The organism is Chlorobaculum thiosulfatiphilum (assembly GCF_006265165.1).
Taxonomy (GTDB): Bacteria; Bacteroidota; Chlorobiia; order Chlorobiales; family Chlorobiaceae; genus Chlorobaculum; species Chlorobaculum thiosulfatiphilum.
In genome coordinates this window covers 1-47,076 of sequence record NZ_VDCH01000019.1, presented here as the reverse complement: position 1 = coordinate 47,076, position 47,076 = coordinate 1, and the positions used below count along the sequence as shown (strand labels likewise).

The following is a 47,076-nucleotide window of genomic DNA, read 5'->3' as shown; positions in this document are numbered from 1 at the left end:
CAACCAGTTTTCCATTAAATTCGAAGGACGGCTTCCCGTTTGATTACGACCGTTTACACACTTAGTTGAACAGACCCAGGTGGGCTTCACCTCGACCATGTATCAGTAACCGGTTTCGGTTTTTCCGGGAAAGGATTATCTTCATTAGCGCCTGAAATGCGCCATTTGAAAAGCTCTCTTTCACTCTCACTGGTTTTCAATGCAGTTCGATACTCGCCGGTTCGCCTCCCTGGTTTCATGGGTTATCAGTCCTGTCGTCGTGGCGCCGGCAGTCTATCTGCTTGTCGTTCTTTATGGTTATTCGGCGACGCCCCATCATCTCGACTGGTTTCTGGTGCTGCTCCTGTCGGCCACTATCGCACCGATGTTCCTGATTCTTGGCCTGAAAAAGATCGGACGTATTTCCGATTACAACATCTCTTTTCGGGAGCAGCGCTTCCTGCCGCTTCTTGTGCTGGTTGGCGTCAATCTGGTTGGCTACGAGCTGATGAAGCAGCTCGATGCGCCCCGCTTTCTCTCAGGCATTCTGCTTTTCAACGCCGTCAATACAGTCTTTATCCTGCTGGTCACCCTTCAGTGGAAAATCAGCATCCATCTCTTTTCGCTGACCTCCTCGATCGCTCTTCTGGTCTTGTCCCTGGGCGCCCCGGCGCTTGCGCTGCTTTGTTTCGTGCCGCTCCTGATGTGGTCGCGCATCTACCTGAGGGCGCATAACTTCATGCAGACGCTTGTCGGCAGCCTTATCGGCTTTCTTCTGATGTTCGGCGAATTCAAATGGTGGCTCGCATTGTGAGCAAAAAGCGCTACAGCGTAGTGCTGGTGACATACGGGGAGGTCGAGAGGCTTTCGGTTCGCGCGCTCTGGCCGAGTTCGAGAAAGATCATCTTTGTCATCACCCGCAAGATCGTCAAGCTTCCGAAGCTGTTGATCTACATGATCGCCGATTACCGATCGGCGAAGCACTATCTCGACTGGAAGCTGCATCGCTATCGCTCCCGCCTGGTGGAGATCACCCGCAAGCAGGCGCTTGGCGTGGAAGCGGCGCTGAGGCGCAATCCGCGATTTGCCGGAGACGCTGACGAAATCGCGGTTGCCGATGCCTATTATTTCGTGCCGCCATACCTCGAAGAGGTGCTCGATCGCTTTCGGGGTTGCTCGGATGGCATTGTTGTCGTGCCGATGTTTCCTGTCGAGTCGGCGTTTTCGTGCGGCCCGGCCTGCCAGATGGTGATCGACCATTTTGGCGAGAATCATCTCGGCGCGTTGCGAGTGGCGCGGGGCCTCTGGAAAGACGAGGTGCTGCACCGGATCTATCTCGATCACCTCTTCGCGTCGTTGCCGCCCGACTGGAAAGGCGCGGGAAAGAAGGAGGCGCAGGGGCTGGTGCTGGTCATTCACGGCACGATTGTCAGAAACCGCAAGGGCGAAAAGCCCACGGTTTTTACCGGTCTCGACGAGACAATGGAGTTTTTCCGGCTGATGCGCGAAAAGATCATGGCCGATCCGCGTAACGTTTTCGGCGAGGTGAAGCTCGGTTGCCTGAATCACAGCAGGGGAGGGGAGTGGACGCCGGAAACGGTCGAACGGGCGCTCGGCGAGTTTGCGGGTGAAGGGGTCGGCTCGACGGCGATGTTTCCTTTCGGTTATTTCGCCGACAACAGCGAGACCGATTACGAGGCCAAAAAGCTGCTCGACCATTCACCCGCCCACCGGAAGCACTATATTCCCTGCATCAACGAATCACCGGCCTTCGCTGGATGGCTGGCGTCGAGGATTGCCGCCGAGATCGAGGCGCTCGATGTACAGCGCGAGGTTTTCGCAGTCGGTCAGTCCGTGAAATGAACAAATCTACACCAGATCATGAACACTATCGATATGCCAGATAAGGAGTTACCAGAAACGTTGCCTGAGCGCGAGCAGCGCTACCGCCAGGCGCTGGATTGCATCGAGAATCAGGAGTACGGCAAGGCGATTTCGATTCTTGATGAACTTGCCGGCCAGGCATCGCGAGATCCGCAGATCCGCTATGCGCGCGCCGTGGCGCTGCTCTCCAACGGCGAGTACCGCCGCGCGGGCACCGACCTCGCCTTCACCGTCGCGCTCGACCGCTCGAATCTGGAGGCGTACCGGCATTTCGGTTTCGTGTTGCTGACGATGGGCAAGGAGGAGGCGGCCATCAAGGTGCTCGAAGAGGCGCTGCGCCGTGACCCCAGTTTCGTTGAGGCGTGGTGCCTGCTGGCCGATGTCCAGATGGATCTCGGCCAGCACGACAAGGTGCTCGATGCGCTCGACAAGGCTCACGAGCTTCAGCCCGGCAACGCCGAGGTGCACTGCAAGCTCGCCATGTATCATATGTCGCGGGGAGACATGCGCGGCCTCCGGGCGGAGTACGAGGTGCTCAGGGAGATCGAACCTGTCGTGGCTGCCCAGATCGCCGAGCTGCTTCCCTGATCTATAGTACTATAGTTATAATATGGCAGAGGCTTGAAACCACTCTAAAATTATGAGATTACGATGAAACTGTTTCCGGACAAGGAGAAGAGAAAAAATTTCATGAAAAGCGGATTGCCGGTTGTGCTGGCGGTTGTCTGGACGCCCATAGTCTGGATGACGCTGGCCTCTTTTCTCGGCCCCGCGATGGAGCATATGATCGGCTGGTGGCAGGTGAATGTGAGCATTCTCGTTGTCGCCACGCTGCTGGTCATGGTTGCACTGATCCGGCTGTTCAAAATTGCCGGTTTAAAATTTTTTGATAAAGTTGACTGACTTTTAATAAAGTCACAGCATTTTCTTCTCGCCGCATAAAAAGATTCGGTCGAAGCATTTTTTTCGATATTCCTTCCGACCCGAAAAAATCAGCTTTTTATCTGAAGATTGAGAAGATTTTTTTATATTGGCGGCACCTGATTCTGAGGCCTTTCAAGCTCGTCAGAGGAGAAAAGGGAGCTAGTCACTTCCTTAACCATTAAAGTCAAACAACAAAACATGGATCAGACATTAAGTGGTTTTGGTACCGTATTCGTGTTTCTCGTGCTCGGTATCGTCTTCGTCGCCGGTGGTTATCTGACGGCAAGAATGCTCAGACCGAGCAGACCCAACCCCGAAAAGAATTCAACCTACGAGTGCGGCGAGCCTGCTGTCGGAAGCGCCTGGGTCAAGTTCAATATCCGCTTTTATGTTGTCGCCCTCATTTTTATCATCTTCGACGTCGAAGTCGTCTTCCTCTATCCCTGGGCAACGGTTTTCAAGCCACTCGGTCCCTTTGCGCTCGTCGAAGTGCTGATCTTCGCGGGTATCCTTGCGCTGGGTTTGATTTACGCCTGGGTCAAGGGTGATCTTGACTGGGTTCGCCCGACTCCGAACATTCCGAAAATGCCGGAAATGCCGAATCGTCGCATCGGAAAGGCGAACGGATAATCTTTCAATCATCATCGATTTTACGCTATGGGTTTGCTTGACGCCAGAGTATCGAACCGCAACGTGCTGGTGACTTCGGTTGACAATGTGATGAACTGGGCTCGCCTCTCTTCCCTTTGGCCGATGGGTTTCGGTCTGGCCTGCTGCGCTATCGAGATGATGGCCACCAACGCCTCCAACTACGATCTCGAACGTTTCGGTATTTTTCCGCGCTCGTCGCCCCGCCAGTCCGACCTCATGATCGTCGCCGGTACGGTGACCATGAAGATGGCCGAGCGGGTGGTGACGCTCTACGAACAGATGCCGGAGCCTCGCTACGTGCTTTCGATGGGAAGTTGCTCGAACTGCGGCGGCCCTTACTGGCAGCACGGTTACCATGTGCTCAAGGGCGTTGACCGGGTGATTCCTGTCGATGTCTATGTGCCCGGTTGTCCTCCGCGTCCCGAGGCGCTGATCGGCGGCCTGATGAAGATTCAGGAGCTGATTCGCATGGAGGGACTCGGTATTTCGCGTCAGGAGGCCCTGAAGAAGCTTGCCGAAAAGAGCGTCGATCCGCAGCAGGTGATCGACCAGGCGCGCAAGGCGGCCACGGCATAACCACTATTATCTATCAAGAGTCAAGGGAATGGAAGAAGCAGCAAACCAGATGTCTCAGACGGTAAAGGAGAGCAAGGCCGCCTACGATATAGTCAGGGAGCGGTTCGGCAATGCGGTGTCGGAGTTCGACGCCAATCCGACCATGCCGTTCTTCGAGGTGCTCGACGCGAGCCGGTGGGTGGATATCGCGCTCTACATGCGCGACAACTCGCTCTTGCAGTTCAACTACCTTGCTTGCCTGTCGGGCGTGGACTATCCCGAAGAACAGAAGCTCGGCATCGTCTGCAACTTCGAGTGCATCGGCAAGTACACCCACAGGATTGCCGTCAAGGTGAAGTGCCAGCGCGACGGCGGCTCGATTCCGTCCGTTTCGTGCGTGTGGCATACGGCCAACTGGCACGAGCGCGAGGCCTACGATATGTATGGCATGGTCTTCGAGGGACACCCTGAACTGCGAAGGATTCTCTGTCCGGAAGACTGGACCGGCTTTCCGCTCCGCAAGGATTACCAGGTTCAGGAGACCTATCACGGCATCAAGGTTCCGTACTGACGCCGCAAAGCGACGCTAACATACGAGCTTATAACACGTAAACAAGCATTCCGGGTATGCAGGAATTAGGTAAAGCTGAATCGAACTCCACAAGGATCATCCGTCAGGATGACAAGCGCGTCATCATTGAAAAGGATCTCGATACCGAGTACATGGTGCTCAGCATGGGGCCACAGCATCCGTCAACCCACGGTGTGCTGCGTCTCGAATGTATCACCGACGGCGAAGTGGTCGTCGAGGCCGAGCCCTATCTCGGCTATCTCCACCGTTGCTTCGAGAAGTATTGCGAGAATGTCGACTATCCGGGCATCGTTCCCTACACCGACAGGATGGATTATCTGGCCGGGATGAACAGCGAGTTGGCCTACTGCATCACCGTCGAGAAGCTGCTCGACATCGAAATTCCCCGCCGCGTCGAATTCATCCGGGTCATCGTCTCCGAGCTGAACAGGATCGCCTCGCACCTGGTGGCCATCGGCACCTACGGCATCGACCTCGGCGCTTTCACGCCGTTCCTTTTCTGTTTCCGCGATCGCGAGCATATCATGAATCTGCTCGAATGGATCTCCGGCGCACGGATGCTCTATAACTATATATGGATCGGCGGCCTGGCCTACGACGTGCCCGCTGATTTCAAAAAGCGCGTCGCCGAGTTCGTCACCTACTTCAGGCCGAAGGCGGTCGAGCTGTGCAAGCTTCTGACCGAGAACGAGATTTTCGTCAAGCGTACCTACGATATTGGCATCATGCCCGCCGACGTGGCGATCAACTATGGCTGGAGCGGCCCGATGCTTCGCGGCTCCGGCGTCAAGTGGGATTTGCGCCGCAACGATCCCTATTCGGTCTATCCGGAACTCGATTTCGACGTGCCGGTGCCGGACGGCAAGTTCTCCGTCGTTGGTGACTGCCTGTCGCGCCACCTGGTTCGCGCGCTCGAAATGGAGGAGAGCCTCAAGATCATCGAGCAGTGCCTCGACAAGATGCCTGAAGTGCAGGGCTTCGATTCACGCGCCCTCATTCCCAAGAAGATCCGCCCAAAAGCTGGCGAGGTGTATGGACGCGCCGAAAACCCGCGTGGCGAGCTTGGCTACTACATCGTCAGCGATGGCAAGTCAACCAAACCGCTCCGATGCAAGGCCCGTTCGTCGTGCTTCGTCAATCTGTCGGCGATGAAGGACCTCTCGAAAGGGCAGTTGATTCCCGACCTTGTGGCAATCATCGGCAGCATCGATATTGTGCTGGGAGAAGTTGACCGCTGACCGTTTTCAAGACAACACTTTTATTTCAAGCAGGTTCGCCTATTGATATGAGTTCATCACCATCTCTCAATACCTGGTCCGACGCCCTGTCAGGCTTTTCCATCGGCTGGTTTCCGCTCGGGCTGGTTATCGTCGCGGTTATTCCGCTCGTGTTCATCGCGCTGTACGCCCTGACCTACGGCGTTTATGGCGAGCGCAAGATTTCAGCTTTCATGCAGGACAGGCTCGGCCCGATGGAGGTCGGTTTCTGGGGTATCCTGCAAACGCTGGCCGACATCCTGAAGCTGCTCCAGAAAGAGGATATCGTGCCGACCGCGGCTGACAAGTTTCTCTTCGTCATCGGCCCCGGCATCCTGTTCGTCGGTTCGTTCCTCGCTTTCGCGGTGCTGCCCTTTGGCCCGGCCTTCATTGGCGCTGACCTGAACGTCGGTCTCTTCTACGCCGTCGGCATCGTGGCTATCGAGGTGGTCGGTATCCTCGCCGCAGGCTGGGGTTCCAATAATAAATGGGCGCTCTATGGCGCGGTTCGCAGCGTCGCCCAGATCGTCAGCTACGAAATTCCGGCCTCGATCGCCCTGCTCTGCGCCGCCATGATGGCCGGCACCCTGAGCATGCAGCAGATCACCGTCATGCAGGCTGGCCCGAACGGATTCATGCACTGGTTCCTCTTCAACAATCCGATCGCCTGGCTGCCGTTCCTTATCTATTTCATCTCCTCGCTTGCCGAAACCAACCGCGCCCCGTTCGATATTCCCGAAGCTGAATCGGAGCTTGTTGCCGGTTACTTCACCGAATACAGCGGCATGAAGTTCGCCGTGATCTTCCTCGCGGAGTACGGCAGCATGTTCATGGTATCGGCGATCATCTCCATTGCGTTTCTTGGCGGCTGGACTTCTCCGCTTCCGAACATTGGCGGGCTGGAACTCAACACCATGACCAGCGGCCCGGCTTGGGGCGCATTCTGGATCATCATGAAAGGCTTCTTCTTCATCTTTGTGCAGATGTGGCTTCGCTGGACGCTTCCCAGACTCAGGGTTGACCAGCTCATGTACCTCTGCTGGAAGGTGCTGACACCATTCGCGCTGATTTCATTCGTGCTCACGGCGGTCTGGGAAATCTACCGGTAAGCAATCACAGAGGACGCGTTCACAGAGCATACACAGGCAAGCAAGACGACAACACAACATGAGTGAGTACTTCAGTAATATAAAAACCGGCGCGACCACCATTGCGACCGGCATGGCCATCACCCTCAAGCATTTCTTCAATGCTGTAAAGAGGAAAGGGGATGCCGGTATCGACGACGCCGATTACTTCAGGCAGGTTGACGGCCTTTGCACCCTCCAGTATCCGAAGGAGGTCATCCCGACTCCGCCTCATGGCCGCTACCGGCTGTATGTCAATATCGACGATTGCATCGGCTGCCGTCAGTGCGAACGCGCCTGCCCGGTGGAGTGCATCGCCATCGAAACCATCAAGACCACCAACGACGATCTGGCGGTTTGCGGCAAGACCTCGGGCGGCCAGCAGAAGCGGATGTGGGTGCCGTTGTTCGACATCGATACCGCCAAGTGCATGACCTGCGGCATCTGCCAGAGCGTCTGTCCGACAGACTGCCTCTATCACACTGCCGTTGCCGACTTCTCCGAGTTCGATGTAAGGAACATGATGTATCACTTCGGCAACCTTTCGAAGATCGAGGCCGAAGCGAAGAGGAAAAAGCTTGCCGAGCAGCAGGCCCAGGCGGCAAAAGAGAAAGCCGCAACTGGAGCACCAGCGGCAAAACCGGCTCCGAAGGCCGCTCCGCAACAGAAACCAGGTGGAGCTGAATAAGCTCCGGCAGGAATCGATTACCAACAAGTGCAGATAATCATGAATCAACTGACCATCGCCATCATCTTCTACATCTTCGCGGCCGTTACGGTTCTGTCGGCGGCGTTTGTGGTCTTTTCGAAAAATATCATCTACTCGGCCTTCTCGCTGCTCTTCACCTTTTTCGGTGTGGCTGCTTTGTATGTCTTTTTGAGCGCGGACTTCATCGCCGTGACCCAGGTGGTCGTCTATGTTGGCGGCATCCTGGTGCTCCTGCTTTTTGGCGTCATGTTCACCAACACGATCATGCAGACCGGGCTGAAGGCCGACGTGCTGCACCTCGTGCCCGGAATTCTTCTGACGCTGGCGCTGATCGCCGGTATGCTTTTCACCTTCTATACGACCGGAAACTGGATGCCGGGGGTGATGCAACTCAATGGCAGCGTGGTCGAGAGCATTGGCCTCGAAACCATGTCGCGCTATATGCTGCCGTTTGAAATGGTCTCTATCGTGCTGCTGGTCGCCCTGCTTGGCGCGGCGTATCTGGCCCGCTACGACAAGGCTCAAAAAAAATGAACATCAAGGAGTGTCAATGCTAACGGAACAGTTACTGTCGATCGGAGTCAACCATTTTCTGACGATTTCGGTCATCCTTTTCGCGCTGGGCATGTTTGCCGTCATGACCCGCAAAAATGCGATCGTGATTCTGATGGGCGTCGAGCTTATCCTGAATGCGGCCAACATCAACTTCCTGACTTTCTCCAAATACAACGGAGGCATGGAGGGCGTGATGTTCAGCCTTTTCGTGATCGTTCTGGCCGCCGCCGAGGCTGCCGTCGCGCTGGCGATCGTGATCAATATATTCAAGACCTTCAAGACGGTCGATGTTTCCAGCGTGGACACCCTGAAGGAGTGACCCTCGCAACGGTAAAAGACTTATAGCTGCAAATTCTTTGTAAAACGAAACATGATGCACAGTTTAATCCAGTTATCGATCGCTGTCCTGCTCCTGCCGCTGCTCTCGTTTGTGGTGTTGATTTTTTTCAACCGCAGACTGCCGCGCGGTGGCGATTTTGTCGGACTCGGTCTGTTGGGAACCTCTCTGGCTATCTCCCTCTATATCTTCTGGAACGTAATCGTTCAGCACTACGATCCGGCGTTCAGTGTTGCCTGGAATTTTACCTGGCTCGACTTCGGCAATGTGCCCGGCGTTGGTCCGCTCCAGATCAAGATGGGTATCGTGATCGACAACCTCACAGCGATCATGCTGGCGATGGTCAACCTCATCAGCTTTCTGGTGCATCTGTACTCGACTGGATATATGCATGGTGAAAAGTATTATGGACGCTTCTTCGCCTATCTCGGTATCTTCACCTTCTCGATGTTCGGCATCGTGCTCTCGGACAACCTCTTCTCGATCTATATCTTCTGGGAGCTTGTCGGTCTTTCGTCCTACCTGCTCATCGGTTTTTATTTCCACAAGGACAGCGCCGCTGATGCGCAGAAAAAGGCCTTCCTCACCAACCGCATTGGTGATATCGGCATGTGGCTCGGTATCCTGATTCTCTATTCGCAGTTCCACACCTTCGGCTACCAGGAGATTTTTGATCATATCAAGAACGGCGACTTCCACATGTCGCAGGCCTGGCTGACCGCTGCTGGCGTACTGCTCTTCATGGGCTGCGTCGGTAAATCGGCCCAGTTCCCGCTGCACGTCTGGCTGCCGGACGCCATGGAGGGTCCGACTCCGGTGTCGGCGCTCATCCACGCGGCGACGATGGTTGCGGCCGGCGTCTATTTCGTGGGGCGTATCTTTGTGATCCTGACCCCCGACGCCCTGCATGTGATCGCCTTTATCGGCGCGTTCACCGCATTCATGGCGGCGACCATCGCCATCACGCAGCACGACATCAAGCGTGTGCTTGCTTACTCGACTGTTTCGCAGCTCGGCTACATGGTGCTCGGCCTCGGCGTCGGCGCTTATTCCGCCGCGCTGTTCCATCTTCTGACGCACGCTTTCTTCAAAGCCTGCCTCTTCCTCGGTTCGGGCGCGATCATCCACGCCATGCATCACGAGCAGGACATGCGCTGGATGGGTGGCCTGTACAAGAAGATGCCCTGGACGTTTGCAACGTTTATGACCGCCACGCTGGCTCTTGCCGGTCTGCCGCTGACCAGCGGTTTTCTCTCGAAGGACGCCATTCTGGCCGGCGCGCTCGGTTTCGCATCGGTCGAAGGCGGCGGAATTTTCTATCTGATACCGGCGCTCGGCTTTGGCGCGGCGGTCTTGACCGCCTTCTACATGGGCCGTCAGATATGGCTGGTTTTCTTCGGTGAGAGCCGCACTCATCTCAAACCGGCTGAAGAGCACGGCCACGACGCTCACGCCGCGCATGGTCACGACGACCATCATCACGAGGTTCACGAGGTTGCCTGGAATATGCGGCTCCCGCTGGTCGTGCTGGCTACGCTCTCGGTCTTCATCGTATTCTCGCCCGATCCGCTCGATGGCGGCAAGGGCTGGTTCATGCACCTGATCCAGACCCCGGCGACGGTTGTCGCATCGACCGGGGCCGCGCACGAAGGCGCCGGACTGCACGTTCCGGAAGCTGGCAAGCTGCTGGCCGAGGCGCACACCGATACCCAGCATGTCGAAGCCGCCGCATCGCATGAGGCTGAAGGACACGGCCCGGTCTTTGCCGATCCTCGTCAGGCCGAGATTGCGCATATGACGCACGAGAACCACTACACGGCCATCAAACTGTCGTCGATCATGGTGGTTATCGGTATCGGTATGGCGCTTATTTTCTATGTGTTCAGGTTCATTGATCCTGACAAGACTGCTCAAGCTATCCGTCCGCTCTATCTCTACTCGTTCAACAAGTGGTACTGGGACGAAATTTACGATGCGACCTTCATCAAGGGTTCGATCCTGATTTCGAAGATTCTCGCCTGGTTCGACACCAATATCGTTGACGGCATTGTCAACGGCGTTGCGACCATCTTCAGGAAGTTCGCTTTCGCCAATGGCAGCTTCGACAAATATGTGGTGGATGGTCTGGTCAACTTCACTGCCTTCACCGTCCAGACAACCGGCGCTGTATTCAGGAAGGTTCAGACGGGCAAGGTGCAGACCTATCTGGTGATGGTTGTTGTCGCGGTTCTTGGCTATTTCGCCTTTTACCTTGTCCATCTCATGAAATAACCGAACGATTTAATTTACTCTCCGAACATAACAGGTACTGAACATGCTGAGCTTAATTGTATTTCTGCCGATCATTGCCGGACTCATCATTTTGGCTGTGCCTTCGTCGCAGAAGCAGATCATCAGGATCGTCTCGCTCCTGGCCGCTCTCGGCCAAGGCGTGCTCGCCGTCCTCATCTGGCGCCAATACGATCCGACCATGGCGGGCATCGTGGCCGCATCCGGCGGATCGCCTTTCGGCTCCTTCCAGATGATCGAAAAGATTCCGTGGATTTCGCTCGATCTCGGTTCGTTCGGCCCCCTGAACATCGAGTATTTCCTCGGCGTTGATGGCATTTCGATCACCATGGTGCTCCTGACCGCCCTGATTTCAGCCATCGGCGTACTTTCGAGCTGGACGATCCAGAAGCAGGTCAAAGGCTACTTCATCCTTTACAACCTGCTTGCTACGGCAATGATGGGGTGCTTCGTAGCGCTCGACTTCTTTCTCTTTTACGTGTTCTGGGAGTTGATGCTTCTGCCGATGTACTTCCTCATCGGTATCTGGGGCGGCCCGAACCGCGAATATGCAGCCATCAAGTTCTTCCTCTACACGCTGTTCGGTTCGGTCTTCATGCTGCTCGTCATGATCGGTCTCTATTTCAGCGTTATCGATCCGCTTACCGGTCACCACACCTTCAGCCTTGTCGCTATGGCTGACCAGGCCAACTATATCAAGGGCGCTATTCTCGGTCCCGACAGCGTCACCTGGAGATATGCCGCGTTTATCGTGCTCTTCGTCGGTTTCGCCATCAAGGTTCCGATGTTTCCGTTCCATACCTGGTTGCCTGACGCGCACGTCGAGGCTCCGACTCCGATTTCGGTCATTCTGGCCGGTGTGTTGCTGAAGCTCGGTACCTACGGCATGATGAGGATCAACTTCCCGCTTTTCCCTGAAGTGTTTCAGGCCGGTATGTATGTGATCGGCGTGTTCGGCGCGATCAACATCATCTATGGAGCGTTCTGCGCTCTGGCCCAGCAGGATCTGAAGAAGATGGTCGCTTACTCGTCGATCAGCCACATGGGCTACGTGCTGCTCGGTCTTGCCGCCGCGAACAGCGAAGGCATGCTCGGCGCTCTGTACCAGATGTTCAACCACGGCACCATCACCGCCATGCTCTTCCTTCTGGTCGGTGTTATCTACGACCGCGCGCACTCCCGTCAGATCGACAAATTCGGCGGTCTGGCCTCCTATATGCCGGTCTATACCGGTTTCGTGACCGTCGCCTGGTTCGCCTCGCTCGGTCTGCCTGGCCTCAGCGGCTTCATTTCGGAAGCCTTCGTTTTCGTCGGCGCATTCAGAGAGGAGGTGACCAGGCCAATCGCTATCGTTTCGGTGCTCGGTATCGTCTTCGGCGCGGCTTACCTGCTCTGGTCGCTCCAGCGCATGTTCCTCGGCAAGCGCAAGCCGGATGCCCTGTACGATCTCGAGGTCGATGCGCATGGCCACGAGCACATCCACTTCCACGACTGGAAGGGCAAGCTCGATCTCGACGCTCGCGAGCTGACCATGCTCATTCCGCTTGGCATCATAGTCATTGCGCTCGGTATCTATCCGATGCCGGTCATGGGTCTTTTGACGACCAGCATTAATAAACTTGTTCAGGTTCTCGCGCCGGTTGCCATGTCGGCCGTGCATTGATCCGGTGTTCCGTTTAAAAGCATAAACGTTGGAGAAATATGTTCGAAATGCCATCAGGCGCTGAAATACAGAGCATCATCTCGATCCTCAAGGGCGGCGCCGGATTTTTTGTCCCTGAAATCTATCTGTCAGCACTCTTCATGGTGCTGATCATTCTCGATCTCGTCACGGGGAGAAAGAACGCCCGCTTCCTTGCCGCGGTCACCATAGCCGGTCTCGTCGGCAGCCTCTACTATATTTTCAAGCAGCAGGCCATGCCGGATACGGAGTTCTTTTTCGGCATGTACGCGCTTGACCGGTTTGGTATCTTTTTCAAGTACTTTTTCGTGGCATCGGGCATTCTGGCCGTGCTCCTCACCGTGATCGACGATCAGCTCAAGAAGCATGAGTCAGGCATGGGCGAGTACTATGCCCTTCTGGTCGCGATGGTCGTCGGCATGATGATGATGGCCTCCTCGACCGATCTGTTGATGATGTTTCTCGCCATGGAGCTGGTCAGCCTTTCAGCCTATGCGATGACCGGCTACCTCAAACGCGACCCTCGCTCTTCGGAAGCCGCGCTGAAGTATCTGGTGTATGGCGCGGTCTCGTCGGGCATGCTGCTGTACGGTTTTTCACTGCTTTACGGTATGACCGCCCAGACCAACCTGACCCGTATTGCAATGGTGCTGGCCGCGCATGGTTACGATCCTCTGGTGATGATCATGGCCGTACTGCTCATCATGGCGGGACTTGGCTACAAGATGGGCGCAGTGCCATTCCATTTCTGGAGTCCAGATGTTTACGAAGGTGCTCCGACTCCCGTGACCGCGTATCTCTCTGTTGGTTCCAAGGCTGCCGGTTTCGCCATGCTCATGCGCTTTTTCTTCGTGGCTGTGCCTCACGGCATGGATATGTATGTCAGCCCGCTTCATATCGACTGGCTCATGATCCTGATGCTGGTCTCCGCGGCTTCCATGATCTACGGCAACGTCGTGGCTATCTGGCAGAAGAATGTCAAGCGTCTTCTGGCTTACTCATCGATTGCTCATGCCGGTTATCTGCTGCTTGGCATCATCACCATGGATCAGCTCGGCACCCAGTCGGTTCTGGTGTACTTGGCCTCTTATCTCCTGATGAACTATGGTGCTTTTTATGTGGTGATTCTCATCGCCAATCGCACCGGCAGCGAGAACCTCGATGATTACCGGGGCCTCGGCAAAAAGATGCCGCTCGCAGGCGCCGCGCTGACGGTATTCCTCATCTCGCTCGTCGGATTGCCGCCAACCTTCGGCTTCATTGGAAAGCTGATGATCTTCTCGGCGCTTCTTTCCAAAGGCAGCCTCTTCATGTGGCTTGCCCTTATCGGCATCCTGACCAGCGTCATCTCGCTTTACTACTACATGCTGATTCCGCTTAACATGTATCTGCGCGAATCGGAAAGGCCTGAAGAGGGCGTTGTCGAAACCGGCATGGGCGCGAAGCTCGTGACCGCCACGCTGATGATACTGACGCTTTACTTTGGTCTTTTCTTCCAGCCAATCGCTAACTATGCAAAATATTCATCGGTTCTCTTTGGAGCATTTCTGAACTGAATGACTTGACATAAGTGGCGATAAAAAGCCTTAGAAAACCCGGTCATTCTTTGAAATAGCCGGGTTTTTTTATTGTATAAGAATGATATGGTTAATAAATTTCCGGGAGATCTTTGGTTTCTGAAATAACAATTGTTATGTATATTCTGCTATAACAAGTAGATGTTAACTCAGTAAACGGGAAAAGGGCAGTCTGAAACTTCTTTATTTCCGGTTACAGTCAACCACTATCCATATTCACGGAGGTGTACATGCCCGACAAGCAAACTTATGCGGAGGTGTTTCAGAGTCGCGGCCTTTCCCGCAGAGATTTTCTGAAGTTCTGTTCCCTCACTTCGGTCTCCCTCGGTCTTGCGCCATCACTGCTTCCAAAGGTCGTTCACGCCATGGAGACCAAGCCCCGCACTCCGGTCATCTGGCTTCACGGTCTCGAATGCACTTGCTGCACCGAATCCTTCATCCGCTCCTCCCACCCCATTGCCGCCGATGTCATCATGAACATGATCTCCCTCGACTATGACGACACCCTGAGCGCGGCGGCGGGTCATCAGCTCGAAGAGGTGAGGCGGAAGATCATGAAAGAGTACAAGGGGCAGTACATTCTCGCTGTCGAGGGTAATGTTCCCACAAAGGATGATGGCGTTTATTGCATGGTCGGGGGGGACTCGTTTCTGAATGTCGTGAAGGAGACCGCCGCCGATGCTGCCGCGGTGATCGCGTGGGGAGCCTGCGCCTCGTTTGGTTGCGTACAGAATGCCAAGCCAAATCCGACCGGCGCGCAACCGATCGACAAGATCATCAAGGATAAGCCGATCGTCAAGGTGCCGGGCTGCCCGCCCATCGCCGAGGTGATGACCGGCGTGATCACGCACGTGCACACCTTCGGCAAGCTGCCGGAACTCGACAGAATGGGCCGCCCGAAAGCGTTCTACTCCACGAGAATTCACGACAAGTGCTATCGCCGCGCCTTTTACGACGCCGGTATGTTCGTGCGCGGCTTCGACGAGGAGTCCACCCGGAAAGGGTGGTGCCTCTACAAGATGGGGTGCAAGGGGCCGACCACCTACAACTCCTGCTCGAAGATTCAGTGGAACGAGGGTACCAGCTTTCCGATCGGTTCAGGCCACCCCTGCATCGGTTGTTCCGAGCCGAATTTCTGGGACAATGGGCCATTCTACACAAGACTGGCGGATGTTTCGTTCCTCGGCACGGACACCACCGCCGACAAGATCGGCATGGTGGCGGTTGGCGCGGCGGCGGCAGGAGCGGCGGCTCACGCGGCTGTCACGGCGGTGAAGAAGACGCAGCACGACAAAGAGTCAGAAAAGTAAACCAAGGGAGTACAAGGCATGGCTAAAAAAATAGTTGTCGATCCGATTCCCCGCATCGAGGGGCATCTGAGAATAGAGGCGAAGATGAACGACGCCAATGTCATCGAAGAGGCGTACAGCACCGGGACGATGTGGCGCGGTATTGAGGTGATCCTGAAAGGGCGTGATCCGCGCGACGCCTGGGCTTTCGCCGAGCGCATCTGTGGCGTCTGCACGACGGTGCACGCGCTGGCGTCGGTGCGCTGCGTCGAGGACGCCCTCGGCATCGAGATTCCGCCGAACGCGCGCATCATCCGGAACCTGATGGCCGCGACGCAGCAGACGCAGGATCACCTCGTGCATTTCTACCATCTCCACGCCCTCGACTGGGTCGATGTGGTCAGCGCCCTCAAGGCTGATCCGGCGCAGGCTTCAGCCATCGCGCAGAGCATCTCGCCCTGGCCGAAATCGTCGCCCGGTTATTTCAAGGATTTGCAGCAGCGGCTCGTGGCGTTCGTCGAGAGCGGCCAGCTCGGTATCTTCTCGAACGGCTACTGGGGCCATCCGGCCTACAAACTGCCGCCGGAGGTGAACCTCATCGCCGTGGCGCACTACCTCGAAGCGCTCGATTTCCAGAAGGAGATCGTCAAGATCCAGACCATCTTCGGCGGCAAGAACCCGCACCCGAACTACCTCGTCGGCGGCATGGCCTGCGCCATCGATCCCGACAGCGACACGGCGATCAACATTGAGCGGCTTTCGATGGTCAAGAAGATCATTGACGAGACGCAGACCTTCATCGACCAGGTTTACATTCCCGACCTCATCGCCATCGCCGGTTACTACAAGGAGTGGCTCTACGGCGGCGGGCTTGGCAACTTCATGAGTTACGGTGACTTCCCGGAGACGAACCTCAACGATTTCAAATCGCTGCTCTGGCCGCGAGGCGTCATCCTCAACAAGGATTTGTCCACCATCATCGACGTCGATCCGCGCGACATGTCGCAGATCAAGGAGGAGATCGGCCACAGTTGGTACACCTACAGCAACGGCAGCGACAAGGGCTTGCACCCATGGGAAGGGGAGACCAGCCCGAAGTACACCGGCCCCAAGCCGCCATTCGAATTCCTCGACACCGACAAGCAGTATAGCTGGCTCAAGACGCCGCGCTGGAAAGAACAGCCTGTCGAGGTTGGCCCGCTTGCCCGTGTGCTGATAGCCTATGCGAAGGGAGATCCGATGATCAAGGAGACCGTCGGCATGGTGCTCGGCAAGCTTCAGGTCGGCCCCGAAGCGCTTTTTTCGACGCTTGGCCGCACCGCCGCGCGCGGCATCGAGTGCAAGCAGACCGCCGGATTCATGGGCCATTTCTACGACCAGCTCGTGGCCAACGTCAAGGCGGGCGATTACAAGACCTTCAACAGCGAGCGCTGGGAACCATCGAGCTGGCCGAAAGAGTGCAAGGGCTTCGGCTATACCGAAGCGCCGCGCGGATCGCTCGGCCACTGGATCAGGATCAAGGACGAAAAGATCGACGAGTACCAGATCGTGGTGCCCTCCACCTGGAACGCCTCGCCGAGGGACAATCGCGGCAACTCCGGCGCTTACGAAGCCGCGCTGAAGGGCACGCCGATGGTCGATCCCTCCAAGCCGCTCGAAATCCTGCGCACGGTGCACTCGTTCGACCCCTGCCTTGCCTGCGCGTCGCATCTGTACGACATGAACGGCAATGAAATCACCAGGGTAACTATCGTTTAAACGGAGATTTACATGGGCAGAATAATCGAGGAAATCTATGTGTGGCGTCTGCCGGTGCGGCTCTACCACTGGATCAATGCGTTCAGCATCGTCGCCCTGATGATCACCGGCCTGTACATCGCCTCGCCTGTCATCAATCCGCCGCTCGGCGAAGCGGTGTGGCAGCACAACTTCGTGATGTGGCGCTACGTCCACTACTGCGTGGCCTTCGTCTTCATCGGCAACTTTCTGTACCGCATGTACTACGCGCTGCTTTCGGACGACAAGTACGCCAAGTTCGCCGGTTTCAGGCCGTGGTCTCCCGGATGGTGGGGCAAGCCGTTCAGGGAGCAGGTGGAGTCGTACCTGTTTCTGAGGCAGGACGAGCCAAACTACGTCGCTCACAACCCGGTCGCCGCGCTGGCGAACTTCATCTTCATCTTCTGCGGCTCGACCTTCATGATCCTGACGGGCTTGGCCATGTACGCCGAAAACCGTCCCGGCAGCTTTCTCGACGCGGCGTTTGGCTGGATTCTGCCGCTCTTCGGCAGCAGCTACAACCTGCACTACGCGCACCACATCGTCGCCTGGGTCTTTCCGTTCTACGTGATCATGCACCTCTATGCCGTCTTCCGCCACGACATAGTCGATCGCACCAGCGTAACCTCTTCGATCATCACCGGTTACAAACACAAGGTGGAAGACGAAGCGGCAGCGTGAGGAGAATGATGAATTATGAATGATGAATTGAAGAGTGGTGCATTGGCTGTAGGGGCGGCTCTCATGGCCGCCCTCGGCGTTATTCCTATAAGTCCCAACTGTCCCACTTGTCCCAAGAGTCCCATAATCTTTTAGCCTTTCTCTTTCTTGAACAAAATCAACGTAGTCGGTCTTGGCAATATTCTCTTCGGCGATGAAGGTTTCGGCGTGGAAACGGTTCGGGCGCTTGAGGCTTCCGGCGATTGGCCTGAACATGTGCAGTTCGTCGATGGCGGAACGCAAGGGCTGTACCTGCTCGATTATTTCGAGTCGTGCGACGCGCTCATGGTCTTCGACTCGATCATTCCCACCGAGTTCGAGCCGAAGGTCTATCTCTATCGTAAAGAAGAACTTCCGGCGTTCATCCACCGCAAAATGTCGGCTCACCAGATGGGACTGAGCGAACTGCTTGCCGTGGCCCGGCTGCATGGTCGCGAACCGTCGGAGATCGTGCTCATCGGCGCTCCGCCTCACGACCTCGGCCTCGGCAATGGCCTGAGCGAGCCGATGCGCGGCCATCTGGCTCGGGCAGTCGAAATGGGGAGCGAAGTACTGCGGGAGTGGCTGGAACAGTGAAGGCTTGCGACTCTCCGTCGATTGCCGGAAAGAGTCGCAAGCCTTGCCGTTTTGCGTGAAGGTTTGCCGACGCGCGGTCAGCGATTGCCGATCAGGCGCAGGAACTCGCTCCGGGTGGACTGGTTGCTCATGAACTCCCCGGACATGGCCGACGTGGTCGTTACCGAGTTCTGCTTTTCGACGCCGCGCATCACCATGCACATGTGCGTCGCCTCGATCACCACGGCCACGCCGCGCGGATTGAGCACGTTCTGGATGGCGTCCCGAATTTGCTGCGTCAGCCGCTCCTGAACCTGCAAGCGCCGGGCGAACACCTCCACGACTCTCGGAATTTTCGACAGCCCCACGATCTTGCCGTCGGGGATGTAGGCCACGTGCGCCTTGCCGAAGAAGGGGAGCATGTGGTGCTCGCACATCGAATAAATATCGATGTCCTTGACCAGCACCATTTCGTCGTACGACTCGGTGAAGACCGCCTTCTTGAGCAACTGCTCCGGATCCTGCCGGTATCCCTTCGTCAGGAATCGCAGCGATTTCGAGACCCGTTCGGGAGTCAGGAGCAGTCCCTCGCGTTCCGGATCCTCGCCGACCCCTTTCAGCAGCGAGTAAACGGCGTCGGCCATCGAGTCGAGCGTCTCCTCTTCACGATCATGCTCTTCGTCGAAGCACTCGTCGAGATTGCATGACGCCAGATGTGATTGCCCGATACGGTTATTCTCCACGGTAGGTGACACTGTTTTTTCCTGTTTCATGTATTTTGACTTCATGGAGTCTAACCTCCTTTTTGGTAATGGTTTCCAGTTGGGATTCGAGAATCTCCCAGACGGTGACGGCAAGAATTTCCGTAGTCGGCACATGGCCCGCGAGTTCGCTGACCTCATGGTTCAGATGCCGGTGGTCGAAGCGCGCCACGATCTGTTCTTCGAGAATTTTTTTCAGCTCCTTGAGATCGAACAGGTAGCCGGTTTTCCGGTCGATGATGCCCGACAAGGTGATTTCAAGCAGATAGTTGTGGCCATGTCCAAACGCTCCGGAGCATTTGCCGTAGAGCCGCCGGTTCTCCTCATCCGATAGTTCCGGATTGAACAGACGGTGGGCGGCATTGAACTCGATTTGGCGTGTAACGTAAATTTTTCTCGGCTTTTCGAGTATGTCGTTCATCGACGGTATCGCTGATTTTTCATTGACCGCCTGCCAGCGCTTGCCGGATGGCGGAGATGTGATGTGAATTTCCAGATAAACCCGGCCTGCCGGTTATAAGTTTCAGCCACTGCCGCCCATAACTTCCGTGCGATTCTGCGATTGGTGACAACGATACAACATCCGGGGCCAGAAATGAAACGGTAAACGGTCGAGTCCTGTTTTTATGACAGAAAACGCCAGAGCTGGAATTTTTTATCGGGTTCAGGCAATTCAGGTCACCCGGCGTGATGGCGGTTTTCCGTAGATTTCACACAACAAACAAATGGCACCCCTATGGCTCAAACACTTGACGATCTCATCAGGAGCAGCGAACTTCCCGTATTCATCGATTTCTGGGCTGACTGGTGCGGCCCGTGCAAAATGGTGGCCCCGGCGGTCAAACAGCTTGCCAGCGAGTTCAAGGGACGGCTGACCGTGGTGAAGGTCAACGTTGACCGGCAGCCCGACGCGGCGGCAAAATTTGAGGTTCAGGGCATACCGGCGCTGATGCTTTTCGTCGGCGGCCAGCTCAAGTGGCGCACCTCGGGTGCTTTGCCGTATCAGCAAATTCGCAAGGAGGTGCTGAAGGTTGTTGGGTGAGTTCGGTAGCTTTTTGATCACAAACAAAGAGGGCGGCTCATTGTGGCCGCCTTGTTTTTTCAACGCTCAATTATTCCGGCGGTTCATCAGCGTGACGTAGTAGAGCAACTGCATGATTGCTTGAGCGGCGGCGGCTACGTAGGTCAGGGCTGCGGCGTCGAGCACGGCGTTGACTCCCGCCATTTCGCGCGGTGAGACGATGCCCTGCGAAACCAGCAGCTCCTTGGCGCGGCGGCTGGCGTCGAACTCGACGGGCAGCGTTACCAGCGCGAACAGCGCCGTGCCGCCAAACAGGATGATTCCCGCCCACGCCAGCGAGCTTCCAAGGACGCCGTGCATGAACAGGCCGATCATGAAGAGGATCGGCCCGAGATTGCTGCCGATAGAGACCACCGGCACCATCGCCGAGCGGATGGCGAGCGGCGAGTAGTTCACCTTGTCTTGCAAGGCGTGACCGGCCTCATGGGCGGCCACGCCAACCGATGCGATGCTCGGCAGGCGGTAAACCTCCTCGCTGAGCCGCAGCACCTTGCCGCGCGGGTCGTAATGGTCCGACAGCATTCCGCTGGTCATCTCGACGCTTACATTGCCGAGGCCGCCTCGCTGGAGCAGCCGAATGGCGGCTTCAGCGCCAGTAACGCCGCTTTGTGTCGCCACTTGCGAATATTTTTTGAATGTCGATTTTACCTTGAACTGCGCCCAGAGGCCAAGCAGCAGCGGTGGAAGCGCGAAGAGAAAATATGAGGGATCGAAATAAAACATGGTTTTGTCGAAATATGGTGAATGGTGTAACGATGTAAATCTGTCAAAAAAAACAGCAATAAGGCGAGAATCGTTTCGATGCACCGTGACAGCAACGAGTGGTCATCGCGTCACGGTGCCGCCGATCTCAAAACGATGAACGGTTAAAATCAGGAAGCTTGCGCATGGGGAAGGGGGAGAGCGGCAAAAAAAAAGCCGCCCTATACTAACTTGGACGGCTTTTTTTTAGTGGTGGGGACAGGACTTGAACCTGCAACCTTCGGGTTATGAGCCCGACGAGCTACCAATTGCTCCACCCCACGATGTTATGGCTCTTAATCTAAGAGAATATTCGGATTGTGCAACTTATAATTCCGAAAAATCAAAAATATTATTGACGAGGTCAGTTTTTCGTGGTCAACACCATCCTGCTGAAATGCACAATGCCCGGAAGATTGTCAGAGATTTCCGGGCGTCGCGGCTTTTATACGGTTACGAATCTTTGGCTTTCGTCGCCACGATCCAGGCTCTGTCAGGGCAATGGTGGCGGCGGATTGGTGTGGAGGCTCTGCGCTGGCGGGTCGTACTGTAGAAAACGCCGGGCCTCACCGATCTCGTGCCGCACTACGAGTTGACGATTGTCCGCAAAACGCCCGACGAGTGCAAGGCGATCGTCGAGGATGGAGCGGTCATCGCCTATGACTTGAAGCAGGATTTCGGCATTTCAGGTCACTATACTTATGCGATTGCCAACCCCGTTTATTCGCCGCGTCCGTACGCTGACATGAGTGACTACTATCGGCCGACCGCATTGAAGGACGCCGTGCCAGACTTTCCCAAGGCCAAGGAAGCCCGTCCGGAGCCATTTGAGAAGTTCATTGCCGGGCCAGACCTTTTTTCCTGTCTGCTGCCCGTTGGCTGGAAACGGAGTTCCGCCGATCCGGAGGGTGATGCAAAAGCCGGGATTTACGAGGTGCAGCTCCAGAGAGAGGGGCTTGCAACGCCGGAGGATGGCGAGAAATACTACTTCCCGCATCCGCTCATGTACGTTGACGTCAGGGTGAGCGCCAAAGGTGAGTATGTGCTCGCGGCCACCTCGAAGTACGGCGCCGGCAACATGGCGTTCGTGCTGCTCGACAAGCAGGGCGAGGTGGTGTGGCGCGAAAAGCGCTCGAGCAATCTTTCGTGGGCGGTCAACGCCTATGGCCGGTTTTTTTTGACGGAAGCGGGTTTGAAATCTACGATCTCAAGTCGAAATCGTTCATGAAACGTCGCTTTCCCGCCCGGAAGCGCTGAGTTTCGCTGTTGCCCGGACCGCGCCTTGCCATAGCGTCCGGTTTCGTTACCCTCGGAGTGACTGCCTGTTTTTTGTTCCGCAAAGTTCTTTGGAATATATTTCGTGAAAAGCACGTGACTCGCTTCAACAGTCAAAACGGGAGACAACATGAGCAGTCAGTTTTCAACTCCGACGCGCGAGAATGAGTGGCTCGGCTATTATGACCGCTTCGGCTATTTCTCTCCGGAAGCGGTGCGCGACGGCTGCCAGCCGCGAATCATGGAGCATCCGGAACCGCCGAAAAAAGCGATTGTGCTGGTGCACGGGCTTTCCGACTCTCCCTGGTTCATGACGGCGATTGGCGACTATTTTTTCAAGCGTCTCGGCTATAACGTCTATATGCCGTTGCTGCACTGCCACGGCCTGAAAGAGCCGAACGGCATGGAGGGGGTCGAACTCGAAGAGTGGAAATCGAACGTCAGCTTCGCCATCAATACGGCCTCGGCGAAAGCGAGCGAGGTTTCAATCGGCGGCCTCTCCACCGGCGGCGCGCTGGGGTTATACATGGCGGCGATCAACCCGAAAATCCAGGGAGCGCTCTACCTCTTTTCGGCGGCGCTCGATCTTGCGGGCGGCCCGTTCGGCCTGGTCGGCGAGCTGAAGGAGAAACTGCTGCTCACCTTTCTGGCCGACCTGCTCGATTTCAACAGCCCGCTGATCGGCGACAATCCCTACCGTTACAGCTTTGTGGATATGGATGGCGCGTCGCAGCTTGCCCGGCTCATCAAGGAGACCGACACCATCATCGACCTGTTCGACCCGCGATTTCCCTTCCCCGAAAAAGTGTTCGCGGCGCACTCCGAATCCGATGAAACCGCGGACATCGCCGGTATCGAGACGTTGCGGAATGTCTCCGATCCGGAGCGATTCAGCGTTTTCAAAATCGCGAAAAATCTCGGCGTGCCACACGCCAGCGTCGTGCTCGAAAGGCCGGTTGTCAGCAATGACGGCAAAGAGCTGGAACCCCGAAATCCGCTCTTCCCGGAGATGATGCAGGCGATAGCGGATTTCGAGAAAATCGGGTGAAGCGTTTTTTTTGTCGTTTTTGACAAATGAAGTTCGGTTTCGATCTGGATTTCGATTGTAAGACAGCACAGGAAATGACGTGGAGTGTTATGTCATTGAACACTTTGTGATGACTTGTTGTTTAGCAGGCATATGGGCATCAAGTGCGACGAAAGTATGATTTGAGATAAACTCTCCTGATCTTTTCAATGCAAGTCTTATTCCCATGAAGCTTTCTGAAACTGCTGCAAAAGCTATTGCCGCTTATGACGGGATCGAATTGTGGAGGAACGCAGTATCGGTTGAAACGATCGTCAGCGCCTCGGGACTTGCGTTCATCCTGAAAAGGCGGCCCTATTTCAGCCATTCGAAAATGACCATGGATGCTCACCGGCCCTATTGCCGGTTCGTCCCGATTGGTCGTGACCCCGGTATCACTGGAGTGCTTGATGGCGGTGATGTGCGACTTGAAAATGCTCAGGGCCAGGTTATCGAAGAACGCCGGAATGCGCGAAGTTATTTCAAGGCTGGCCGGAGACTGTTCTACTGGGATGATCTCGATATGTCCTATTTCGCCAATTACGCTTCATGGAACTACTTTACGCTTCCAGCCCTGCTTTTGCGTGAGGATATCGACTGGAGTGAACCTGAACCGGGGAGGCTCAGAGCTGTGTTTCCCGATCATATTCCGACGCACAGCAGGGTGCAGCAGTTTCGGTTCGATCGCAAAACCGGGCTCCTGACCCAGCACGATTATACGGCGGACATCATCAGTCCGCTCGCGACGGCGGCCAATGTTGTGCATCGTCATTCAGAAAATGCCGACGGGCTGGTGTATCCTTCCGAAAGAGTGGTAACCCCGAGAAGCTTCAAGGGAAATCCGCTGCGCAAACCAGTGCTGATCCATCTTTACCTTCACGATTACCGGGTCATACGCTGATGCATTCCGACGCCGGTTCAGAGGAACTATCCTGTTTGATTTGTTATTGTTATGATTGATGATGTAGCAGTCAATTGAGTGTCTTCAGCATGATTCAGACAATAATGAGCGGGTTCCTGAAAATAGGCGTGATGCGAATGATCGCTTTGTTGGTCTGCATGGCGTTCGTTCCTGTTCGCGTTGAATCGGCGGGAATCCGAACCATGTCGCTGACGGGGAGCGTCAATCCCGGCAGCGCGGCGTATTTTCTTCGCGTACTCAACGAGGCGAACCGGTCGGGCGACGAGTTGCTGCTGGTCGAACTCGATACGCCGGGCGGGCTGGTTGCGTCTCTGCGCCAGATGGTGCAGGGGGTGATGGCCTCGCGTGTGCCGGTGGTGGTCTATGTTGCGCCGTCCGGGGCGCAGGCGGCTTCGGCGGGAGCGCTGCTCTTGCTCTCCGCCAATGTGGCGGTGATGGCTCCGGGCACCGAGACAGGCGCGGCGCATCCGGTCGATATTAGCGGCGGCGTCGGCGAGAAGGGGAGCGTGATGGGCAAGAAAATCGAGAACGATCTTGCCGCCTTCGCCCGGAGCCTCGCACAGAAGCGGGGCCGCAGCCCCCAATGGGCGGAGCAGGCCGTGCGCGAGAGCATCGCCTCGAGTGCGTCGGAAGCGCTCGCGGCGGGCGTCATCGACACCGTGGCGGCGAATCGCAAAGCGCTGCTCGCCTTTCTCGACGGGCGCACGGTGACGACCACCGCCGGAGCCGTGACCATCCGCACGTCGGGCGTGACGGTGCGTGATGCCTCGCCCACCTTCCGCGAACAGGTGATGATGACCATCGCCGATCCCAACATCGCCTATTTTCTGCTGCTTCTCGGTATCGCCGGACTCTATTTCGAACTCACGACGCCCGGCGCGGTTTTGCCCGGCGTGACCGGAGCGATTGCCCTCGTGCTCGGCGCGTGGGCGATGCAGCTCTTGTCGGTCAACGTGACCGGCCTTCTGCTCATCCTGCTCGCCATCCTCTTTTTCGGCCTTGAAATCTTCGTCGTCAGCAGTGGCGCGCTCGCTATCGCCGGGCTGGTCGCGCTCTTCATCGGCTCGGTGATGGTGTTCAATCAGCCGGAGATTGGCCTCTCCATCGACTGGTGGGTTTTTCTGCCGCTTTTTCTTTCATTTTCGGCGGGAGTCCTGTTACTTGTCTTTGTGGTGCTCCGCACGACCCGGAAGAAGGCGCTCTCCGGCAGTGAAGGGATGGTTGGCGAAACGGGCACGGTCGAACGCGCGATCGGAGATGGCAAGATCGGCAAGGTATTCGTGCATGGCGAACTATGGGACGCAACGGCAAATGGTTCGATTCCCGCCGGATCACGGGTGATGGTGACAGGGGTCGATGGGATGATGCTCAAGGTGAAACCAAAACCAAACGAGGAGTGACGATGATTTCAATTAATATTCTGGTGGTGCTGGTGCTTGCGGTGGCGTTTTTTGTCTCCGCCGTCAAAATTCTGTCCGAATACGAGCGAGGGGTGATTTTCCGGCTTGGCCGGATTATCGGAGCCAAAGGGCCGGGACTGATCATTTTGATTCCCTACATCGACCGGATGGTGCGGGTTGACTTGCGGACGGTGACGCTCGACGTGCCTTCGCAGGACATCATCACGCGCGACAACGTGTCTGTCAAGGTGAGCGCCGTGGTCTATTTCCGGGTGCTCGACCCGATCAAGGCGATCATCGATGTGGCCGATTTCCATTTCGCCACCTCGCAGCTCGCCCAGACTACCTTGCGCAGCGTTTGCGGACAGGGTGAGATGGACAGTCTTCTCTCCGAGCGCGACGAGATCAACGCGCGCATCCAGACGATTCTCGACAAGGACACCGAGCCGTGGGGCGTCAAGGTGAGCAAGGTCGAGGTCAAAGATATCGACCTGCCCGAAGAGATGCGACGCGCGATGGCCAAGCAGGCCGAGGCGGAGCGCGAGCGGCGCTCGAAGATTATCAACGCCGAGGGCGAGTTCCAGGCGGCTCAACGCCTCTCCGAAGCGGCGGCCATCATCGCGCAGAATCCTATCGCCCTTCAATTGCGTTACCTGCAAACCTTGCAGGACATCGCCACCGAGAACAATTCGACCACGATCTTCCCGGTGCCGATCGATCTGTTCAAGTCGTTTTTCGATAAAAAAGCGTGAGTCGTTTTTTCATTTAACCAATCATCAAACGATACGGCCATGATTACCATCAAGTCGATTCTCTGCCCGATGGATTTTTCCGATGCATCGAAGAATGCCTATCGGTACGCCTGTGAGTTCGCCAAATCGATGGGGTCGAAGGTGATCCTGCTGAACGTGATCGAGCCGCGACCGATAGCGGCGGAGATGAGCCTGAACTACATTCCGCTCGAAGAAGATCTCGCCGCCGCCGCCAAGGAGGATTTCACCCCGATGCTCGATCAGGCCAAGGCGGCGGGAATCGACGTGAGCGCTGACGTGATCATCGGAATTCCCGCAGAGGTGATTCTCCAGCAAATCCTCGATGTTGACGTGAGTATGCTCATCATGGGATCGCACGGCAAAACCGGCCTCAGCCGTCTGCTGATGGGCAGTGTCGCCGAAGCGGTGGTGCGCAAGGCGCAAGTGCCGGTGCTGATCGTCAAGGCGAATGAGAAGGAGTTCATCGGGGAAGGGTAGGGGGAGGGAGAATTATGAATGCTGAATGTTGAATTGCAATCTGTAGGGGCGGCTCTTGTGGCCGCCCTGAGCGGGTTGAGGCTCATTTCCCCCGAAATGCTTTCAGCAGCTCAACGGCTCCGCTGAAAGGACTCAGCGAACCGGCGAGCACTTGCTGCTCGATCTGCTCTTTTGCGGCTTTGACCGCCGGGGCGTTGTAGAACTCGCGTTTCAGGCGCTCTTCGGCGATGGCGTGGAGCAGGTGGCGCGACTGCTCGCGTCGCTGCTCGCGCCACTCGCCGCTTTGCCGCATCGCTGCGGCGAACTCTTCGATGTTTTCCCACACTTCGCTGATGCCCGCGCCTTCGAGCGCGGAGGTGAGCAGCACTTTCCGCTCCCATCCGGGATGTTTTTCCGGCAGAAGCCGCAACGCCGACTCGCAGTCGGCCTTCGAGACCTCGGCAATCCTGCGCCGTCCCGCGTCCGCCTTGTTTACGGCGATGGCGTCGGCGATCTCCATGATGCCGCGCTTGATGCCTTGCAGCTCGTCGCCCGATCCGGGGAGCATGAGCAGCAAAATGAAATCGACCATCGAGTTGACCACGATTTCCGACTGGCCGACGCCGACCGTTTCGACGATGATGACCTCGTAACCGGCGGCTTCGCAGAAGAGGATCGTTTCGTGCGTTCGTGGCGCCGCGCCGCCGAGGTAGCCCGACGACGGCGTCGGGCGGATGAAGGCTTCCGGGCGGGCGGCGAGCTTCTCCATGCGGGACTTATCGCCGAGGATGCTGCCCTTCGAGCGGGAGCTGCTTGGGTCGATGGCAAGCACTGCGACGCGCTTGCCCGCGTCGGTGAGATGAAGCCCCAGCGCTTCGATGAAGGTGCTCTTGCCCGCCCCCGGCGCTCCGGTGACGCCGACGCGGATCGAAGAGCCTCCACTGCCGAGGCAGCGGTCGAGAATCTCGTGCGCCAGCCACTCGTGCTCCGGGCGGCTGGACTCGACGAGCGTGATGGCGCGGCTGAGCAGGTGACGGTCGCCGCTCCTGATGCCCTCGACGAACTCCCCGATTGTCGGTTCATGCCGTTGCCTGCCGCTCATCGCTTCGTTCGGTTCGCTCACTGGTGATGTTCGAGCAGGAGCGCGAGCAGCTTGATGGCCGCCTCGGCGATCACCGTGCCGGGGCCGAAGACGCCCGCCACGCCGCGCTCGCAGAGGTAATCGTAGTCGCGCTCCGGGATGACGCCGCCCGCGATGACGAGAATGTCGCCGCGCCGCGCCTCCTTCAATCCTTCGACCACCTGCGGCACCAGCGTCTTGTGGCCTCCGGCGAGGCTCGAAATGCCGACGATGTGCACGTCGTTGTCGAGCGCCTGCCGCACGATCTCCTCCGGCGTCTGGAAGAGCGGCGAAATATCGACGTCGAAGCCGATGTCGGCGAAGGCGGCGGCGATCACCTTCGCGCCGCGGTCGTGCCCGTCCTGGCCGACCTTGGCCACGAGGATGCGCGGGCGGCGGCCTTCGTACTCGGCGAAGGAGTCGGCAAGCTCACGGGCTTGCAGGAAGAGGCTGTTGTCCTGCATTTGCGACTGGTAGATGGTGGTGTTGAGCCTCGTCGTCGCGCGGTAGCGTCCGTAGATTTTTTCGAGCGCCGAAGAGATTTCGCCGAGCGTGGCCCGCTTGCGGGCGGCATCGACCGAGAGCGCGAGCAGATTGCCCTCGCCGGTCTCAGCGCACCGTTCGAGCGCTTCGAGCGCCTCGCGAACCGCCTCGCCGTCGCGCCTCCGCTTCACCTCGTCGAGGCGGGCGAGCTGCTGGCGGAGCACGGCGGTGTTGTCAACTTCGAGCAGCTCGATCTCCGTCCGGTGCTCCGTCCTGTAAGCGTTGACGCCGACGATGGTCTCCTTGCCGCTGTCGATTCTCGCCTGCTTGCGCGTGGCCGCCTGCTCGATCTGCATTTTTGGCAGTCCCGCTTCGATCGCCTTCACCATGCCGCCTGCCGCCTCGATCTCTTCGATGATCGCCCACGCCTTTTCGGCAAGCTGGCGCGTCAGCTCCTCGACGTAATACGAGCCGCTCCACGGATCGATGGCGCGGGTGATGTCGGTCTCCTCCTGAATATAAATCTGCGTGTTGCGGGCGATACGCGCCGAGAATACCGAGGGCAGCGCGATGGCCTCGTCGAGCGCGTTGGTGTGCAGCGACTGCGTGTGGCCGAGCGCCGCCGCCATGGCTTCGACGGTCGTCCGGGCGACGTTGTTGAACGGATCCTGCTCGGTGAGGCTCCAGCCAGAGGTCTGGCAGTGCGAGCGGAGCATCAGCGATTTCGGGTTTTTCGGATCGAACTTCGCGACAATCTTCGACCAGAGAAGCCGAGCGGCGCGGAGCTTGGCGATCTCCATGAAGTAGTTCATGCCGATTCCCCAGAAGAAGGAGAGGCGCGGCGCGAAGGCGTCGATGTCGAGTCCTGCATCCAGTCCCGTGCGGATATATTCGAGACCGTCGGCCAGCGTGAAGGCCAGTTCGAGGTCGGCGGTCGCCCCCGCTTCCTGCATGTGATAGCCCGAGATGCTGATGGAGTTGAACTTCGGCATCCGCTCGCTGGTATAGCGGAAGATGTCGGCAATGATGCGCATCGACGGCTCCGGCGGGTAGATGTAGGTGTTGCGCACCATGAACTCCTTGAGGATGTCGTTCTGAATGGTGCCACTCAGCCTCTCCGGCGCGACGCCTTGCTCCTCCGCCGCGACAATATAGAAGGCCATCACCGGCAGCACCGCGCCGTTCATGGTCATCGAAACCGAGATGTCGCCGAGCGGAATGCCGTCGAAGAGAATTTTCATATCCTCGACCGAGTCGATGGCCACGCCAGCCTTGCCGACGTCGCCGACAACGCGCGGATGGTCGGAGTCGTAACCGCGATGAGTCGGCAAATCGAAGGCGACCGACAAGCCTTTCTGGCCCGCCGCGAGGTTCTGGCGGTAGAAGCGGTTCGACTCTTCGGCGGTCGAAAAGCCCGCGTACTGCCGGATCGTCCAGGGCCTCGATGTGTACATGCTCGCGTACGGCCCGGCCAGGAATGGCGGAAATCCCGGCGCGAAGTCGGGCATCGGCTCCGCCGGTTCTCCGTAGCTGGCGTGAACCGGAATGCCTTCGAGTGTGGCCCAGGTTTCACCGCCGCTTTGCCGCTTTGCCGGATCAGCCGCAGCGAAGGGATCGATGCGCGAAAAGTCGGGTCTCATAGCACTCCGGTTTTGTGTTGCAGCGAAAGTAGGTCGGCGCGGGCGTCGCTGCCGAGGTGGATGAAGCGGTCAACACCCGCCCGCAGCAGTTCGGCGGCGTTTTCGGGTGGTTTGGCCGCCATGACGATGATCGTCTCCTTGCGCAGCTCCTGAATCGTTTCACAGATTTTCGCGACGCTCGCGAGATCGCTCTCGCCGCTCCAGCAGAAGACGACGATGTCCGGCTCTTCGCGCAAGAGGGCGCGGCAGTTGCAGGTTTCGGGATCGAGCGTCACCGAGGGCAGCACCTCGAAGCCGCCACTCCGCAGGAAGTCGTCGGCGAACGCCGCCACGCGCTGGCTTTTGGACGGTTCGCCGTGCAGCCACAACGCGGCGCGGGGCGTCGCGCCGCCGGCGGCGACGTGGGCGATCATGCGCCGCCGGAGCTGCTCGTAGCCGCTGCTTTTCGTCGCATCGGAGTATCGCTGAATCGCGGCCACGACTTCGGCGGCGGGCGGCACGGTGTAGCGGTTGATGCCAACCAGCGTCCGGTGGCGGGTATCGATCGCCTTGCGGCGGGCCTCGGCGGCGGGGGCGATCATCGCCGCGACGCGTCCGCTCGCTTCGGCAGCGCGGAGGCCGCCCACCGCTTCGATCTGCTGAAACAGCGCCCAGGCCTCGCGGCAGAGCGCGGCGGTCATCGTTTCGATATAGAACGAACCGGCTGCTGGATCGACGACGTGGCCGAGGTTCGACTCCTCGCGCAACAGGAGGTGGATGTTGCGCGTGATCCGTTCCGCAAACTCCGGGCTGACCGAACCGGCGCTCTCGAACGGCGCGAGTTGCAGCGTGTCGCAGCCGCCGAGGATGGCCGCAAGCGCTTCGGTCGAGAGGCGCAGGAGGTTGGTGTACGGGTCGAGCGCCGAGATCGAGCGGGTTGACGAACGCACGAACAGGCGCGGCTCCGGCATCGCATCCGCCGCAACGCCGTACGCGGCAAGTAGTTGCGGCCACATCGCGCGGAGCGCCCGCAGCTTGGCAAGCTCGGGGAAGTGGCTGGTTCCGGCGGCGAACACGATTTCGATGGCGGCGGCGGCCTCGCTTGCATCCGCTCCGGCCTCGGTCAGGCGGCTGAGGCAGTCGCTCGCGCCCGCCAGCGCGAAGGCCAGCTCCTGCGTGATGGTCGCGCCCGCCTCGTTGAAGCGCACGGTATCGACGGCAATCGTGCGGAATCCCGAATGTCGCATATCCGCCGTCGGCAGAGGCAGCGCGCCGTCTCGACTCGCAAGCGCGTCGAAGAGCACTGCGCCGGAGTTCGCGGCGAAGCCGGGCAGCGCCGCGAGCGCGTCGAGCAACGCCGCCGGATCGCCGATGGCTCCCGAAAAGTAGAGCGCGGTTTTCGCCAGCTCGAGGCTCCGCAGCGCTTCGAGCAGCCGCACCACTTCGGCGCTCTCAGGGACGCCCTCGAAGCGCAGCTCAATGGCCTCCGCGCCTCCCGTCAGCGCCTCGTCAAGCAGCGCCGGATCGTCGAGAAGTCTCTCGACGGCAATCTGCTGGCAGATTCGCCAGCGGTTCGTCGAGCGCCGGAATGGCGCCTCCGGCGCGGGTCGGACGGCGGTGTGGCGGTTATGCCACGGCTCCATCTCGAAGCCTTCCGGCGTCTTCCAGACGATTTTCGAGAACTCGGCGCCTTTCAGCTCGTCGATCACTTTGGACTTCCACTGCTCGTGATCGACGGCGGGAAATCCGGAAAAGAGCGATTCAGTATCGTTCATTGGTCAGGGTTGTTCAGGTGTCCGGTTGGCGATGATTCCGGCGATGCGGCTTTTCAGTTCGAGCGGATGGGCCACCAGATCGACGAAGCCTTTCTGCTGGAGCCAGCCGGTGGTCTGGAACTCTTTCGAGGTTTTTTTGCCGGTGTATTGTTCGATCACGCGCTTGCCCGAAAAGCCGATGTTGCCCGCGTTGTGCTCGAAAATCCGTATGCCGCGCGAGCCGAAGCCGATGGCCACGCCACCGAGCGTCGGGTCGGTGACGATGGTGATGACCGGCAGCCCCGCCTGCTCGACGAGCGAGAGCGCGAGGTGAATTTTCGGAATGCTCACCATCGAGGAGCACCCTTCGTGCATTCGCGCCCCGCCGCCCGCCGCCTGGACGATGAGCGGGCGGCGGCGCTCGATGGCGATCCGCGAGGCTCGCCATATCTTTTCGCCGGTGGACATGCAGAACGAGCCGCCGAGGAATCCGAAGCTCGTGGCGCAAACCACCACTTCGCGTCCCTCGACCGTGCCGTCGCCGGTGATGAGCGCCGTCGCCATGCCGTTTTTTTCGCGAGCCTCGCGCAGCTTGACGGCGTAGTCGGGGAAGCCGAGAATGTCGCGATCAACGATGTAGCGGGTCTCCGGGTGCTCGGTGAACGAGTTCTCGTCGAGCAGCAGGCCGATGTAGTCGTGCGCGGTCAGCCGGGTGTAACGAAATCCGCAGACGCAGCACACAAAGTTGTTCGAGAGCAGTTTGCTGTAGAGTACCGGATCGGCGATTTGCCGTTTTTCATCGTTCCGGCAGCGCTTGTGGCGGGGGATGAAAAGGTTCCGTTCGGGCTTCGGGATAAAATTCGAGACCTGTTTTTCATAGCTTGCAATCTGTTCCTCGGTCGCCGTTTCCCACTGGCCGATCTTCCGCCAGCGCTCGATGCGCCGCTCCTGAAGCGATTCGACGGGCGCTTTGCCGAACGCTTCGATGCGCCGTCCGAGTACCTCGCGGAACGATTCGAGCGCCTCGGCGGGGAAGCGGTGCGCCGGGCCTGCTGGTTCGGGGATCAGTTCATCGACGATGCCATTTTTCAGCCCCTCCTTCGAGGTGATCTGCGAGATTTCGGCGGCGAGGTTCGCCTTGTTCCTCGTGTGGAACAGAATCGACGAGCACGCTTCGGGCGAGATGACCAGATAGGTCGAGTACTCCATGGCCAGCACGGCGTCGCAGCCGGTGAGCGCGATGGCTCCGCCGCTGCATCCGCGATTGATGATGACCGAGATGGTCGGCACCGTCGCCTCGGCGAGCGACTGCATACAGCGCCCGATCTTCCAGGCGATGCCTCCGGCTTCGGACTCCTCGGTCGGGTCGGCTCCCGCCGTGTCGATCACCGTGATGACGGTGCGGTTCTCGCGCTCCGCGATGGCTATCGCCTCGATCGCCTTCCCGAAGGCGACGGGGGTGGGCATGCCGTGGTTCCACTTTTTGACCTCGGCCTCGTCCTGCATGATTCTGGTCAGCTCGCCAAAATCGGAGGTTGGCGCGGATTGTTGGCCGATGAGCATCACCGGCCACGCAACGCCATCACGTCGGAGTTCGGCGCGGTGGGTCTGGATCAGGCAACTGCCGTGCAGGTCGCTGGACAGGCACTCCTCCACGTTGTCGAAAACCGCGAGGTAGTCGAGGTATTTCGGGCGTTCGGGGTGGAAGGAGAGCTGGTATTTTTCATATTCCGAAAGTCGTTCAATTGACTTCGCGCTGTAGCTGAACCCCTTTGTTTTCTCGAAAGGCAGGAAAAAGTGTTTCACGGTCACTGGATGAATGAATGATCGGGTTTGGGTTCAACGAATTCAACAAGCACACGGTTGGTCTGGCGGGGATGGAGAAAGACGATCTTCTTGCCTCCCGCGCCCGTCGAAGGCTCGCCAAGAGGCGTGATGCCGAGGGCCGCAGCCCGTTCGGCCTCCGCCGCCGCGTCGTCGGTCGCGAGCGCGATGTGGTGCATTCCTTCGCCATTCTTCGAAAGGAATTTAGCAATCGGGCCGTCATCGCCAAGCGGTTCGAGCAGTTCGATTTTTGTCTGGCCCACGGCAATGAAGGCCGCGCGCACCTTTTCTGACGGCACCTCGTGGATCGTGACCGCTGAGCGGTCGCATCCGAGGAGGTTCGTCCAGGTATCAATGGCGCTGTCGAGATGCTCAACCGCGATGGCGATATGGTCGATTCTGTCGATCATGGTGACGGTTTTTCTGTTTTACGAAGTTTTTGCATAGCCAATGGTTTGCAGGGCCTCTTTGATTTCGTCGAGGATTGCCGGGTCGTCGATGGTCGGCGGTATGGTGTAGGCCTCCGAGTTGGCGATCTTGCGCATCGTGGCGCGGAGGATTTTGCCCGAACGGGTTTTCGGCAGTCGCATGACGATGATCGCTTGCTTGAACGAGGCGACCGGGCCGATGTTCTCGCGCACGTACTCGATGACGTGTTTGACGATCATCTCCGGCGGCGTATCGACGCCCGATTTGAGCACGAGGAATCCCAGCGGCACTTCGCCCTTGAGGTCGTCGTGCACACCGATCACCGCGCTTTCGGCCACGTCGGGGTGCTCGCACAGCTCCGCCTCGATGGCTCCGGTCGAGAGGCGATGGCCCGCGACGTTGATGATGTCGTCCGTGCGCGACATGATATAGATATATCCATCCTCGTCGATGTAGCCGGCGTCGCTGGTCTGGTAGTAGCCGGGGAAGTTCTTCATGTAGCTCTCGACGAAGCGGATATCGGCCCGCCAGAGCGTCGTCATGGTGCCGGGGGGCAGCGGCAGCTTGACGACAATGTCGCCCATCGTGCCGTGCGGAAGCTCTTCGAGCGCCTCGTTGACCACCTTCACATCGTAGCCTGGCACCGCTTTCGACGCCGAGCCGTACTTGACCGGGCCAGGCTCGATGCCCTGGCAGTTGGCCGCGATGGCCCAGCCGGTCTCGGTTTGCCACCAGTGGTCGATCACCGGAACCTTGAGCTGCTTTTCGGCCCAGCGCACCGTGTCGGGATCGGCCCGCTCGCCCGCCAGGAAGAGCGTCCGGAACTTCGAGAAGTTGTAGCGGCGGATGTAGTTGCCCTCGGGATCCTCCTTTTTGATCGCCCGGAATGCGGTCGGCGCGGTAAACATCACCGAAACGTCGTGCTCGCTGATGATGCGCCAGAAGGTTCCGGGATCGGGGGTGCCGACCGGCTTGCCCTCGAAGACGATCGTCGTGCAGCCGTGCAAGAGCGGAGCATAGACGATGTAGGAGTGGCCCACCACCCAGCCGACGTCGCTGGCCGCCCAGAACACCTCGCCCGGCTTGACGTTATAGACGCTCTCCATTGTCCACTTCATCGCCACCATGTGCCCGCCGTTGTCGCGCACGATGCCCTTCGGCTGGCCGGTGGTGCCGGAGGTATAAAGAATATAGAGCGGATCGGTCGATTCAACGGGCGTGCATTGCGCCGGAGCGACGCCGAGCAGCGCCTGCTTCCAGGTCAGGTCGCGCTCCTCGTTCAGCTCGGCTTTCAGTTGCTCGCGCTGGTGGATGATGCAGATTTCGGGCTTGAAGTGGGCCAGCTCGATGGCGAAGTCGAGCAGCCGCTTGTAGTCGATGATCTTGCCATGCTCGATGCCGCAGGAGGCCGAAACGATCACCTTGGGCTTGCAGTCGTCGATGCGCACGGCCAGTTCGTGCGAGGCGAAGCCGCCGAAGACCACCGAATGGATTGCGCCGAGCCGGGCGCAGGCGAGCATCGCCACGAGCGCTTCGGGGATCATCGGCATGTAGATGATGATCCGGTCGCCCTTGCGAACGCCTCGCGCCTGGAGCGCTCCGGCGAAGAGCGCCACCTTGTCACGGAATTCGCGGAAGGTGAACTTCTCGATGGTGCCGGTGACAGGGCTGTCGTAGATCACCGCCATCTGGTTGCCGCGTCCCTCATCGACGTGTCGGTCGAGCGCGTTGTAGCAGGTGTTGGTGACACCGCCGGCGAACCACCGGTAGAACGGCGGATTCGAGTCGTCGAGCACCTTGTTCCACGGCTTGTACCAATGGAGATTTTCAGCAAGCGCGCCCCAGAACTCTTCCGGGTTTTCAATCGACTGACGGTGAACGTCGCTGTAAAGTGGTGACATACTGCAAGCCCCCTTTTACTATGAGGTTAATGATGGTAAGGGAGAGACGGACTGCCGGACGCTGGAGCTGCGCAAGAAGTGATGCTGCTGAGAATCCCGCATGTCCTCGAATGGCTGGTTGGCGAATTTACCCCAAAGGTAAGCACGAAATCCTAAACATACACAACACAACATGTACTATCATCACGTTTTGCGATGTACTCAGGCGGATTTTCCGCTTGCCGTAACAAGCCGGTACGCCAAAAACCGCGCGACCAGTCTGCCATCACGTTAACGGCAAATGCTCCGGCCGAGGCCTGGAACTGCGAGGAGCGCAGCGGCGCGGCACTTCGGATTCTCGTGAATCGCTACGCTTTGACTGATTCTGCGTACGCGGAGATTTCATCTGTCATTACTGCTATGATAAGATGATGGCGATGATTGGATGTTGGCTATCGTCTTGTTTCACGTCACAGAAGGCCTGCATCTGCACGGCGAGGATGCCGCCTGGCAGAGTGGTGATGTATTGCTTGGCGTTAGTGGAATAGCGTCGGGTATTGTTTCGCGCTGCCGGAGCAATTCAGCGATTCAAGATCGGAGGCGTAACGGTTTTGCTCTATCGCTATTGCCAGTGCCGGATTTCGCTGAAGTCCAGTCTGCAAAAATCATAAAAGCATTCTCGCTCCGTTGAGGATGCTTTTTTTGTCGCATCTCCTGATTTTGTCTCGAATCGTTGAGGACTCTGACCTGATGGTCGCGTTTTTTTCGCCGGGAATGGCAGTTCCGTGACATGGCTTGAATGCGTATCTTTTGCACATCGTACCATCAATCAGAAAAATAAAGCATCACATGGGAGTTCTCGAAGCCGTTTGCGTCAGCGTTGAAAAAGGAACGGTCAAGTTGCCGGTTCCGTCCGCCGAACTTCGGGAAAGCTGGGGAATCGAGGGCGATGCCCATGCGGGCGAGTGGCACCGGCAGATTTCGCTGCTTGCGGGCGAGAGCATCGACCTGGTGCGCGAAGTGCTGCCGGAACTCGAGTACGGCATGTTCGGCGAAAATTTCGTGATGCGAGGCATCGAGCTGGTCGCGCTTGCCGTCGGTGACCGGTTGCGGGTCGGCGAGCAGGTTTTGCTGGAGATCACGCAGATCGGCAAGGAGTGCCACAACGGCGGCTGCGTCATCCAGCAGGCCACGGGCGACTGTATCATGCCCCGCGAGGGCATTTTCTGCCGGGTGCTGGCGGGGGGCATGGTAGCGCCGGGGAGCGTGGTGGTGGTTATATAGCATTCCCCACAAGGGCAGGCGCGAGGCCTGCCCCTACAGTTAGTTTTCTATCCTCCAATTCGCGACATGCTCGATGCGGCGGTGTCGTGGCTGCTTTTCAGGCCGTCTTTGGGCTTTTGCTGCACCGCTTCGATGATCCGCTTTTTGATCTCCTCTTCATTCATTTCACCGTTCAGTGCTGGTGCGAGGTCGATGCTTTCGTGGTGGTAAAGGCAGCCGATCAGTTTGGCGTCGGCGGTGATCCGGAGCTTCGAGCAACTGCTGCAGAAGTTGCGGGAGAAGGCCGGGATGATCGCTATCGAGCCGCGATGGCCGGGCAGGCGGAAGCTGTAGTGCTCGGTCGAGTGGCCGGTGATGGCTTCGAGTTCCGGGTATGCGCCGACGAGCCGCTCGCGGATCATCTCCGCGCCCATGAACCTGCCGGTGCGCCAGATCTGGCTGTCGTCGAAGGGTTGCAGCTCCATAAAGCGCACGGTCACGTCGTGGCTGCGCGTCAGCTCGACGAATGCCGGGATTTCGTCGCTGTTGATGCCTCGCAGCATGAGCGTGTTGATCTTCACCGTGAGGCCGGGCGTGGCGAGCAGCTTGTCGAGCGCGTTGCGGACTTGCTCGAAGCGGTCGCGCCGCGTGATCGAGATGAACTTGTCGCGGTCGAGGGTGTCGAGGCTGAGGTTGACGCCATCCAGCCCGGCCCCAATGAGGGCGTCGAGCTGACGGTCGAGCAGTACGCCGTTGGTGGTGATCCTGACGGCATCGATGCCGGGCGTCGTTTTGGCGATGCTGACCAGCTCGGCGATGCTTGGGTGAAGCAGCGGTTCGCCGCCGGTGAATCGTATTTTTTTTACGCCCATCCCGCCAAGGAGTGCGATAAGGCGCACTGCGTCAGCGCTGGCGAGCCGCTGCGTTTGGGCGGGCGCGTTGTCCTTCAGGCAGTAGGTGCAGCGCAGGTTGCAGGCGCTGGTGACGGCGATGCGCACGTAGTCGATGGTGCGCCCGAACCGGTCGGTCAGCACGGGCCGCCTCTCTTCCGGCTCGCGCTTCATCCTTCACCCTTGCCGATTGCCCGTCGCGCTTCAGCCATCGACGCCGGGTCGTTCACGTTGCGCAGCTTCGACGGCTCGTCTGGCTCGATCAGCCGTACTCGCGAATCCATGAGGAACGAGCAGAGCGAGTCGTTGCCCGCCGCGTGGCGTTCGAAGAGCCGCCTGCGCGATTTCGGCTCGTAGATTGCAAGCAGCGGCTCCGGGCGGCCCTCGTCGCCACCGAACGCGGTGGCGAAGCGGTACGGATTTCGTCCCGTCCGGAGCGAGGCGATCACCGGTTTGTCGATGAAGGGCAGGTCGCAGGCCGCCACGAGCCACGCCGCGCCGGGCGAGTGACGTTGCGCCGAAAGCAGCCCGCCGAGCGGCCCCAGGTCGAGGTAGCTGTCCGCGATTGCCGGAATGCCGGAGTCCGAATAGCAGCCGAGCTGATCGCTCCGGCACGAGATGTAAACTTTATCGCAAACCGACGAGAGCAGCGCGGCTGTTCGTTCCAACTGCTTCTCGTCGTGGTAGCGGAGCCGGGCCTTGTCGCGCCCCATGCGCGAGCTGCGTCCGCCCGCGAGCACGAGGCCGTTGAGCGGAACGCTGGCGGCCTGCTTGCTGAAAAACTCCGCGACGAAGGAGCTGATCGCGGGCAGGTCGTCGCGATGGAAGAGCGGCAGTCGGAAGCGTTCGAGTCCGTCGCCGTTTCCGTCGTGCACGAGCGCGAGCGCCTGCGGGATTGCACCCGCTTCGAGCGGCGGCAGAATCTCGCGGCGGGCATCGATCAGGAGCAGTTTCGGTGTCGGCAGCTCCTTGAGGCCTTCGATGAAGAAGAGGTCGGCGGCAAGCGTCGATCCGGTGAAGTCGATCCGTCCCGCGCCGCTGGAGACGATCGCCTCCTTCTCGCGGTCGGCGATCAGTACCGGCGCGGCGCCCGCCTGCCGGAAGCGGCCGGAGTCCTTGCCCTCGCGGTCGATCTCGAAGCGGTGGCAGCCGTGCTTGAGCGCCGCGACCTCGAATCCGTCATCGCTGAAGCGGCGGATCAACTTCTCCATGAGCGTGGTTTTGCCCGAACCGGAGAGGCCGCAGAGCGCGATTTCAAAGGGGTGGAACATCTTAGAGATCGTTCGTCCACGGCAGCAGGGCGCACGTGACCGGCGATCCGGCGGGGAGCGCTTCGGGCGAGGGCGGCGCATCGACCAGGCAGTTCGCGCCGGAGAGCGCGGTGAGCATGTGCGACTCGGTTTGCGGCGAGAGCTGGCAGCGGAGCGCTCCCGCCTCGACGCGCAGCCGCCCGAAGAGGAAGCGGTGGCGCTTGCGATCAGCCGGGAACGGCTCGTCGAGCGTCGTCGTGAATTTCCGGGCGGGCGAAGCGCCCTGCATCCGCGAGAGCGCGGGCAGGCAGTATTCGAGGAGGCCGACCAGCGCCGAGACGGGGTTGCCCGGCAGCGAAAAGATGAGCTTGCCGGAAGCGGTCGCGCCGAAGTAGAGCGGCTTGCCCGGCTTCTGCGCCACCTTCCAGAACTTCTGCTCCACGCCGAGCGCTTCGAGTTCCTCGTGCATGAAGTCGAACTCTCCGGTCGAGATGCCGCCCGCGGTGACGATAACGTCCGACTCCGCGATGGCCGATGCCAGCGCCTCGCGAATCGCTTGCCGGTCGTCCCGCAACTGGCGAGGCTCCGCGACCTTCGCTCCGGCGGCTTCGAGGCACGATGCGAGCAGCGGCAGGTTGCTGTTGTAGATGGCGAGCGGCTCGATCTCCTGGCCGGGCAGGCGCAGTTCGTCGCCGACCGTGATGATCGATACTCGCGGCTGCGGCCTCACGAGCGCCGAGGCGATGCCGAAGGTGGCGAGCACCGCGATTTCGGCAGGCGTCACGCGGGTTCCTGCGGCGGCGAGCACCGTGCCTCGCTCGACCTCCTCGCCAGCGTGGCGGATGTTCGCGCCCTGTTTGGGCGCTTTGTAGAACTCCACGGCGTCGCTCGCGAAGCCGCTGGTTTGCTCGAACGGCACAACCGTATCGGCCCCCTCCGGCAGGGGAGCGCCGGTCATGATTCGGGCGCAGCTTCCCGGCGCGAGCGGTTCTGTCGAAAGTGCTCCGGCGGCCAGCTCCTGCGAGACCGGCAGCGTAACGGGCGCGTCCTCCGATGTTCCGGCGATCTCGCCGAATCGAACGGCAAAGCCGTCCATCGCGGCGTTGGTGAAGCGCGGCATCGCGAACCCGGCGCACACCTCTTCGGCGAGCACCCGGCCACGAAGTTGCTGCAACGGCGCGGAGATCGTGGCCTCGCTCTGGCGTGTCGCGGCGGCGATAATCTGGTGAGCTTCGTGAACAGTAATCATGCGTGGCCCTCCCCTTTGAGCATCGGGAATGCGTGGAAAATGGCGGGCGCGAGCACTTCGAGCGCGTCCCTGGCCGCGCCCGCGCTGCCGGGCAGGCAGACGACCACCGTGCTGCCGATCACTCCGGCGGCGAGCCGCGAGAGCATCGCGGTTCGGACTTTGCCCTGCCCCCACCGGAAAAGCTCCTGCTCCACGCCGGGCAGCCGCCGGGTGAACCTCGGCGCGAGCGCCTCGATGGTCAGGTCTCGCGGCCCGAGTCCCGTACCGCCAGAGGTGACGATCAGCTCGACCCCCTCGCCGATCCACGCCTCGACTGTCGCGACGATCTGTTCCGGTTCGTCCGGAATGACCGTCAGCGCCCCGACCGCGCATCCCGCTTTTTCGAGTCCCTCGCGCAAAATCGCGCCGGAGCGGTCGGTCGCCGTGCCCGCGGTGATGGAGTCCGACATGACGAGAATCGCCGTGCGCGGGCGGTGCTCCGCCGCCGCCGCCGATTTGCCGCCGGTTTTGCGGTCGAGCCGGACGGCGGAAATCTCCATCGTTTTGTCCACCGCCTTGCACATGTCGTAAATGGTGAGCGCCGCCACCGACACGGCGGTCAGCGCCTCCATCTCCACGCCGGTCGATTCCCGCGTGACGACGGTTGCCGCAATGCCGATAGCGTTGTCGCGCAGCTCGAAGTCGATGTCGATCCACGAAAGATTGAGCTGGTGGCAGAGCGGGATGAGCGCCGAGGTTTGCTTGGCGGCCTGGATGCCCGCAATTTTCGCGGTCGCCAGCACGTTGCCTTTCGGCAGCTCCCGCTGGCGGAGTAGCGCGATGGTTTCCGGCTGCATCACGACGCAGCCCGAAGCGCGAGCTTCACGCCGCGTCGGCGGTTTGTCGGAGACGTCCGCCATGCGGACCATGCCGCTGTCGTCGAGGTGGGTGAATTCCATGATTACAAGATTTGGCTCGACCGTATCCGGGGCGCACTACCATCCGGAATACGGGATAAAAAAAGCGGTTTCCAGGCAGTCGGTTTCCTTTCCCCCCGGAATGCTCCCGAATATAGGCAATCTTCACTTTTTTTCACCCGGCTGCGCATCGAGCGAGTTTTTTCCACGGCTCCGGCGCCTTGTCACGTTTTTATGCGTTCTGGGCAAATGCTTGGAACTCATTCAAAAAAATAGGAGTATTATGAGGAAGAAAACGAGAACCCCGGCTCTTTTGATGCTTGGGGTTCTCCAAAGAAGAGCGTAATTTCTTCAATCAAAATCACACGAATATGGGAACCAGAGGACGTGAAATTGTTGGCGAGAATATCGAGCGGGTGCTTGAGCTTCTCACCAAGGCATTTGCCGACGAGTGGCTTGCCTATTACCAGTACTGGATCGGCGCCAAGGTCGTTCAGGGGCCGATGAAGGATGCCGTTATCGCCGAGCTCATGCAACATGCTGCCGACGAACTGCGTCATGCCGACATGGTGAGCCTCAGAATCATCCAGCTTGGCGGAACGCCGCCGACCAGTCCGAAACAGTGGTTCGAACAGACCAATTGTGGCTATGACGCTCCGGACGATCCGTTCGTCAAAAGGATTCTCGAACAGAACATCTCCGGCGAGCAGTGCGCTATCACCACCTACAACAGCATCATTCAGGAGATCGGCATGAAAGACCCGGTCACCTACAACCTCGCCGTGCAGATTCTCCAGGACGAGGTGACCCACGAAGAAGATCTTCAGGCGCTGCTGGAAGATCTCGGCGTCTTCCTCCGCAAGTAATTTTTAACTCATCATTAATCATTCATAATTCATCATTTACGCTATGCCGACAACGCACGAAAATCTGAAAAACGCATTTGCTGGTGAAAGCCAGGCCTTCATGAAGTACACCACCTTCGCCGAGAAAGCCGAGAAAGAGGGCTTCAAGAACGTGGCCAAACTGTTCAGAACCACCGCGCAGGCCGAGCGCATCCACGCGCAGGGCCACATGGCTGCCGACGACGCTATCGGTTCGACCGCCGAGAACCTCGAAGTCGCCATCGGCGGCGAGACCTACGAGCACAACGAGATGTATCCGCCGATGTTCGAGCAGGCCGTGGCCGAAGGGCACAAGGCCAAGCGCATGTTCGGTTACGCCGTCGAGGCCGAAAAGGTTCACGCCGAGCTGTACCGCAGGGCGCTCGAAGCGGTCAAGGCTGGCAACGACATCACCGAAACCGAAATCTGGCTCTGCCCGGTCTGCGGTCACATCGAACTCGGCGCGCCGCCGGAGCACTGCCCGATCTGCAACGTCAAGGCTTCGGTGTACGTGCAGATCGCCTGATCCCTCTCCGAAGAAGCGATTGTATCGCAAGCCCCTCCGGTATTTCATCGGAGGGCTTTTTTATTTTGCGCCTCGGAATCGGCAGATGACGCATGGTGGACGTTGTGGACTTGGTGGACGGAAACGGCCTGCCGGAAAGGGAGCAGCGTGTTTACCCGAACCTGGCGCTCGCGGCTTTTGCGGCAGACTTGCCGACTTTTTTTATCTCGATGAAGTTCTCTACCTTGAACTTGCGGTGACCGGCATGGCCGGAACATCGACTCGCGCAGGCTTTTGAATCGCAACAGAATTTCATGACGGGGACGAAAGACAGCAGCGGAGATGCGGGCGGGCGGCTGCACGATGCGGCGCACTCGGCATCCGCGTTTTTTTCGTTCATGTGGCGGCACTTCGTTCACGACCGCGTCATCACGAGCGCCGGTTCGCTCGCTTTCCAGACGCTGCTTTCGCTGGTGCCGCTCATGGCGGTGATGCTGTCGATTCTGAAGGTGTTTCCGGTCTTCGCTTCACTCAAGCACCAGATCGGCGATTTTCTGTTCCAGAACTTCGCGCCCGCCCAAGGCTCGATTCTGAAAGGGTATCTGTGGGAGTTCATCGACAAAACCTCCTCGCTCTCCACCGTCGGCGGCATTTTTCTCGTCGTCATCACGCTCTTCCTGATTTCGACCATCGACCAGACGCTCAACGACATCTGGGAGGTGCAGACTCCGCGTCGGCGCTTGCAGGGCTTCACGCTCTACTGGACGGTGCTGACGCTCGGCCCGCTCTTCATCGGCACCAGTGTCGCGGCCAGTTCGTACGTCTGGTACTCGGTGTTCGCCGAAGGGGCGCTGCTCGAAATGAAGATGAGGCTGCTGCTGTACGTGCCCTTTTTCAACTCGGCCATCGCCTTTTTTCTGCTCTACATGCTGGTGCCGAACCGCAAGGTTCGCTTTATCCATGCGCTGGCTGGTGGCGTACTTGCCGCCGTGCTTTTCGAGCTTGCCAAGCGGTGGTTCACCTTTTACGTTTCGAGTTTCGCCACCTTCGAGCACATTTACGGTGCGCTCTCGGTGGTGCCGATGCTCTTTTTCTGGATATACCTCGAATGGGTGGTGGTGCTGACCGGCGCGGAGTTCGTCTTTTCACTTGGTTATTTCAACCCTAAGGAGCAGGAAGAGGAGCGGGAGTTCGATCCGTTGCAGGGGGTGCCGGAGTTGGTTGCTGTCCTGCGTTCGGTGTGGCTTGCGCAGGCTTCGGGCAGTTTTGTGACCGGTAAAAAACTTCTTGCGTCGGAAAATAGTGGTGACCGTAGTAAATTGGGCCTTGTCGTCGAATTTCTGAAGCGCAGCGGAATGCTGCACCAGACCACCGACGGAGGACTTGCCATCAGCGCGGATATTCACGCCATGACGCTGTTCGATCTCTACGCGAAGCTGCCGAGGGAGCTTTTCATCGGAGAGGGGTGCATGGATGATGGGCAGGGGAGTGGCGAATTCGAGCCGCTCCGAGCCGAAATCCGCGAAGCGCTCAGGGGCGCGATGCAGACGCCGCTGATTGCGCTCTTGAACGATTCAACCGCAAAGGATTCATGAGTTATCAGGTCATAGCGCGAAAGTACCGTCCGGCGCGGTTTGCCGACATCACCGCGCAGGAGCACATTACCGGCACGATCCAGAACTCGCTCAGGATGGGGCGGGTCGGCCACGGCTACATCTTTTCGGGACTTCGCGGGGTGGGCAAAACCACGGCGGCGCGCGTCTTCGCCAAGGCGGTCAACTGCGAGCGGATGATCGACGATCCGAAGTACCTCAAGGAGGTCACCGAGCCGTGCGGCGAGTGCGAGAGCTGCCGCGACTTCGACGCTGGGGCGAGCCTGAACATCTCGGAGTTCGACGCCGCCTCCAACAACGGTGTCGATGACATCCGCCTCTTGCGCGACAACGTGCGCTACGGCCCGCAGAAGGGACGCTACCGCGTCTATATCATCGACGAGGTGCACATGCTCACGACGGCGGCCTTCAACGCATTCCTCAAGACCCTCGAAGAGCCGCCGCCACACGCGATCTTCATCTTCGCGACCACCGAGCTGCACAAGATTCCGGCCACCATCGCCTCGCGCTGCCAGCGCTTCAACTTCAAACGCATTCCGCTCGACCGCATCCAGGGCCAGCTCCAGCAGATCTGCGACGCCGAGGGCATCCAAGCCGACGCCGACGCGCTCCAGCTCGTGGCTCGCAAGGCGCAGGGGTCGATGCGCGACGCGCAGAGCATCCTCGACCAGGTGATCGCCTTCGCCCTCGACAGCGAAGGGGAGCGCGTCATCCGCTACGAAAAGGTCTCCGATCTGTTGAGCTACATCGACGACGAGCACTTCTTCATGGTGACGGAGGCCATCGCCAACGCCGACGCCGCCGCGATGCTCGACCTGGCGGGCATGGTGAACCGCAACGGCTACGACGAGCAGGATTTCATCGAAAAGCTGATTGAGCACTTCCGCAACTTCCTCATCATCCACAACCTGCGTTCGAGCAAGCTCATCGAGCGCCCGGAGCCGGTCAAGGAGCGCTACCAGCGCGACGCCTTGCGCTTGACTCCGCAGGCAATCATGGCGATGACCGACTTCCTCATGCAGACGCAGCGCGAGCTGAAGTTCTACGCCGAGCACCAGTTCCGCTTCGAGCTGGCGCTGCTCAAGCTGATCGAGCTTGGACGGGGAACTTCGCAGATGGCAACCGCTTCGGCGGACGAAAAAAAAAAGTCTGAGCCTGTAGCTCCGCCGTCCGCGCCCGTCTCTGCCGTCGCGCCGCCTTCGCCCGCCGCCCGCCGCTCGAAACCCGCGCCCGCTCCGGAATCCAGCGCAACCCCGTCCGGATTGCCACCGGTGCCTGAACCGCCGCCACCTGCCACCATGACCCGCTCGACCAGCCGCGCGGAAACCAGATCGACGCCCGCCATCGATCTCGGCTCGTGGAAGCAGGCCTTCTCGAAGTTCGGCAGCAACGCCGACCAGCATCTTCCGGCAAGAAAACAATCGCGCGTCGAGGAGAGCGGCGCCGATAGCGACAGCGGCGCTCCGGTCGCCGTGCTCGAACAGTTGCGCATGGAGTGGGGGCGCTTTCTCGAACACCTCTCGGCCAAGGGATTGCAGGTGATGGTGTCGCATCTTCACGCCAGCGAGCTGATGGCGTGCAGCCCGTCGGGCGTCGTGCAGCTCGGCTGCTGCCGGAAATTCTCGTTCGAAGAGCTTCAGCACGACTCCGCCCTGCTCGAAAGCGAGCTGTCCGACTTCTACAAACTTCCGCTCAAACTCGCCGTCCGCTACGACGCCGAGCGCGACGCCTGCACACGCGAAAAAAGCATCTTCACGATGTTCCAGGAGCTGACGGAAAGCAACGAAGTCGTCCGCTACCTCATCACCGAATTCGGCGCGGAGTTGGCGTATTGATTGAGTTCCGACTACTGTAGGGGCAGACCTGCGTGTCTGCCCTTGCTCGGAATATGTGGAAATGGTTATCGAAAGCGATATGTTGATTGTGTCAACAATTTCTGTTGGAGACGTATTATGAATACCACGCTCATTGAACGCGAGCCATGCGCTCTTCGGGCCTGGGCAGAGGGGCGGATGATTTTATTGAACTTGCCGACGGACGCATTATCGGCTTTCCGGCGGATCAGTTCAGGATTCTGAAGGCGACGTCGGAAGAGGAGCTGAAAAAAGTAACGGTGGAGGTCAACGGATTTGCACTGCGTTGGGAAGAGCTGAATGAGGATTTGACCGTCGAAGGCATTGTCGCCGGACGTTTTCAACTTCCACTACCGGAAGTGGCGGCGTGAGTAATCTGGATAATGGTTAAAGAGAACTGTTAGGGCTTTTATGCTGAATCAATAAAATCAATTATATATACTAAAGGTATCTTTGACTATGCCTGAGAAAAAAGATCAGCATTTGGTTCCCGCTTGCTACTTAAGGAGGTTTAAGGCGGACGTATTAGAAATGCAAAAGACTAATCCGAATTATGCTAGTGTCACGTCACTACTATATTGACGGATAAAGATGTTTGAGTTTGATTCGTGAATCAGCCGTGGTGAATTGCCA

Annotated in this window: 46 protein-coding genes, 1 tRNA gene and 1 pseudogene; 34 read left to right on the top strand and 14 right to left on the bottom strand. The window is 58.7% G+C overall.

The features are described 5' to 3' along the window. Positions 1-199 precede the first annotated feature (199 nt). The 19 genes from FGF66_RS08990 (at position 200) to FGF66_RS08900 (ending at position 18,477) form a co-directional block, all read left to right on the top strand. Positions 200-793 (top strand): phosphatase PAP2 family protein, encoded by a 594-nt coding sequence (locus FGF66_RS08990; RefSeq protein ID WP_139457313.1) that lies wholly within the window; start codon positions 200-202, stop codon positions 791-793. Continuing rightward, positions 775-1,842, top strand: coding sequence for a ferrochelatase (locus FGF66_RS08985; RefSeq protein WP_139457312.1), 1,068 nt, complete (start codon positions 775-777; stop codon positions 1,840-1,842). The genes FGF66_RS08990 and FGF66_RS08985 overlap by 19 nt, the downstream gene beginning before the upstream one ends. Positions 1,843-1,860: 18 nt before the next feature. Beyond that, on the top strand, positions 1,861-2,451 hold the full coding sequence (locus FGF66_RS08980; RefSeq protein ID WP_139457311.1) for a tetratricopeptide repeat protein: 591 nt from the start codon (positions 1,861-1,863) through the stop codon (positions 2,449-2,451). A 63-nt stretch (positions 2,452-2,514) separates the two neighbouring features. Continuing rightward, complete coding sequence (locus FGF66_RS08975) at positions 2,515-2,766, top strand: hypothetical protein (RefSeq protein ID WP_139457310.1); 252 nt, start codon at positions 2,515-2,517, stop codon at positions 2,764-2,766. 219 nt (positions 2,767-2,985) lie between these two features. Next, positions 2,986-3,417, top strand: coding sequence for an NADH-quinone oxidoreductase subunit A (locus FGF66_RS08970; RefSeq protein WP_139457309.1), 432 nt, complete (start codon positions 2,986-2,988; stop codon positions 3,415-3,417). 27 nt (positions 3,418-3,444) lie between these two features. Beyond that, on the top strand, positions 3,445-4,014 hold the full coding sequence (locus FGF66_RS08965; protein ID WP_139457308.1) for an NADH-quinone oxidoreductase subunit B: 570 nt from the start codon (positions 3,445-3,447) through the stop codon (positions 4,012-4,014). Between the two features lie 49 nt (positions 4,015-4,063). Beyond that, entirely contained in the window at positions 4,064-4,564 is a 501-nt protein-coding gene (locus FGF66_RS08960; protein WP_246046642.1) for an NADH-quinone oxidoreductase subunit C, read from the top strand. Between the two features lie 56 nt (positions 4,565-4,620). Beyond that, complete coding sequence (locus FGF66_RS08955) at positions 4,621-5,823, top strand: NADH-quinone oxidoreductase subunit D (protein WP_139457306.1); 1,203 nt, start codon at positions 4,621-4,623, stop codon at positions 5,821-5,823. Positions 5,824-5,870: 47 nt separating this feature from the next. Beyond that, complete coding sequence (gene nuoH / locus FGF66_RS08950) at positions 5,871-6,950, top strand: NADH-quinone oxidoreductase subunit NuoH (protein WP_139457305.1); 1,080 nt, start codon at positions 5,871-5,873, stop codon at positions 6,948-6,950. Positions 6,951-7,008: 58 nt separating this feature from the next. Then, positions 7,009-7,656 carry a 4Fe-4S binding protein gene (locus FGF66_RS08945; RefSeq protein ID WP_139457304.1) on the top strand — a complete coding sequence of 216 codons (648 nt, stop codon included), beginning with the start codon at positions 7,009-7,011 and terminating at the stop codon, positions 7,654-7,656. Positions 7,657-7,695: 39 nt separating this feature from the next. Further along, positions 7,696-8,211 carry an NADH-quinone oxidoreductase subunit J family protein gene (locus tag FGF66_RS08940; protein WP_139457303.1) on the top strand — a complete coding sequence of 172 codons (516 nt, stop codon included), beginning with the start codon at positions 7,696-7,698 and terminating at the stop codon, positions 8,209-8,211. 16 nt (positions 8,212-8,227) lie between these two features. Next, positions 8,228-8,551: an NADH-quinone oxidoreductase subunit NuoK gene (gene nuoK, locus FGF66_RS08935; protein ID WP_139457302.1), complete on the top strand. Its 324-nt coding sequence runs from the start codon at positions 8,228-8,230 to the stop codon at positions 8,549-8,551. 54 nt (positions 8,552-8,605) lie between these two features. After that, positions 8,606-10,840, top strand: a complete 2,235-nt coding sequence (gene nuoL / locus FGF66_RS08930; RefSeq protein WP_170181306.1) for an NADH-quinone oxidoreductase subunit L — start codon at positions 8,606-8,608, stop codon at positions 10,838-10,840. A gap of 43 nt (positions 10,841-10,883) precedes the next feature. Then, positions 10,884-12,521 (top strand): complex I subunit 4 family protein, encoded by a 1,638-nt coding sequence (locus FGF66_RS08925; protein ID WP_139457300.1) that lies wholly within the window; start codon positions 10,884-10,886, stop codon positions 12,519-12,521. A 38-nt stretch (positions 12,522-12,559) separates the two neighbouring features. Beyond that, positions 12,560-14,095 carry an NADH-quinone oxidoreductase subunit N gene (locus FGF66_RS08920; protein WP_139457299.1) on the top strand — a complete coding sequence of 512 codons (1,536 nt, stop codon included), beginning with the start codon at positions 12,560-12,562 and terminating at the stop codon, positions 14,093-14,095. A 251-nt stretch (positions 14,096-14,346) separates the two neighbouring features. Beyond that, positions 14,347-15,426: a hydrogenase small subunit gene (locus FGF66_RS08915; RefSeq protein ID WP_139457298.1), complete on the top strand. Its 1,080-nt coding sequence runs from the start codon at positions 14,347-14,349 to the stop codon at positions 15,424-15,426. An 18-nt stretch (positions 15,427-15,444) separates the two neighbouring features. Continuing rightward, a complete protein-coding gene (locus tag FGF66_RS08910) occupies positions 15,445-17,163 on the top strand; it encodes a nickel-dependent hydrogenase large subunit (protein ID WP_139457297.1) in 1,719 nt (572 codons plus the stop codon). 12 nt (positions 17,164-17,175) lie between these two features. Beyond that, positions 17,176-17,862, top strand: a complete 687-nt coding sequence (cybH, locus tag FGF66_RS08905; RefSeq protein ID WP_139457296.1) for a Ni/Fe-hydrogenase, b-type cytochrome subunit — start codon at positions 17,176-17,178, stop codon at positions 17,860-17,862. 147 nt (positions 17,863-18,009) lie between these two features. Further along, entirely contained in the window at positions 18,010-18,477 is a 468-nt protein-coding gene (locus tag FGF66_RS08900; protein WP_170181305.1) for a HyaD/HybD family hydrogenase maturation endopeptidase, read from the top strand. A gap of 77 nt (positions 18,478-18,554) precedes the next feature. Here FGF66_RS08900 and folE read toward each other — a convergent pair whose 3' ends face one another. Both folE and FGF66_RS08890 read right to left on the bottom strand, forming a co-directional pair. Next, entirely contained in the window at positions 18,555-19,229 is a 675-nt protein-coding gene (folE, locus tag FGF66_RS08895) for a GTP cyclohydrolase I FolE (RefSeq protein WP_139457295.1), read from the bottom strand. After that, on the bottom strand, positions 19,189-19,638 hold the full coding sequence (locus FGF66_RS08890) for a 6-carboxytetrahydropterin synthase (protein WP_139457294.1): 450 nt from the start codon (positions 19,636-19,638) through the stop codon (positions 19,189-19,191). Before FGF66_RS08890 ends, folE begins: the two co-directional genes overlap by 41 nt. A gap of 315 nt (positions 19,639-19,953) precedes the next feature. Here FGF66_RS08890 and trxA point away from each other — a divergent pair, with 315 nt between their 5' ends. Then, positions 19,954-20,259, top strand: a complete 306-nt coding sequence (trxA, locus tag FGF66_RS08885; protein ID WP_139457293.1) for a thioredoxin — start codon at positions 19,954-19,956, stop codon at positions 20,257-20,259. Positions 20,260-20,325: 66 nt separating this feature from the next. Here trxA and FGF66_RS08880 read toward each other — a convergent pair whose 3' ends face one another. Together FGF66_RS08880 and FGF66_RS08875 are read right to left on the bottom strand one after the other, a co-directional pair. Beyond that, entirely contained in the window at positions 20,326-21,021 is a 696-nt protein-coding gene (locus tag FGF66_RS08880) for a zinc metallopeptidase (protein WP_139457292.1), read from the bottom strand. 229 nt (positions 21,022-21,250) lie between these two features. Beyond that, positions 21,251-21,323, bottom strand: a tRNA-Met gene (locus tag FGF66_RS08875). Positions 21,324-21,616: 293 nt separating this feature from the next. Here FGF66_RS08875 and FGF66_RS08870 point away from each other — a divergent pair. The 6 genes from FGF66_RS08870 (at position 21,617) to FGF66_RS08845 (ending at position 26,952) form a co-directional block, all read left to right on the top strand. Continuing rightward, positions 21,617-22,267: a hypothetical protein gene (locus tag FGF66_RS08870; protein ID WP_170181304.1), complete on the top strand. Its 651-nt coding sequence runs from the start codon at positions 21,617-21,619 to the stop codon at positions 22,265-22,267. A gap of 177 nt (positions 22,268-22,444) precedes the next feature. Next, on the top strand, positions 22,445-23,362 hold the full coding sequence (locus FGF66_RS08865) for an alpha/beta hydrolase (protein WP_139457291.1): 918 nt from the start codon (positions 22,445-22,447) through the stop codon (positions 23,360-23,362). 205 nt (positions 23,363-23,567) lie between these two features. Continuing rightward, on the top strand, positions 23,568-24,281 hold the full coding sequence (locus tag FGF66_RS08860; protein ID WP_139457290.1) for a hypothetical protein: 714 nt from the start codon (positions 23,568-23,570) through the stop codon (positions 24,279-24,281). 89 nt (positions 24,282-24,370) lie between these two features. Continuing rightward, positions 24,371-25,702 carry an NfeD family protein gene (locus FGF66_RS08855; RefSeq protein ID WP_170181303.1) on the top strand — a complete coding sequence of 444 codons (1,332 nt, stop codon included), beginning with the start codon at positions 24,371-24,373 and terminating at the stop codon, positions 25,700-25,702. Positions 25,703-25,704: 2 nt separating this feature from the next. Continuing rightward, positions 25,705-26,454: a slipin family protein gene (locus FGF66_RS08850; protein WP_139457289.1), complete on the top strand. Its 750-nt coding sequence runs from the start codon at positions 25,705-25,707 to the stop codon at positions 26,452-26,454. Between the two features lie 39 nt (positions 26,455-26,493). Then, positions 26,494-26,952 (top strand): universal stress protein, encoded by a 459-nt coding sequence (locus FGF66_RS08845; RefSeq protein WP_139457288.1) that lies wholly within the window; start codon positions 26,494-26,496, stop codon positions 26,950-26,952. Positions 26,953-27,034: 82 nt separating this feature from the next. Here FGF66_RS08845 and meaB read toward each other — a convergent pair whose 3' ends face one another. The 6 genes from meaB to FGF66_RS08815 are packed head-to-tail and all read right to left on the bottom strand — an operon-like array spanning position 27,035 to position 36,061. Then, the gene (gene meaB / locus FGF66_RS08840; RefSeq protein ID WP_139457314.1) at positions 27,035-28,033 is read right to left on the bottom strand and encodes a methylmalonyl Co-A mutase-associated GTPase MeaB; all 999 of its coding nucleotides are present in this window, start codon (positions 28,031-28,033) and stop codon (positions 27,035-27,037) included. 17 nt (positions 28,034-28,050) lie between these two features. Then, positions 28,051-30,174: a methylmalonyl-CoA mutase gene (gene scpA, locus FGF66_RS08835; protein ID WP_139457287.1), complete on the bottom strand. Its 2,124-nt coding sequence runs from the start codon at positions 30,172-30,174 to the stop codon at positions 28,051-28,053. Then, on the bottom strand, positions 30,171-31,928 hold the full coding sequence (locus FGF66_RS08830; RefSeq protein WP_139457286.1) for a methylmalonyl-CoA mutase family protein: 1,758 nt from the start codon (positions 31,926-31,928) through the stop codon (positions 30,171-30,173). Before FGF66_RS08830 ends, scpA begins: the two co-directional genes overlap by 4 nt. A 3-nt stretch (positions 31,929-31,931) precedes the next feature. Beyond that, positions 31,932-33,713: a carboxyl transferase domain-containing protein gene (locus FGF66_RS08825; RefSeq protein ID WP_170181302.1), complete on the bottom strand. Its 1,782-nt coding sequence runs from the start codon at positions 33,711-33,713 to the stop codon at positions 31,932-31,934. A 2-nt stretch (positions 33,714-33,715) separates the two neighbouring features. Beyond that, complete coding sequence (gene mce, locus FGF66_RS08820; RefSeq protein WP_139457284.1) at positions 33,716-34,141, bottom strand: methylmalonyl-CoA epimerase; 426 nt, start codon at positions 34,139-34,141, stop codon at positions 33,716-33,718. Positions 34,142-34,159: 18 nt separating this feature from the next. After that, the gene (locus FGF66_RS08815) at positions 34,160-36,061 is read right to left on the bottom strand and encodes a propionyl-CoA synthetase (RefSeq protein WP_139457283.1); all 1,902 of its coding nucleotides are present in this window, start codon (positions 36,059-36,061) and stop codon (positions 34,160-34,162) included. Positions 36,062-36,485: 424 nt separating this feature from the next. Here FGF66_RS08815 and FGF66_RS08810 point away from each other — a divergent pair, with 424 nt between their 5' ends. After that, entirely contained in the window at positions 36,486-36,731 is a 246-nt protein-coding gene (locus tag FGF66_RS08810; RefSeq protein ID WP_139457282.1) for a hypothetical protein, read from the top strand. Between the two features lie 158 nt (positions 36,732-36,889). Beyond that, positions 36,890-37,324: an MOSC domain-containing protein gene (locus FGF66_RS08805; protein WP_139457281.1), complete on the top strand. Its 435-nt coding sequence runs from the start codon at positions 36,890-36,892 to the stop codon at positions 37,322-37,324. A 47-nt stretch (positions 37,325-37,371) separates the two neighbouring features. On the opposite strand, the gene moaA is transcribed toward FGF66_RS08805, so the two are convergent. The 4 genes from moaA to moaCB are packed head-to-tail and all read right to left on the bottom strand — an operon-like array spanning position 37,372 to position 41,630. Continuing rightward, on the bottom strand, positions 37,372-38,367 hold the full coding sequence (gene moaA / locus FGF66_RS08800) for a GTP 3',8-cyclase MoaA (protein ID WP_139457280.1): 996 nt from the start codon (positions 38,365-38,367) through the stop codon (positions 37,372-37,374). Next, the gene (gene mobAB / locus FGF66_RS08795) at positions 38,364-39,464 is read right to left on the bottom strand and encodes a bifunctional molybdenum cofactor guanylyltransferase MobA/molybdopterin-guanine dinucleotide biosynthesis adaptor protein MobB (protein WP_139457279.1); all 1,101 of its coding nucleotides are present in this window, start codon (positions 39,462-39,464) and stop codon (positions 38,364-38,366) included. Before mobAB ends, moaA begins: the two co-directional genes overlap by 4 nt. Before the next feature lies 1 nt (position 39,465). Further along, positions 39,466-40,692 (bottom strand): molybdopterin molybdotransferase MoeA, encoded by a 1,227-nt coding sequence (locus tag FGF66_RS08790; protein ID WP_139457278.1) that lies wholly within the window; start codon positions 40,690-40,692, stop codon positions 39,466-39,468. Beyond that, on the bottom strand, positions 40,689-41,630 hold the full coding sequence (moaCB, locus tag FGF66_RS08785) for a bifunctional molybdenum cofactor biosynthesis protein MoaC/MoaB (protein WP_139457277.1): 942 nt from the start codon (positions 41,628-41,630) through the stop codon (positions 40,689-40,691). The genes FGF66_RS08790 and moaCB overlap by 4 nt, the downstream gene beginning before the upstream one ends. 329 nt (positions 41,631-41,959) lie before the next feature. Here moaCB and FGF66_RS08780 point away from each other — a divergent pair, with 329 nt between their 5' ends. The 6 genes and pseudogenes from FGF66_RS08780 to FGF66_RS08760 all read left to right on the top strand — a co-directional run bounded on the left by FGF66_RS08780 (position 41,960) and on the right by FGF66_RS08760 (position 46,814). After that, positions 41,960-42,454: a ferritin-like domain-containing protein gene (locus FGF66_RS08780; protein WP_139457276.1), complete on the top strand. Its 495-nt coding sequence runs from the start codon at positions 41,960-41,962 to the stop codon at positions 42,452-42,454. A gap of 43 nt (positions 42,455-42,497) precedes the next feature. Further along, the gene (locus FGF66_RS08775) at positions 42,498-42,998 is read left to right on the top strand and encodes a rubrerythrin family protein (RefSeq protein ID WP_139457275.1); all 501 of its coding nucleotides are present in this window, start codon (positions 42,498-42,500) and stop codon (positions 42,996-42,998) included. Between the two features lie 92 nt (positions 42,999-43,090). Then, positions 43,091-43,237, top strand: a complete 147-nt coding sequence (locus FGF66_RS12660; RefSeq protein ID WP_170181301.1) for a hypothetical protein — start codon at positions 43,091-43,093, stop codon at positions 43,235-43,237. Between the two features lie 54 nt (positions 43,238-43,291). After that, positions 43,292-44,572, top strand: coding sequence for a virulence factor BrkB family protein (locus FGF66_RS08770; RefSeq protein ID WP_139457274.1), 1,281 nt, complete (start codon positions 43,292-43,294; stop codon positions 44,570-44,572). Then, a complete protein-coding gene (gene dnaX, locus FGF66_RS08765; protein ID WP_139457273.1) occupies positions 44,569-46,425 on the top strand; it encodes a DNA polymerase III subunit gamma/tau in 1,857 nt (618 codons plus the stop codon). The genes FGF66_RS08770 and dnaX overlap by 4 nt, the downstream gene beginning before the upstream one ends. A gap of 117 nt (positions 46,426-46,542) precedes the next feature. After that, positions 46,543-46,814 (top strand): annotated as a pseudogene (locus FGF66_RS08760) (DUF2442 domain-containing protein). Positions 46,815-47,076 lie beyond the last annotated feature (262 nt).

Excerpts from the sequence above, each read along its gene's own strand:
- FGF66_RS08990 (WP_139457313.1), top strand. The coding sequence starts at position 200 with ATGCAGTTCGATACTCGCCGGTTCGCCTCCCTGGTTTCATGGGTTATC.
- FGF66_RS08985 (WP_139457312.1), top strand. The coding sequence starts at position 775 with ATGGTGGCTCGCATTGTGAGCAAAAAGCGCTACAGCGTAGTGCTGGTG.
- FGF66_RS08980 (WP_139457311.1), top strand. The coding sequence starts at position 1,861 with ATGAACACTATCGATATGCCAGATAAGGAGTTACCAGAAACGTTGCCT.
- FGF66_RS08975 (WP_139457310.1), top strand. The coding sequence starts at position 2,515 with ATGAAACTGTTTCCGGACAAGGAGAAGAGAAAAAATTTCATGAAAAGC.
- FGF66_RS08970 (WP_139457309.1), top strand. The coding sequence starts at position 2,986 with ATGGATCAGACATTAAGTGGTTTTGGTACCGTATTCGTGTTTCTCGTG.
- FGF66_RS08965 (WP_139457308.1), top strand. The coding sequence starts at position 3,445 with ATGGGTTTGCTTGACGCCAGAGTATCGAACCGCAACGTGCTGGTGACT.
- FGF66_RS08960 (WP_246046642.1), top strand. The coding sequence starts at position 4,064 with ATGTCTCAGACGGTAAAGGAGAGCAAGGCCGCCTACGATATAGTCAGG.
- FGF66_RS08955 (WP_139457306.1), top strand. The coding sequence starts at position 4,621 with ATGCAGGAATTAGGTAAAGCTGAATCGAACTCCACAAGGATCATCCGT.
- nuoH (WP_139457305.1), top strand. The coding sequence starts at position 5,871 with ATGAGTTCATCACCATCTCTCAATACCTGGTCCGACGCCCTGTCAGGC.
- FGF66_RS08945 (WP_139457304.1), top strand. The coding sequence starts at position 7,009 with ATGAGTGAGTACTTCAGTAATATAAAAACCGGCGCGACCACCATTGCG.
- FGF66_RS08940 (WP_139457303.1), top strand. The coding sequence starts at position 7,696 with ATGAATCAACTGACCATCGCCATCATCTTCTACATCTTCGCGGCCGTT.
- nuoK (WP_139457302.1), top strand. The coding sequence starts at position 8,228 with ATGCTAACGGAACAGTTACTGTCGATCGGAGTCAACCATTTTCTGACG.
- nuoL (WP_170181306.1), top strand. The coding sequence starts at position 8,606 with ATGCACAGTTTAATCCAGTTATCGATCGCTGTCCTGCTCCTGCCGCTG.
- FGF66_RS08925 (WP_139457300.1), top strand. The coding sequence starts at position 10,884 with ATGCTGAGCTTAATTGTATTTCTGCCGATCATTGCCGGACTCATCATT.
- FGF66_RS08920 (WP_139457299.1), top strand. The coding sequence starts at position 12,560 with ATGTTCGAAATGCCATCAGGCGCTGAAATACAGAGCATCATCTCGATC.
- FGF66_RS08915 (WP_139457298.1), top strand. The coding sequence starts at position 14,347 with ATGCCCGACAAGCAAACTTATGCGGAGGTGTTTCAGAGTCGCGGCCTT.
- FGF66_RS08910 (WP_139457297.1), top strand. The coding sequence starts at position 15,445 with ATGGCTAAAAAAATAGTTGTCGATCCGATTCCCCGCATCGAGGGGCAT.
- cybH (WP_139457296.1), top strand. The coding sequence starts at position 17,176 with ATGGGCAGAATAATCGAGGAAATCTATGTGTGGCGTCTGCCGGTGCGG.
- folE (WP_139457295.1), bottom strand. The coding sequence starts at position 19,229 with ATGAAACAGGAAAAAACAGTGTCACCTACCGTGGAGAATAACCGTATC.
- FGF66_RS08890 (WP_139457294.1), bottom strand. The coding sequence starts at position 19,638 with ATGAACGACATACTCGAAAAGCCGAGAAAAATTTACGTTACACGCCAA.
- trxA (WP_139457293.1), top strand. The coding sequence starts at position 19,954 with ATGGCTCAAACACTTGACGATCTCATCAGGAGCAGCGAACTTCCCGTA.
- FGF66_RS08880 (WP_139457292.1), bottom strand. The coding sequence starts at position 21,021 with ATGTTTTATTTCGATCCCTCATATTTTCTCTTCGCGCTTCCACCGCTG.
- FGF66_RS08865 (WP_139457291.1), top strand. The coding sequence starts at position 22,445 with ATGAGCAGTCAGTTTTCAACTCCGACGCGCGAGAATGAGTGGCTCGGC.
- FGF66_RS08860 (WP_139457290.1), top strand. The coding sequence starts at position 23,568 with ATGAAGCTTTCTGAAACTGCTGCAAAAGCTATTGCCGCTTATGACGGG.
- FGF66_RS08855 (WP_170181303.1), top strand. The coding sequence starts at position 24,371 with ATGATTCAGACAATAATGAGCGGGTTCCTGAAAATAGGCGTGATGCGA.
- FGF66_RS08850 (WP_139457289.1), top strand. The coding sequence starts at position 25,705 with ATGATTTCAATTAATATTCTGGTGGTGCTGGTGCTTGCGGTGGCGTTT.
- FGF66_RS08845 (WP_139457288.1), top strand. The coding sequence starts at position 26,494 with ATGATTACCATCAAGTCGATTCTCTGCCCGATGGATTTTTCCGATGCA.
- meaB (WP_139457314.1), bottom strand. The coding sequence starts at position 28,033 with ATGAGCGGCAGGCAACGGCATGAACCGACAATCGGGGAGTTCGTCGAG.
- scpA (WP_139457287.1), bottom strand. The coding sequence starts at position 30,174 with ATGAGACCCGACTTTTCGCGCATCGATCCCTTCGCTGCGGCTGATCCG.
- FGF66_RS08830 (WP_139457286.1), bottom strand. The coding sequence starts at position 31,928 with ATGAACGATACTGAATCGCTCTTTTCCGGATTTCCCGCCGTCGATCAC.
- mce (WP_139457284.1), bottom strand. The coding sequence starts at position 34,141 with ATGATCGACAGAATCGACCATATCGCCATCGCGGTTGAGCATCTCGAC.
- FGF66_RS08815 (WP_139457283.1), bottom strand. The coding sequence starts at position 36,061 with ATGTCACCACTTTACAGCGACGTTCACCGTCAGTCGATTGAAAACCCG.
- FGF66_RS08810 (WP_139457282.1), top strand. The coding sequence starts at position 36,486 with ATGTTGGCTATCGTCTTGTTTCACGTCACAGAAGGCCTGCATCTGCAC.
- FGF66_RS08805 (WP_139457281.1), top strand. The coding sequence starts at position 36,890 with ATGGGAGTTCTCGAAGCCGTTTGCGTCAGCGTTGAAAAAGGAACGGTC.
- moaA (WP_139457280.1), bottom strand. The coding sequence starts at position 38,367 with ATGAAGCGCGAGCCGGAAGAGAGGCGGCCCGTGCTGACCGACCGGTTC.
- mobAB (WP_139457279.1), bottom strand. The coding sequence starts at position 39,464 with ATGTTCCACCCCTTTGAAATCGCGCTCTGCGGCCTCTCCGGTTCGGGC.
- FGF66_RS08790 (WP_139457278.1), bottom strand. The coding sequence starts at position 40,692 with ATGATTACTGTTCACGAAGCTCACCAGATTATCGCCGCCGCGACACGC.
- moaCB (WP_139457277.1), bottom strand. The coding sequence starts at position 41,630 with ATGGAATTCACCCACCTCGACGACAGCGGCATGGTCCGCATGGCGGAC.
- FGF66_RS08780 (WP_139457276.1), top strand. The coding sequence starts at position 41,960 with ATGGGAACCAGAGGACGTGAAATTGTTGGCGAGAATATCGAGCGGGTG.
- FGF66_RS08775 (WP_139457275.1), top strand. The coding sequence starts at position 42,498 with ATGCCGACAACGCACGAAAATCTGAAAAACGCATTTGCTGGTGAAAGC.
- FGF66_RS12660 (WP_170181301.1), top strand. The coding sequence starts at position 43,091 with ATGGTGGACGTTGTGGACTTGGTGGACGGAAACGGCCTGCCGGAAAGG.
- FGF66_RS08770 (WP_139457274.1), top strand. The coding sequence starts at position 43,292 with ATGACGGGGACGAAAGACAGCAGCGGAGATGCGGGCGGGCGGCTGCAC.
- dnaX (WP_139457273.1), top strand. The coding sequence starts at position 44,569 with ATGAGTTATCAGGTCATAGCGCGAAAGTACCGTCCGGCGCGGTTTGCC.